This window comes from Burkholderia sp. SCN-KJ, assembly GCF_024656005.1.
Classification (GTDB): Bacteria; Pseudomonadota; Gammaproteobacteria; order Burkholderiales; family Burkholderiaceae; genus Burkholderia.
The window spans coordinates 1-54,565 of the sequence record NZ_JANKOG010000024.1 but is presented as its reverse complement, the minus strand read 5'-3'; the positions used below and the strand labels follow the sequence as shown (position 1 = coordinate 54,565).

Sequence of the window (54,565 nt, the reverse complement as noted above, 5' to 3'; positions counted from 1 at the left end):
CGGTCGGGCATGCGAAACAAAAAACGTGGCAGCCAAGCCTGGCAAGGGATTGCGCGGAGGCGTCCGGCGGGTCGTTGGCAAAAACCAACGGCGTTGCGCGGCGGCGGACCCGGCTGCGTATCCCGTCCGGTTGGCGCAGGTCAAAAAACGGGCAATCGACGATTCATTCGGCGAAATACCGATGAAAATCTTTGAAACCCTTGTCGTTATTGGGTTTGCGCTGCGCTATCATAGCAACGCCGTACCGCGGGGTGGCCTTCCGGCAAACCGGACGGCACGTCGCGCGGGCCAGGATTCGGCGCTGTGCCGTCGAAGTCTGACTCTCGACGGCACGGTTCGCGCACGTATAATCGGCGCGTTCGCGCTGTTCGTGTCAAACCTAACCTGAAAAAGGAACCTTAATGAACAAACAGGAACTGATCGACGCCGTCGCCGCCCAAACGGGCGCCAGCAAGGCTCAAACCGGCGAAACGCTGGACACGCTGCTCGAAGTCATCAAGAAGGCCGTGTCGAAGGGTGATGCGGTTCAGCTGATCGGCTTCGGCAGCTTCGGTTCGGGCAAGCGCGCAGCACGTACGGGCCGCAACCCGAAGACCGGCGAAACCATCAAGATCCCGGCAGCCAAGACGGTCAAGTTCACGGCTGGCAAGGCGTTCAAGGACGCCGTCAACAAGCGTTAATCCAGCGCCTGTTCCAGGAAAAAAACCCGCCGTACGGCGGGTTTTTTGTTGAGCGCGCGCGGCATTTTCGCCACAGTTCGCGTCACTCTTGCAAGATTTAACGGTTGCCTTTCGCAGGCCGTTTTTACCGCGTATTACGCGTGCACGATCTGCGTGTCGCCGGGATCGTCGTCGTCGTGCGCATCGACATCCCACACCGGGAACGGATCGTCGAACGCGCTCCATTGCGCCGCACCGAGCGCGAATTCCGCATCGGTGAGCAGGCATGCGTCGAGCTTCGCGCGCCATGCGTCGGCATCGAGCCCGATGCCGATCAGCACCAGTTCCTGACGACGATCGCCGACCGAGCGGTCGTCGAGGTCGCCCTGCCACTCCGTGCGAATTTCGGCGAGCAACTCGTCGTCGTCCGGCCATTCCGCGCGATCCTGCGCGGCCCACCAGAGGCCTGCAGGACCATGCCGGCATACGCCGCCCGCCTGCGACAGCGAGCCCGCGATGTCGTTGCGCGTCGCGAGCCAGAAGAAGCCCTTGCTGCGCAGCACGCCCGGCCACTCCTGATGCAGCAGCGCCCAGAGCCGTGCCGGATGAAACGGCCGGCGCGCGCGGTAAACAAAATTGCCGATGCCGAATTCGTCGGCTTCGCCATGCACGTGCGCATGATGCGGATCGTGGCACTCGGGATCGTCGCAATGCGTGTGATCGTGATCGAGCGACGCGAGCCAGCCCGGCGCGTTCGCGGCCTCGTCGAAATCGAAGCGGCCGGTGTTCAGCACTTCCTCGAGCGGCACGTTGCCGAACGTCGACACGACCTGGTGCGCGCGCGGGTTGAGCCGCGCGAGGATGTGCTGCAGGCGCGCGAGTTCTTCCGCGCCGACGAGGTCGGTCTTGTTGATCACGAGCACGTCGCAGAACTCGATCTGCTCGATCAGCAACTCGACGAGCGTGCGATCGTCTTCGTCCGATGCGGCGATGCCGCGCGTCGCGAGCGCGTCGTCGGAGCCGTAGTCGCGCAGGAAATTGTAGGCGTCGACCACGGTGACGAGCGTGTCGAGCCGCGCGACGTTCGACAGCGATGCGCCGTCGTCGTCGACGAACGTGAAGGTTTCGGCGATCGGCATCGGCTCCGCGATGCCGGTCGATTCGATCACGATCGCGTCGAAGCGGCCATCCGCCGCGAGATTGCGGATCTCGACGAGCAGGTCGTCGCGCAGCGTGCAGCAGATGCAGCCGTTCGACATCTCGACGAGGCGTTCCTCGACATGCGACAGCGCCTGCGCATCGCGTACGAGCGACGCGTCGATGTTGACCGCCGCGAGATCGTTGACGATCACGGCGACTTTCAGGCCCGCGCGGTTCGCGAGGATGTGATTGAGCAGCGTGGTCTTGCCGGCGCCGAGGAAACCGGACAGCACGGTGACGGGCAACGGCTGGTTCATTGCCGGATTCATAACGATTTGCACCAACGGAAAAGAGGGAAAAGCGGCCGCGGCGTCCTGACGGGGCACGATCGGCCCGGAGCCGGTCGCCCGGGCCGGTCGAAACCGCGGCGTGAGATCCGCATTGTGCATCAAACGCGCGCCGGCCGAGCGGCACGGCGTCGGCAAGCGCCGCGGCGCGGCGTCACTGCTCGGGCGGCATCAGCTTCCACTGCGTCAGGATCCCGGCGATCTGCCGCGCATACTTGTCGCGCAGCGACGGCGTTTCCGAATGATAGGCGCCGACGGCCTGCCATGTGTTGCCGTAGCGATTCATCTTCTGGCGCAGGTGCCACGCGGCGATGTAGACGTTCTTGCACGGCTGCATCAGCGTGTCGCGGCCGATGCCGTAGCGCGACAGCGTCGGCAGGTGGATCGAATTGATCTGCATCAGGCCGTAGTCGACCGAGCCGTTCGTATTCTTGTTCAGCGCGTCGGGCCGGTTGTGCGACTCCTGCCACGCGATCGCGCGCAAGATCAGCGGATTGACCTTCTGGTAGCGGGCGGCCTCGTCGAAACAATCCGCGCGTGCGCTTGCGCAGGCGAACCCCACGCCGGCGGCGATCAACGCGATCGAAGCGAACCGTCTGTTCATGGTGCGGAAAACGAAAGGAATGGCGCAAGGATCGGGAAAACCCGTGTCCGTTATTCGTGCGACTGGAAACGTGCCGCCCGTATCATACCGAGAGTCCGTCACGTGGCGACATGCGACCGCCGGCTGCCCGTTTATACCGCATTTTCGTGTCGATTCATCGCAAAAACGACGGCGATGGACGGCATGCCGGGGCGGCGCCGGAATCTTACATATTGCATACGGTGCGCCGGATACATGTCGTTTGTGAGACAGTCCTCGGCTCAATGTGATATTTCGGACATGAAAAGCTGCTAATGTCGCCTTTTTCGGACCTGGATCCCAGCACTACCGCCGGAAGCGGCCTGAGCCGGCATCGACCCATTCATCCATGACAAGAAATCGCTTCGTTATGCGGCGCATCGCCACGACCCTGATGGTCGCCGGCATCATCGTCTCGCAGGCCGCCTACGCTCAGGTCACGCTCAATTTCGTGAATGCGGACATCGACCAGGTCGCCAAGGCGATCGGTGCCGCAACCGGCAAGACCATCATCGTCGACCCCCGCGTGAAGGGGCAGCTCAATCTCGTGGCCGAACGGCCGGTGCCGGAAGACCAGGCGCTGAAGACGCTGCAGTCGGCGCTGCGCATGCAGGGCTTCGCGCTCGTGCAGGATCACGGGGTGCTGAAGGTCGTGCCGGAAGCCGACGCGAAGCTGCAGGGCGTGCCGACCTATGTCGGCAATGCGCCGCAGGCGCGCGGCGACCAGGTCATCACCCAGGTGTTCGAGCTGCGCAACGAATCGGCGAACAACCTGCTGCCGGTGCTGCGGCCGCTGATCTCGCCGAACAACACGGTCACCGCCTACCCGGCGAACAACACGATCGTCGTCACCGACTACGCGGACAACGTGCGCCGCATCGCGCAGATCATCTCGGGCGTCGACAGCGCCGCGGGCGCGCAGGTCCAGGTCGTGCCGCTGCGCAACGCGAACGCGATCGACCTCGCCGCGCAGCTGCAGAAGATGCTCGACCCGGGCGCGATCGGCAACAGCGACGCGACGCTGAAGGTGTCGGTCACGGCCGATCCGCGCACCAACTCGCTGATGCTGCGCGCGTCGAGCGCGTCGCGCCTCGCGGCCGCGAAGCGCATCGTGCAGCAGCTCGACGCGCCGAGCGCGGTGCCCGGCAACATGCACGTCGTGCCGCTGCGCAACGCCGACGCGGTAAAGCTCGCGAAGACGCTGCGCGGGATGCTCGGCAAGAGCAGCGGCGACAGCGGTTCGTCGGCGTCGTCCAACGACGCGAACAGCTTCAACCAGGGCGGCGGCTCGTCGCAGAGCGGCAACTTCTCGACCGGCACGTCGGGCACCCCGCCGCTGCCGTCGGGCGGCTTGGGCGGTTCGTCTTCTTCGTCGGCCTACGGCGGCAGCGGCTCGTCCGGCGGCGGCCTCGGTACGGGCGGCCTGCTCGGCGGCGACAAGGAAAAGGGCGACGACAACCAGCCGGGCGGGATGATCCAGGCCGACTCGGCGACCAACTCGCTGATCATCACCGCGTCCGACCCGGTCTACCGCAACCTGCGCTCGGTGATCGACCAGCTCGACGCACGGCGCGCGCAGGTCTATATCGAAGCGCTGATCGTCGAGCTGAACTCGACGACGCAGGGCAACCTCGGCATCCAGTGGCAGGTGGCGAGCGGCCAGTTTCTCGGCGGCACGAACCTGAACCCCGGGCTCGGCCTCGGCAACAGCATCGTCAACCTGACGGCCGGCGGTGTGGCCAATGCGGCCGGCGGGATCACCGGAGGCGGGCTGGCCTCCAACCTCGGGCAGTTGTCCCAGGGGCTCAACATCGGCTGGCTGCACAACATGTTCGGCGTGCAGGGGCTCGGCGCGCTGCTGCAGTACTTTGCAGGCGTGAGCGACGCGAACGTGCTGTCGACGCCGAACCTGATCACGCTCGACAACGAGGAAGCGAAGATCGTGGTCGGCCAGAACGTGCCGATCGCAACCGGCTCGTATTCGAACCTGACGAGCGGCACGACGAGCAACGCGTTCAATACCTACGACCGTCGCGACGTCGGCCTCACGCTGCACGTGAAGCCGCAGATCACCGACGGCGGGATCCTGAAGCTGCAGCTCTATACCGAGGATTCGGCGGTCGTCGCCGGCACGACCAGCGCGCAGACCGGCCCGACCTTCACGAAACGGTCGATCCAGTCGACGATCCTGGCCGACAACGGCGAGATCATCGTGCTCGGCGGCTTGATGCAGGACAACTACCAGGTATCGAACAGCAAGGTTCCGCTGCTCGGCGACATTCCGTGGATCGGCCAGCTGTTCCGCTCAGAATCGAAGGTGCGCGCGAAAACCAACCTGATGGTGTTCCTGCGCCCCGTGATCATTTCCGATCGCGGCACCGCGCAGGAAGTCACGGCCAACCGCTACGACTACATCCAGGGCGTGACGGGCGCGTACAAGTCGGACAACAACGTGATCCGCGACAAGGACGATCCGATCGTCCCGCCGATGCCGCTCGGCCCGAGCCAGGGCGGCACGCCGGCCGGGAACCTGTTCGATCTCGACAAGATGCGCCGTCAGCAGCTGCAACGCCAGGTGGCGCCGGTGCCGGCCCAGCCGCTGCCGGAGGCAACGCCCGCGCAGCCGCAAAGCGTGCCGCAGCCTGCCGTGCCGCAACAGCCGCTGACCGCCACGCCGGGAGCCTCGCAGTGAGCGACGTGCGCGCGTCCTCCTCTCACGACGGCACGCCCGGCGAACGGCAGCCGCCGTCGCCGCTCGCCGCGCGCCTGTTGCCGTACGGCTTCGCGAAGAGCGGCCAGGTGCTGATCGCGCACCAGCTCGACGACACGCTCGAGGTGTGGATCAGCGAACGCACGAACGATGCGGCGCTCGCCGAAATCGCGCGCAACTTCGGCTCGATCTCCGTGCATCGCGTGCCGGCCGACGAGCTCGCGCAGGCGATCAACCAGGCCTACGCGCGCCAGGACGGCAGCGCGGCGCAGATCGTCGGCGAGGTCGAAGGCGAAGTCGACCTGTCGCGGCTGATGCAGGACATCCCCGAAGTCGAGGATCTGCTCGAATCGGAAGACGATGCGCCGATCATCCGGATGATCAACGCGCTGCTCACGCAAGCGGCGCGCGAACAGGCATCGGACATTCACATCGAGCCGTTCGAGAATGCATCGGTCGTGCGCTTTCGCGTCGACGGCACGCTGCGCGACGTCGTGCGCCCGAAGAAGGCGCTGCACGGCGCGCTGATCTCGCGGATCAAGATCATGGCGCAGCTCGACATCGCCGAGAAACGCCTGCCGCAGGACGGCCGCATCACGCTGCGCGTCGGCGGCCGGCCGGTCGACGTGCGCGTGTCGACGCTGCCGACCGGGCACGGCGAGCGCGCGGTGCTGCGTCTGCTGGAAAAGGATGCGCAGCGCCTGAACCTCGAAGCGCTCGGGATGGGCCGCGACACGCTCGTCCAGTTCGACAAGCTGATCGGCCGCCCGCACGGCATCGTGCTGGTGACGGGCCCGACCGGTTCGGGCAAGACGACGACGCTGTATGCGTCGATGTCGCGGCTCGAAACGGCGACGACCAACATCATGACGGTCGAGGATCCGATCGAATACGACCTGTCCGGCATCGGCCAGACGCAGGTGAACGAGCGGATCGGGATGACCTTCGCCCGCGCGCTGCGTTCGATCCTGCGCCAGGACCCGGACGTGATCATGATCGGCGAAATCCGCGACCTCGAAACCGCGCAGATCGCGGTGCAGGCGTCGCTCACGGGCCACCTCGTGCTCGCGACGCTGCACACCAACGATGCGGCGTCCGCCGTCACGCGCCTGACCGACATGGGCGTCGAGCCGTACCTGCTCGCGTCGTCGCTGCTCGGCGTGCTCGCGCAGCGCCTGGTGCGGCAGCTGTGCCCGGTCTGCAAGGAAGAGCGGCAGGAGGAAGGCCGCACCGTGTGGCATCCGGTCGGCTGCGACAAGTGCGGGCATTCGGGCTACACGGGCCGGCGCGGCGTATACGAACTGCTGGTGGTCGACGATTCGATCCGCACGCTGATCCACCGCAACGCGGCCGATGCGGAGATTCTCGCCGCGGGCCGCGCGGAAGGGATGCGCACGCTGCGCGACGACGCCGAGCGCTGGCTCGCGGCCGGTGCGACGTCGCTCGAGGAAGTGCTGCGCGTGACGGGAGGCGCATAGCGCGATGTCGGCATTCCGTTTCGAAGCAATCGATGCGGCCGGGCGCGCGCAGAAGGGCGTGATCGATGCCGACAGCGCGCGCGCCGCGCGCGGCCAGCTGCGCACGCAGGGGCTCACGCCGCTGGTGGTCGAGCCGGCCGCCAGCGCGAGCCGCGGCGCGCGCTCGCAGCGCCTCGCGTTCGGCCGCAAGCTGTCGCAGCGCGAGCAGGCGATCCTCACGCGCCAGCTCGCGAGCCTGCTGATCGCGGGGCTGCCGCTCGACGAGGCGCTCGGCGTGCTCACCGAGCAGGCCGAGCGCGACTACATCCGCGAACTGATGGCCTCGATCCGCGCGGAAGTGCTCGGCGGCCACTCGCTCGCGAATGCGCTGGGCCAGCATCCGCGCGACTTCCCGGAAATCTATCGCGCGCTCGTCGCGGCGGGCGAGCACACCGGCAAGCTCGGCATCGTGCTGTCGCGCCTGGCCGACTACATCGAACAGAGCAACGCGCTGAAGCAGAAGATCCTGCTCGCGTTCACGTATCCGGGGATCGTCACGCTGATCGCGTTCGGCATCGTCACGTTCCTGCTGAGCTACGTCGTGCCGCAGGTCGTCAACGTGTTCGCGAGCACGAAGCAGCAGCTGCCGATCCTCACGGTCGTGATGATGGCGCTGTCGGATTTCGTGCGGCACTGGTGGTGGGCGATCCTGATCGCGGCCGCGCTCGTCGTGTGGGTCGTGAAGGCGACGCTGTCGCGCGACGGGCCCAGGCTCGCGTTCGACCGCTGGGTGCTGACCGCGCCGCTCGCGGGCAAGCTCGTGCGCGGCTACAACACGGTGCGCTTCGCGAGCACGCTCGGCATCCTGACGGCGGCTGGCGTGCCGATCCTGCGCGCGCTGCAGGCCGCCGGCGAGACACTGTCGAACCGCGCGATGCGCGCGAACATCGACGACGCGATCGTGCGCGTGCGCGAAGGCTCCGCGCTGTCGCGCGCGCTGAACAACGTGAAGACGTTTCCGCCGGTGCTCGTGCACCTGATCCGCTCCGGCGAGGCGACGGGTGACGTGACGACGATGCTGGATCGCGCGGCGGAAGGTGAAGCGCGCGAGCTCGAACGCCGCACGATGTTCCTGACGAGCCTGCTCGAGCCGCTCTTGATCCTGGCGATGGGCGGGATCGTGCTCGTGATCGTGCTGGCCGTGATGCTGCCGATCATCGAGCTGAACAACATGGTGCAGTGACGGCCTGACCGCCGGTCAGGCCGCCGCCGTTCAACGCATGTAGATCGCGGGCGACGGCGTGTTCGCGGGGAGCTGGACTTCGGCGCGCGCGCCGTTGCGGTCGACGATGATCGAGCGATTGCGCACTTCGGCGAGCTTCGCGCCGGGCGCGAGCTCCGCGCCGAGCGACACGGCGCGCGGCGGCTCGCCGCCGATGCCGACGATCGCGGCGCCGCCATGATCGAGCGCGAGAATGCCGAACAGGTGGATGTCCTGCACGGGATTCTTGTCGAGCTGTCCGCCGAAGAGCGCGGCGGCGTCCTCGGTGCGGATCGGCAACCGCGCGGCGGCGGCGGGCAGCGGCGCTTCGCGGGCCGACAGCGTGACGACCCAGTAGGTGGCCGTCGCGCACAAACCCGCGAAGAGGGCTAGGGAGAGGATCCGGATCGAGAGCGCGTTCATGCGCGCTATTGTACGGATGTATATGAAATTTGCGTTGGGTGAAAGCCCTCGGCAGCGCGCGCCTTACAATGCGTGCTCCGCGCCCGGGGGAAACGGAAGCTGGCCGTCAGGCAAACGTCCGGAATGCGCCGGGTGCGTCACTTAATCGACGACATTTTTTGGAAGAGGTAGTCAGTCATGCAAACGTGGATCACTCGCCGTAATGCGGCCGTGCGCCGTCAGCGCGGTTTCACGCTGATCGAGATCATGGTGGTGGTCGCGATCCTCGGGATCCTGGCGGCACTGATCGTGCCGAAGATCATGAGCCGTCCCGACGAGGCGCGCCGTATCGCCGCGAAGCAGGACATCGGCACGATCATGCAGGCGCTCAAGCTGTACCGGCTCGACAACGGCCGCTATCCGACCCAGGAACAGGGCCTGAACGCGCTGATCCAGAAGCCGACCACCGATCCGATCCCGAACAACTGGAAGGACGGCGGCTATCTCGAGCGCCTGCCGAACGATCCGTGGGGCAACGGGTACAAGTACCTGAACCCGGGCGTGCACGGCGAGATCGACGTGTTCAGCTACGGCGCCGACGGCAAGGAAGGCGGCGAGAGCAACGATTCCGACATCGGTTCGTGGCAGTAACCCTGCGCTGACCGTCCCGACGTTCTCCCGGTTCTTCACTCCATGCCTGCCCCTCGAACGCCCTTGCGCTCCGCTCGCGCTCGCCGCGATGCCCGCGACGGCCGCGTGCGGCGCGGCGCGGCCGTGACCGCGGCACGCGCACGCGCACGCGGCTTCACGCTGCTCGAGATGCTGGTCGTGCTCGTGATCGCGGGCCTGCTGGTGTCGCTCGCGTCGCTGTCGCTGACGCGCAATCCGCGCACCGACCTGCGCGAGGAAGCGCAGCGCATCGCCCTGCTGTTCGAGACGGCCGGCGACGAAGCGCAGGTACGCGCGCGCCCGATCGCGTGGCAGCCGACCGCGCACGGTTTCCGCTTCGACGTGAGCTCGCCCGACGGCTGGCACACGCTGCGCGACGACGTGCTGCGCCCGCGCGACTGGGACGGCGGCGTCACGAGCGCCGATATCGACTATCCCGGGGCCGACACGCGCGCGAGCCGCGTCGTGTTCGGCACGGAAAGCATCGACACGCCGGTGCGCGTGACGCTGCATTCGGCGGTCGGCAGCGCGACGATCGTCGGCACCGGCAACGGCCGCTACGAGGTGCAATGACGATGCGTCGTCGCCTGCCCTTTCCGGCCGCTTCCCGCCCCCCAAGGGGACTCCCTTCGGGGCACCCCAGGCGTGCTTCCTCCGGAGACCGGCCTGCGGCCGGCCTCGTCGGGGCGCGCGGCTTCACGATGATCGAGGTGCTGGTCGCGCTCGCGATCATCGCGGTCGCGCTCGCCGCGTCGATCCGCGCGGTCGGCACGATGGCGACCAATGCATCCGATCTCCACCGCCGGCTGCTCGCCGGCTGGAGTGCCGACAACGCGCTCGCGCAACTGCGCCTCACGCATGCGTGGCCGGAGGTCGGCGAACAGAGCTTCGACTGTTCGCAGGGCAACCTGCAGCTGGTCTGCACGCAGCGCGTGAGCACGACGCCGAACCCGGTGTTCCGGCGCGTGCAGATGTCGGTGAGCATGCCGGGGCGCGCCGGCGTGCTCGCGCAAATGGTGACGGTGGTCGCGAATGAAACCAGCCGTCCGCTCTGACGCGCCGATGCCGCGCCGGCCGCTGCGCGCCGCCGGCTCGCGCCGCGTGCGAGGCTTCACGCTGATCGAACTGATGATCGCGATCGCGATCCTCGCGGTGGTCGCGATCCTGTCGTGGCGTGGGCTCGACCAGATCATGCGCGGTCGCGACAAGGTCGCGTCCGCGATGGAAGACGAGCGCGTGTTCGCGCAGATGTTCGACCAGATGCGCATCGACGCGCGGCTCGCCGCGACCGACGACGAAGCCGGCCAGCCGGCGATCGGCGTCGCCGGCAACACGCTGCAGATCGTCCGCGAGCTCGACGTGCCGGGCGCCGCGCCGCGGCTGCAGGTGGTCCGCTACCGGATCGCCGGCGGGCGCGTCGTGCGCTATGCATCGCCGCCGCTCGACGACGCGAACCGCCTGCGCGACGTGCTGAAGGACAGCAGCGTCGACGGCTGGAGCTGGGTCGCGTTGATGGGCGGCGTCGGTGCGATCGACGCGAAGCTGTACGTGCCGCGCGTCGGCTGGACCACCAACCTGCAGACGGCCAACGACGCGCTCGCGCAGAACAACGATGCGCTGAAGGTGCCGCAGATCGGCAACGCGCCGCCGGCGCGGGCGGTCACGGGGCTGCAGGTCAGCATCGGCGCGACGTCGCTGCGCGTGCCCGTCACGCGCATCTTCCTCGTCGGGGAATGACGATGCGTGCGCGCCCTCACCGTACCCGGTTCGCCGCGCGTGGCGCCGCACGCGGCCGCCGCGAGCGCGGCGCGGCGATCATCACCGCGCTGCTCGTCGTCGCGCTGTCGGCGATCCTCGTGTCGGGGATGCTGTGGCGCCAGCAGGTGCAGATTCGCCGCATCGAGAACCAGCGCGTGATCGCGCAGGCGCAATGGGTCGCGCGCGGCGCGCTCGACTGGACGCGCATGATCCTGCGCTCCGAGGGCGACACGGCGCCCGGCATCACCTATCTCGGCGGGATCTGGGCCGTGCCGATCGCGAAGACCAAGCTGTCGGATTTCCTCGGCCGGATCGGCGCGCCGAACGACAACGGCGGCGAAGATACCTACATCTCCGGATCGATCGAGGATGCGCAGGCCAAGTACAACCTGCGCAACCTCGTGTCGTCGCCGGCGCCCGGCGTGCTGCAGCTCAACGCGATGCAGCTCAAGGCGTTCCAGCGGCTGTTGACGACCCTCGGCTACGACGGCGCGCTCGCGAAGCGGATCGCGCTGCAGATGCGCGCGGGCCTGATGCACTCGGCGACGCGTTTCCAGACGCCGGCGCTGCCCGGCGCCGGTACGGCCGCGACCGCGCCGGTACCCGGCGGCGACATGACCGGCAACGTCACCGACGAGCCGGGGATGTCCGACAGCGACCGCGGGCCCGCGCCGCTCGTGATGACCGGCGTCGACAGCCTGCTCGACGTCGACGGCGTCACGCCCGAAATGGTCGCGCGGCTGCGCCCGTTCGTCACCGTGCTGCCGACCACGACGCCGGTGAACATGAACACCGCGCCGGCCGAGGTGATCGCGGCGCTGATGCCGGGGATGAGCGTGTCGTCCGCGCAGGCGCTCGTATCGCGGCGCGAGACCGTGTTTTTCCGCAACGTCGGCGACGTGCAGCTCGCGCTGCGCGGTGCCGGCGCGCCGAACGTGACGATCGACTCGAGCCTCGTCGACGTCAATTCGAGTTACTTCATCGTGCATGGCCGCATTCAGCACGATCGCGCGGAGGTCGATCGCACCTCGCTCGTGTATCGTGATCCGACCACGCACTCGACGCGGGTCGTGCGCATCCGCGACCAGCTATAACGACGCCATCCGGGAGAGGAGCTCTTGAGCACGCTGATTGTTTCTTTGCCGCCGCGCGAGCCGGCCGTGCCGTTGCAGGAATGGCAGTGGCCCGAGCTGCCGTTCACGCTCGTGGACAAGGCCGGCCAGGTGCAGCGCGCGGGCCGCGCCGCGCTCGCGCTGCTGCCGCGCGCGAACGCGACGGTGCTGATCGTCGCCGCGCGCGACGTGCTGCTGCTGGCCGCGACCGTGCCGCCGCTCAAGGGGCCGAAGCTGCGCCAGGCGCTGCCGAACATCGTCGAGGATCAGCTGATCCAGGATCCGCTCGGCTGCCATATCGCGCTCGATCCGGTCGCGCTGCCCGACGGCCGCCGCGTGCTGGCCGTCGTCGACCGCGCGTGGTTCCGCGCGATCTGCGACGCGTTCACCGCGGCCGGCCACCGGCACCTGAGCGCGGTGCCCGCGACGCGCTGCCTGCCCGCACCGCCCGCGCCGGCGGCGGAAGCTGCACCGGATGCGCATGCCGACGGTGAGGCCGCGCAAGCCGACGCGATCACGGATGCGGTCGAGCCGCCCGCGCGCCCGACCGCGGTGGCCGCGGTGCTCGGCCTCACGACGGCGGTCGAGCCGGTGCTCGTGGAAGCCGGCGCGCAACCGGCCGCGGCCGGTGCGCCGCGTCTCGAATTCGCGGTCGCGCGCGGCGCGCTCGGCGAAGGGTTCGCGGCGCCCGCGTCGCGCGCGGGCGGCACGCTCGCCGCGCTTGCGGGCGGTGGCGACGTCGAACTGTACGAACTCGGCGAACCGGGCGCGGAGCCGCGCCTCGCGTCGGTCGGTCGCGCCGACGGCCCGCTGCTGCCGGGCGCGCAGCCGCTGCCGTTCGACGCGTTCGCGCGGCGTGCGCTGACCGAGCGCTTCGATCTGTGCCAGTTCGAGTTCGAATCGCAGCCGTGGCGCTTCGACCGCGCGACGCTGAAGCGCCTGCGCGTGCCGATCGCACTCGCCGCGGCCACGCTCGGCGTCGCGGTGATCGGGATGAACCTGCACTGGTGGAAGCTGTCGCGCGAGCGCGACGCGCTGTCCGCGCAGATCACCGAGACGCTGCTGTCTGCCTTCCCGAAGACGACGACGGTGCTCGATCCGCCCGCGCAGATGCAGCGTCAGCTCGACCAGCTGCGCCTCGCGGCGGGCGAGCTGTCGCCGAACGATTTCCTCGCGCTGTCGAGCGGGCTGTCGCGTTCGATGGGCGCGCTGCCGCTGAACGGTATCGCGTCGCTCGATTATCACGACCGGCGGCTCGACGTCGGCTTCAAGCCGGAGGTCAAGGTCGACCCCGATTTCCCGCAGCGTCTCGCGCGCAACGGGCTGACCGGCGAAGTCGACAGCAGCACTGGCAAATGGACGATCCGGAGCCGCTCATGAAGACGGAACAACTGACCCAGACGCTGGCCCAGTTCTGGGGCGAGCGCACGCCGCGCGAGCGGACGCTGCTCGGCTGGGGCGGCGCCGTGCTGGCCGTCGCGATCGCGTATTCGGTGCTGTGGTCGCCCGCGGAGGAAGGCCGCGCGCGGATCCGGCGCGAGCTGCCGACGATGCGCCAGGAACTCGCGCAGATGACCGCGCAGGCCAACGAGGCGAAGTCGTTGACGGCCGCCGCGCAAGGCGTCGCGCCGACCGGTCTTGCGCTGAAGGACGCGCTCACCGCGTCGCTGTCCGATCACGGGCTGCAGGGCGCGCAGGTGCAGGTCGTCGGCAACGGCGTGCAGATCCAGATGAAGAACGCCTCGTTTCCGGCGTGGACGCAGTGGCTCGACGACGCGCGCCGGCAGTTCAAGGTGCAGGTCGGCGAAGCGCACGTGACCGGACTGAAGGAAGACGGCCAGGTCGACCTGACGGCCGTGATGCAACCCTCGACACAGAAATGACGCAGTGGATGAAACCAGCGACGGTCGGCCGATGAGGCCGGGGATCCGGCGGCTCGTCGCCGCATTGCCGTGGGTGGCGGCAGGCGGGTTCGCGACGGCGCTGACGCTCGTCGCGCTCGCGCCGGCCGCGTGGATCGCGCCGCAGTTCGCGCGCGCGAGCGGCGGCCACGTGAACCTCGTCGATCCGGACGGATCGCTGTGGCACGGCTCGGGCACGCTGATGCTCGCACCGGGCGCGGACCAGAGCGCGGCAACGCTGCTGCCGGGGCGGGTCGAATGGACCACGGGCTTCTGGCCGCTCCTGACCGGGCGCGTGCGGATGCGCATGCGGCAGACCGAGGCGATGCCCGACGCCGTCACGCTCGACGCGACGTGGCGCGGCGCCGTGCTGTCGGCGGGCACGATGGCCGTGCCCGCGTCGCTGCTTGCCGGGCTCGGCACGCCGTTCAACACGCTCGACCTGCAGGGCGACGTGCGGCTCGGCTGGACCGACTGGCGGATGATCGGCAACAGCGCGTTCGGCCAGCTGACGGTGACGATCGATTCGATGAGTTCGCGCGTGTCGCGCGTGAAGCCGCTCGGGTCGTATCGCGCAGTGCTGCAGGCGAAGGGCACGGGCGCCGATCTCGACCTGTCGACGACGCAGGGCCCGCTGTTCCTCGACGGGCACGGCAGCTTCGGCCCCGGCCAGGGTTCGTTTCGCGGCACCGCGCATGCGGCGCCCGAGCAGCAGGCGAACCTCGCGGGGCTGCTGAACCTGCTCGGCCATCCGATCGGCAACAACGAAGTGTCGCTGATCTTCGGCGACGCGACGCGCTGACGCGCGCCACACTCTCCTTTCCGTCTTACTTCTGCGCGAGCGGCACGGCGGCCGACGGTGCGGTCGCGGCCGGCGCCGCCGCACCGGATGCCGGCGCCGGTGCCGCCATGTCACCCGTTTCGCGCGCGATGTCCGACGCATCCCAGCCGCCGCCGAGCGCCTTCACGAGCCCGACCGACGATACCATCCGCTGGCCGGCGATCGTCGCGAGCTTCTGCTGCGCGGTGAACGCGGTGGTCTGCGCGGTCAGCACGTTCAGGTAGGCGACCGTGCCGGCCTTGTACTGGTTCGTGACGATCGCGAGCGCGTGCTGCGCGCTGTCGACGGCCTGCCGCTGCACGTCGACTTCCTGCGCGAGGATGCGCTGTGACGCGAGGTTGTCCTCGACGTCCTGGAACGCGGTGAGCACCGCGAGGCGGTACGCGGCGACGTCCTGGTCGTAGGTCGCGCGCGCGGCATCCGTTTGCGCGGCGCGCAGGCCGGCGTCGAACAGCGTCGCCGCGAGCTGCGGGCCAACCGTCCAGAACCGCGCGGGCAGCGTGAACAGTTGCGACCACACCGAGCTCTGGAAGCCGCCGGTGGCCGACAGGGTGAGCGTCGGGAAGAACGCGGCGATCGCGACGCCGATCTGCTCGTTCGCGGCCGCCGCGCGGCGCTCGGCCGCTGCGATGTCGGGCCGGCGCTCGAGCAGCGCGGACGGCACGTCGACCGGCGTGATCGGCGGCTCCGCCGCGAGCGGGTTCGGCGCCAGCGAGAACGTCGATGCCGGTTCGCCGATCAGTGTCGCGATCGCATGCTCGTACTGCGCGCGCGCGACGCCGTTGTCGATCGATGCGGCCTGCGCGCTCTGCAGCTGCGTCTGCGCCTGGATCACGTCCGCGCGCGCGGCGACGCCCTGCGCGTACTGGTTCTGCGTGAGCTTCAGCGATTCGCCGTACGACTTCACGGTGTCGTCGAGCAGCTTCTGCAGCGCATCGGCGGTGCGCAGCTGGAAGTAGGTCTGCGCGAGCAGCGCCTGCTGCGACAGCCGCGCGTTCGCGAGATCGGCCGCGGCGGCCGCTTCGCCGGCGCGCTGCGCGCTGACGGTGCGGCTCACCTTGCCCCACAGGTCGGGTTCCCAGCTCGCATCGAGGCCGACGCTGTAGCTGTTGCTGATCGACGAGCTGCTGCCGAAGCTCGACGTGCTCGACGAAGACGACGTGCGCCCCGTCCGGGAGCGCGAGCCCGACGCGGTCAGCCCGACGGTCGGGAAGTACGCGGCACGCGCTTCGGCGACGAGCGCGCGGGCCTGCCGGTACGCGGCGGCCGATTGCGCGATGGTCTGGTTCGATGCGTTGAGCTTGCCGACCAGCGTGTCGAGCTGCGGGTCGTTGTAGACGCTCCACCACGGACCGCGGTCGGCGCGGTCGGCCGGCTGCGCGACCTTCCACCCGGCCGGCGCTTCCTTGAAGGCGGCGGGGATCGACGTGTCGGGCCGGTGATAGTCGGGCCCGACGGCGCAGCCGGCGAGCAGTACGGCCGTCGCGACGGCGACGGCGGCGCTCAGCGGGCGAATGGCGCGCGGGAGGGGAGCGTACGGCATGGTGGTTTTCCTGTCGGGATGCTGCGGCCGGCGAGCGGCGTCGCGCGATGCGGTCGTCGTGCCGCTGGCGGACAAATGGTAACTGACGGCGGGAAAGCCGCGCAGCCCTAAGGGTACGGTGCGCGGCGGCACGAATGTGTTACCGGCGCGGCCGGCCGGTTTACCGGTCATTACGGATCGCTTGCGCTCGAGGCAGGCGACGAATGCGGCGCAGTCGACGCCGGGCCGCGGGGTGCGGCCGGCATTCGGCCGGCATTCGGCCGGCATTCGGTCGGGATGACGGGAGCCGGCGGTGTCAGTGACAGCGCGCGGGCACCGGGACGGGATCGGCGGCGGACCGCCATGTCGACGGCTCCGTGGCCGCCGGCCGGCTCGTGCGGCGGGCGGCGCCCTTCGCGCTGCGCTGCCGGCGATGATCGAACCAGGCAAACCCGAGCGCCGCGAGCGACCCGCCCGGCACCACCAGCATCGTCACGTACAGCGCGATCTTCCAGCCGCGGTGCGGCCCGGAGAACACATGATGAGCGGTATCGGTCAGGTTGCGGCGCAGCGCGCCGGCGGCATTTTTCAGGAACAGCATTGCGAACATCCTCGGGGTGCCCGGCAGCGCGGGCTGAGCGGTCAGAACATCGTCTCCGGCAGTGCAGCATGCACGTCGTAACTGGTTGCCTGAAATAATATTGACTAAGCAATCATTTTTCAAGATACTGGGCGCGTTTTGACCTGAAACGCACTGTTGCTGCGCGCGCAATTCGCATGAACGGCGGCCTTTACGATCCCGACACCATCGCACTGGAAACGAGCCTCGGTTATTACCTGACCAAGGCCCGGCAGGCGCTCGTCGAGCGAATGGACCGCGCACTCGAGCCGTACGACCTCACCGCGCAGCAGATCGGCGTGATCCTGCTGCTGTCGCGCGGTTATGCGCGCACGCCGTTCGAGCTGTCGCGCAAGATGTCGTACGACAGCGGTTCGATGACCCGGATGCTCGACCGCCTCGAGCGCAAGGGCCTGATCGCGCGCTCGCGCAGCGAACAGGACCGCCGCGTGATCGAGCTGACGCTGACCGAGCGCGGCGCCGACGCGGCCCGCGCGCTGCCGTCGCTGATCGCGACCGCGTTGAACGCGCAGCTCGCCGGTTTCTCGGCCGAAGAACTCGCGCTGCTCACCGGCCTGCTGCAGCGGTTCATCGCCAACGGGCCCGGCGATGCCGGCTGCCCGAAGCCCGACGAACCGGATTGCTGAGCGCGGGAGGCACGATGTCTAGGTTAAGCATTCGCTTATTTCTCTGTCTGGGCAGAAGATGACGAGGCATGTGCTCCATCTCTCCCCTCACCCGTTCCACCCGTCCGGGCCGCGCGATAGGCTGCGCCCGTGTGTTGTGCCGGCGCGCTGCGCGTGCCGCGTCTAGGAGATTCCGATGTCCGCCACCACGGCATCCGCCGCGCCACCTGCCGCCCAACCCGCGCCGCTCACCGGCGGCGCGCTCGCGCTCCTCACCGTCGGGCTCGCGCTCGGCACCTTCATGGAAGTGCTCGACACGTCGATCGCGAACGTCGCGGTGCCGACCATCTCGGGCAGCCTCGGCGTCGCGACGAGCGAAGGCACGTGGGTGATCTCGTCGTATTCGGTCGCGTCCGCGATCGCGGTGCCGCTGACCGGCTGGCTCGCACGGCGGGTCGGCGAGGTGCGCCTGTTCACGCTGTCGGTGCTCGCGTTCACGATCGCGTCGGCGCTGTGCGGCCTCGCGGAGAACTTCGAGACGCTGATCGCGTTCCGGCTGCTGCAGGGCCTCGTGTCCGGGCCGATGGTGCCGCTGTCGCAGACGATCCTGATGCGCAGCTATCCGCCCGCGAAGCGCGGGCTCGCGCTCGGGCTATGGGCAATGACGGTGATCGTCGCGCCGATCTTCGGCCCGTTGCTGGGCGGCTGGATCAGCGACAACTACACATGGCCGTGGATCTTCTACATCAACCTGCCGATCGGCATCTTCTCCGCGGCCTGCGCATACTTCCTGTTGCGCGGCCGCGAGACGAAGACGACGAAGCAGCGGATCGACGCGATCGGCCTCGCGCTGCTCGTGATCGGCGTGTCGTGCCTGCAGATGATGCTGGACCTCGGCAAGGACCGCGACTGGTTCAACTCGAGCTTCATCGTCGCGCTCGCGCTGATCGCGGTCGTGTCGATCGCGTTCATGCTCGTGTGGGAGGCGACCGAGAAGGAGCCGGTGGTCGACCTGTCGCTGTTCAAGGACCGCAACTTCGCGCTCGGCGCGCTGATCATCTCGTTCGGCTTCATGGCGTTCTTCGGCTCGGTCGTGATCTTCCCGCTGTGGCTGCAGACGGTGATGGGCTACACGGCTGGCAAGGCCGGCCTCGCGACCGCGCCGGTCGGGCTGCTCGCGCTGGTGCTGTCGCCGCTGATCGGGCGCAACATGCACCGGCTCGACCTGCGGATGGTCGCGAGCTTCGCGTTCATCGTGTTCGCGGGTGTATCGGTCTGGAATTCGACGTTTACGCTCGACGTGCCGTTCAATCACGTGATCCTGCCGCGGCTCGTGCAGGGGATCGGCGTCGCCTGCTTCTTCGTGCCGATGACGACGATCACGCTGTCGAGCATCTCCGACGAGCGGCTCGCGAGCGCGTCCGGGCTGTCGAACTTCCTGCGCACGCTGTCGGGCGCGATCGGCACCGCGGCCAGCTCGACGTTCTGGGAGAACGATGCGATCTATCACCACGCGCGGCTGTCGGAATCGGTGAGCATCTACGCGCAGAGCACGACCGACTACCAGGGCGCGCTCGCGCAGCTCGGGATCGTCGGGCAGACGGCCAACGCGCAGCTCAACCAGCTCGTCACGCAGCAGGGCTTCATGATGGCGACCAACGACTTCTTCCATCTGTCGGCGGGCGTGTTCATCGCGCTCGCGGCGCTCGTGTGGATCACGAAGCCGAGGAAAGGCGCGGGGCCGGCGATGGGGCATTGAACGCGGAGGCTGGACCGTTTTCGCTGCACCTTGTCCGTCTTGCAAGCCCCTTCCATTCGGACTAAGCTAAGTAAATTACTGAACTTAGTTCACATGGGATGAGGTAATGCAGACCTACAACATGCATGACGCGAAGACGAATCTATCGCGTTTGATTGACGAAGCCGTCCACGCGGGCGAACCGTTCGTGATCGCGAAAGCCGGCAAGCCGCTCGTCAAGGTGGTGCCGATCAATGCGCCTGAAGCCGTTCCCCCGGCTCGGATCGGCTTCATGAAGGGACAGATTCGGGTTCCCGACGATTTCGACACGATGGGTGACGAGGCCATTCGGAGGCTGTTCGAGGGCGACGCGTGAAAGTCCTGCTCGACACCCATCTGCTCCTTTGGGCGGCGGCCGACGCTGCGGAACTACCGAGCAGCGCCCGGTCGATCATTCAGGATCCGGCTTATACCCTGCTTTTCAGTGTCGTGAGTCTCTGGGAAATCGTGATCAAGCGCGGACTGGATCGGGACGATTTCCAGGTCGATCCCCATCTGCTCCGTCGTAACCTGCTCGATGTCGGCTACGTGGAATTGCCGATCACGAGCGCGCACGTTCTCTGCGTCGAGCAGTTGCCGGCGGTCCATCGCGATCCGTTCGATCGGCTGTTGATCGCGCAGGCAATTTCGGAAGGTGTATCGCTGCTCACGCACGACCACACCGTTGCGCGGTACGCGGGCCCGATTCAGCACGTCTGAACTCTGTCAGCGCCGCGCGCCTCACTCCCGCGCCCGCAACCCGCCGAAGGCCAGATCGTCGCCCGACGCGATCGGCAGTGTCGCCCGCGCGACGTCGAGCCACGCCCGCGCCGCGTGCGACAGGTAACCCTTCTTCAGCCAGCCGAGCGCGATCGCCCAGGTGATCTCCGGCTCGACGATCGGCCGGCACGTGAACTGCCGCGCATCGAGCCGCCGGCAGTACGGCTCCGGCAACAGCGCGATGCCGACCCCCGCGTGCACCAGCGCGGCCATGAAATCCCAATGACCGCTGCGGCTCACGATCGACGGCGTGAAGCCGGCCTGCCGGCACGCGTCGAGCACCGCGTCGTGCAGCGCGAGGCTTTCCGCGTAGAACACGAACGACTCGCGCGCCAGATCGGCGAGCGGCACGGCCGCGTGATCCTCCCAGCGCGACTCGCGCGGCGCGACCAGCCACAGCGGTGCGCGCACCATCGGCAGTCGTTCGAACGTGGCCGGATCGACCGGCTCCAGCAGGCCGCCGAGCTCGAGCTCGCCCGACATCAGCGCGGCCTCGATCATTCGCGCGCCCTGCTCGAACAGCTTCAGCTCGATGTTTGGATAACGCTGCTTGTACGCGGCGATGATCGGCGTGAACAGCGACCCGCCGAGCGGCGGAATGCCGATCGTCAGCTCGCCGCGCCCGAGCGTGCCCAGATCCTTCAGCTCCGACTGCAGCTGCGCCTGCGCGGCGAGCACGTCCTGGCCGCGCTGGAACACGATCCGCCCCGCGTCGGTCAGCACCATCTGCCGGCCGTCGCGCAGCAACAGCGGCGAGCCGATCTCGTCCTCGAGCGCCTTCACCATCTTGCTGATGGTCGGCTGCGTGACGAACAACCGGTCGGCGGCCGCCGTGAAGCTCTGCTGACGGACCACCTCGACGAAGTACCGCAGCGCGCGCAATTCCATCGATGACTCCCCAAGTTGGTGCAATGAACCAAGCTGAATTCCGAATTGGAATGACAAGGATAGAGACAAGTCATTTTATTTATGGTTAGGGGAAACCCTATACTCACACCATCAACGCAATATCTGTATGGAGCCCGCCATGACCAAGCCGACCGCCACTGCCGCCGCCCGCCCCGCCGCCGCCGCGGGCAACGTTGCGCGTACGGGCCGGATCGTGCTGCAGGCCGCCGCGCTCGGCGTGCTGTGGATGGCGGTCGACTGGGCCGTGCGCGCGGTCGGGCTGCCGGTGCCGTCCGGCGTCGTCGGCCTCGCGGTGCTGCTCGCGCTGCTGTTCTCGGGCCGCGTCGCGCCCGCGTGGGTGAAGGACGGCGCGAACTGGCTGCTGTCCGACATGCTGCTGTTCTTCGTGCCGGCCGCCGTCGCGGCCGTCCAATACGGCGGGCTGTTCCGCGAGGACGGCTGGCGCATCGCGCTGGTCATGCTCGCCGGCACCGCGTTCGTGATGGTCGCGGTGGCGGTGGCGGTCGACCTCGCCGCGAAGCTCGAGCGCCGGCTCGCCGCGCAGCGCGTGTTCGCCGAGCGCCGCCGCGCGCGCCTCGCGACCGCGTCGGCCCACTGAGCCGGAGCCTGCGATGCTTGCGCTGCTGTCGAACCTGTCCGCCGACCGCGTGAATACCGCGATCTCCGTCGGCTGCTTCGTGCTGACGGTCGTCCTGTATTTCGTGTCGAAGCGGCTCTACGCATACAGGAAGACGCTGCTGTTCTCGCCGCTCGTGTTCGTGCCGGGCGTGCTGGCGCTGCTCGTCGTGCTGACCGGCATCCCGTATTCGGTCTACTTCCGCGACACGCGCTGGCTGATGTGGCTGCTCGGCCCGGCGACGATCGCGTTCGCGGTGCCGATCTACGAGTATCGCGACCTGATCCGCCGCCACTGGCTATCGCTGTCGGTCGGCGTCGCGGTCGGGATCGGTGCCGGCGTGTGCGGATCGCTGCTGCTCGCGAAGCTGCTGCACCTGTCGCCCGAGCTGCAGCGCTCGCTGATGACACGCTCGGTGTCGACCCCGTTCGCGCTCGCCGTGTCCGACAAGATCCATGCGCCGAAGGACCTCACCGCGCTGTTCGTGATCGCGACCGGCATCTGCGGGATGCTGCTCGGCGAGATCGTGCTCGCGCTGGTGCCGATGCGCACGCGGCTCGCGCGCGGCGCGCTGTTCGGCGCGGCCGCCCACGGCGTGGGCACGGCGAAGGCACGCGAGATCGGCAGCGAGGAAGGCGTCGTGTCGAGCCTCACGATGATGATCGCGGGCGTGGCGATGGTGCTGATCGCGCCGCTGCTGTCGCTGCTGCCGATCTGACGATGCGCGGGCGGGCGCCGGTGCCTGCCCTTCCCGCCTGACGGCCCGGATGCCCGCTGGTCGCCTGCCTCCCCCCTCGCAGACGCTGTTTTCCCGCCGCTCGTACCCTGCATCGAGCCGACACCCGGCCGACAATCGGCTGAGATAGCCGCAATTCCCCCCTCTTTTCCGCCCATCGGGCTCGGCGCGGATGCCGAACAATGCATGCTACGAGACATCACGCACGCATTCACATGGCCTCCACGACCGCAAACCCGACTGCCGACAAGCCGGCCTCGTCCGGCAAGTTCAAGCGCATCGCGCTCATCGCCGTCATCGCGCTGGGCGCAGCGGCCGCCGCCGCGGGCGGCATGTACGTGTTCCTGAGCAAGGCCGGCGTCGGCCATGCGAGCGCGCCCGCCGAACCGGCGCCGCTGGCCGCCCCGGTGTTCTTCCCGCTCGACCCGCTGACCGTCAACCTGCAGTCGGACGACGGCGTGCAGCACTACCTGCGCGTCGGCCTGTCGCTGAAGCTCACCGACCCGAAGGCGCAGGAGCAGCTGACCGCGCGCATGCCGGAGATCCGCAGCCGGATCCTGCTCGCGCTGTCGAACAAGCATCCCGAGGATCTCGCGACGCCGGACGGCAAGCGTTCGGTCGCGAAGGAGCTGCAGGAGCTGATCGAACAGCCGACGCAGCCGGGCAACCAGCGCGCGAAGGTCGACGACGTGCTGTTCACCGAATTCGTCGTCCAGTAACGCGGCCGGAAAAGGAGCGCGCATGGGCCACCAGGAGTTCATGTCCCAGGAGGAGGTCGATGCCCTCCTCAAGGGCGTCACGGGCGAAACCGACGCAATCGACGAGCAGCGCGATACGTCGGGCGTCCGCCCCTACAACATCGCGACGCAGGAGCGGATCGTCCGCGGCCGGATGCCCGGCCTCGAGATCATCAACGACCGCTTCGCGCGCCTCTTGCGGATCGGCATCTTCAACTTCATGCGGCGCACGGCGGAAATCTCCGTGAGCCAGGTGAAGGTGCTGAAGTACAGCGAGTTCACCCGCAACCTGCCGATCCCGACGAACCTGAACCTGGTGCACGTGAAGCCGCTGCGCGGCACGTCGCTGTTCGTGTTCGACCCGAACCTCGTGTTCTTCGTCGTCGACAACCTGTTCGGCGGCGACGGGCGTTTCCACACGCGCGTCGAAGGCCGCGACTTCACGGCCACCGAGCAGCGGATCATCGGCAAGCTGCTGAACCTCGTGTTCGAGCACTACACGACCGCGTGGAAGAGCGTGCGGCCGCTGCAGTTCGAATTCGTGCGCTCGGAGATGCACACGCAGTTCGCGAACGTCGCGACGCCGAACGAGATCGTGATCGTCACGCAGTTCTCGATCGAGTTCGGGCCGACCGGCGGCACGCTGCACATCTGCATGCCGTATTCGATGGTCGAGCCGATCCGCGACGTGCTCGCGTCGCCGATCCAGGGCGAGGCGCTCGAAGTCGACCGCCGCTGGGTGCGCGTGCTGTCGCAGCAGGTGCAGTCGGCCGAGGTCGAGCTGACCGCGGATCTCGCCGAGATCCCGTCGACGTTCGAGAAGATCCTGAACCTGCGCACGGGCGACGTGCTGCCGCTGGAGATCGCGGACACGATCACCGCGAAGGTCGACGGCGTGCCGGTGATGGAGTGCGGCTACGGCATTTTCAATGGTCAATATGCGTTGCGCGTACAGAAGATGATCAGCGCGGGCGACACGATGAAGGAAGGTGGATATGAGTGAGCTGAACCCGACGACCGAACTCGACCCGCAGGCACTCGCCGACGCGGCCCTCGCGGAATCGGCCGCGGCCGTGCAGGCGGCACCCGCCGCCGCGGAAGAGGATTCGGGCATGGACGACTGGGCCGCCGCGCTCGCCGAGCAGAACCAGCAGCCGGTGCAGGCGGGCGCGACCGGCGCCGGCGTGTTCCAGCCGCTGTCGAAGGCCGCGGCCAGCTCGACGCACAACGACATCGAGATGATTCTCGACATCCCGGTCAAGATGACCGTGGAGCTCGGCCGCACCAAGATCGCGATCCGCAACCTGCTGCAGCTTGCGCAGGGGTCCGTCGTCGAGCTCGACGGCCTCGCCGGCGAGCCGATGGACGTGCTCGTGAACGGCTGCCTGATCGCGCAGGGCGAGGTTGTGGTGGTCAACGACAAGTTCGGCATCCGGCTGACCGACATCATCACGCCGGCCGAACGGATCCGGAAGCTGAATCGATGAAAGTCGTGACGTCCGGCCGCCGCGCGCGCCTGTTCGCGATCGCGGCGGCGGCTGCCGTTGCCGCGTCGCTTGCGTGCGCGCCGGCCGGTGCCGCCGACATGAACGCGGTGAACAACGCCGGCGCCATCGCATCGAGCGTGACGGTCGGCTCGGCCGTGCCGTCGCTCGGCGTCGGCGCGGTGCTGCAGACGCTCGTCGGGCTCGCGGTCGTGATCGGCCTCGTATTCGGCTGCGCGTGGCTCGCGCGCCGCTTCGGGTTCCAGCCCGCGCGGCGCGGCGGCCCGCTGAAGGTCGTGTCGAGCGTCGCGCTCGGCGCGAAGGAAAGCGCGACGATCGTCGAGATCGGCGACACCTGGCTCGTGCTCGGCGTCGCGCCAGGCAACGTGCGGCTGCTGCATACGCTGCCGGCCGGCTCGGCGGCGGCCACCGCGACGGTCGAGGCACCCGCCGGCGGCACCGCATCCGGCGGCGGCCAGCCCGGCACGTTCGGCGCGCGGTTTCGCGACGCGCTCGCGGGCGAAGCCGCGAAGCGCTTCGGACGCGGCAAGGACCGCTGACATGGCGTCGCGCCCTCTTTCCGTACTCGCATTCCGATGAAACACGAATTCCTGCGTCGCGCGGCGCGCTTCGCGCCCGTGCTGATCCTCTGCGTCGCCCCGGCGCTCGCGTGCGCGCAGGCGGCCGGCCTGCCCGCGTTCAACACGAGCCCGGGCCCGAACGGCGGCACCACCTATTCGCTGAGCGTGCAGACGATGCTGCTGCTCACGATGCTGTCGTTCCTGCCGGCGATGCTGCTGATGATGACGAGCTTCACGCGCATCATCATCGTGCTGTCGCTGCTGCGCCAGGCGCTCGGCACCGCGACGACGCCGCCGAACCAGGTGCTGGTCGGCCTCGCGATGTTCCTCACCTTCTTCGTGATGTCGCCGGTGCTCGACCGCGCGTACGCCGACGGCTACAAGCCGTTTTCCGACGGCTCGATGCCGATGGAGCAGGCCGTGCAGCGCGGCGTCGCGCCGTTCAAGACCTTCATGCTGAAGCAGACCCGCGAGACCGATCTCGCGCTGTTCGCCAAGATCTCGAAGGCCGCGCCGATGCAGGGCCCGGAAGACGTGCCGCTGTCGCTGCTGGTGCCCGCGTTCGTCACGAGCGAGCTGAAGACCGGCTTCCAGATCGGCTTCACGATCTTCATCCCGTTCCTGATCATCGACATGGTCGTCGCGAGCGTGCTGATGTCGATGGGGATGATGATGGTGTCGCCGTCCACCGTGTCGCTGCCGTTCAAGCTGATGCTGTTCGTGCTGGTCGACGGCTGGCAGCTGCTGATCGGCTCGCTCGCGCAGAGCTTCACGTAAGCGGAGGAAGCGCACGATGACACCCGAACAGGTGATGACGCTGGCGCACCAGGCGATGATGGTCGGCCTGCTGCTGGCCGCCCCGCTGCTGCTGGTCGCGCTCGCGGTCGGCCTGGTCGTGAGCCTGTTCCAGGCCGCGACGCAGATCAACGAATCGACGCTGTCGTTCATCCCGAAGCTGCTCGCGGTGGCCGCGACGCTCGTGATCGCCGGCCCGTGGATGCTGACGACGATGCTCGACTACCTGCGGCAGACGCTGCTGCACGTCGCGACGCTCGGCGCCGGCTGAGCGGCGCGTCCGGCTCCGTTCCGCCACGATGTTCTCGGTTACCTACGCGCAGCTCAACGGCTGGCTGACGGCCTTCCTGTGGCCGTTCGTGCGGATGCTCGCGCTCGTCGCGACAGCGCCCGTGGTCGGCCATGCGGCCGTGCCGGTGCGCGTGAAGATCGGCATCGCCGCGTTCCTGGCGCTGGTCGTCGCGCCGACGCTCGGCGCGATGCCGGGCGTCACCGTGTTCTCCGCGCAGGGCATCTGGATCGTCGTCACGCAGTTCCTGATCGGTGCCGCGATGGGCTTCACGATGCAGATCGTGTTCGCGGCCGTCGAGGCGGCCGGCGACTTCATCGGCCTGTCGATGGGGCTCGGTTTCGCGACCTTCTTCGACCCGCATTCGAATGGCGCGACGCCGGCGATGGGCCGCTTCCTGAACGCGATCGCGATGCTCGCGTTTCTCGCGGTGGACGGCCACCTGCAGGTGTTCGCGGCGCTGGCCGCGTCGTTCCAGACGCTGCCGGTGTCGGCCGACCTGCTGCACGCGCCCGGCTGGCGCACGCTCGCCGCGTTCGGTGCGACCGTGTTCGAGATGGGGCTGCTGCTCGCGCTGCCGGTGGTCGCGGCGCTGCTGATCGCGAACCTCGCGCTCGGGATTTTGAACCGCGCGGCACCGCAGATCGGCATCTTCCAGATCGGCTTTCCGGTCACGATGCTGGTCGGGCTGTTGCTCGTGCAACTGATGATCCCGAACCTCGTGCCGTTCGTGTCGCATCTGTTCGACATGGGGCTGGATGCGATGGGGCGGGTGTTGATCGGGTGGCGCCAGGCCGCATGAGCCGCCGATTGCTGGAAAACCCCTAAAAGAACCGCCACCCCGCGAAAGGTTGCAGAAGGTTTCGCCTTCCTATACTCGTCAGGACGATGCACCAAGCATCGCGCCATACGAATACAACGAAGGAGACGACCCCGATGCGACCCATCCTGCGCACCCTCGCCGTGGCAGCCAGCCTGAGCTGCGCGCTCGCCGCTCACCCCGCTTTCGCCGACGACGGCGGCAAGATCACGATCATGGTCGGCGGGATCGCGAAGCTGATCTACCTGCCCGCGCGGCTCACGCAGGAGCTCGGCAACTTCAAGGCCGAAGGGCTCGACGTCGAGCTGCTGTCGCAGCCGGCCGGCGTCGACGCCGAGAACGAGCTGCTGGCGGGCGCCGTGCAGGGCGTCGTCGGCTTCTACGACCATACGATCGACCTGCAGAGCAAGGGCAAGGACGTGAAGGCGATCGCCGTGTTCGGCCAGGTGCCGGGCGAGGTCGAGATGGTGTCGACCAAGGCGGCACCCACCTTCAAGTCGATGGCCGACGCGAAGGGCAAGACGCTCGGCGTGACGGGCCTCGGCTCGTCGACGAGCTTCCTCACGCAATATCTCGCGCTGCAGCACGGCGTGCCGTCGACGCAGTACACGATGCTGCCGGTCGGCGCCGACGCGAGCTTCATCGCCGCGATCAAGCAGGGCCGCATCGACGCCGGGATGACGACCGAGCCGACGGTGTCCGCGCTCGAGAAGATGGGCGACGCGAAGGTGCTGGTCGACCTGCGCACGCTGGAAGGCACGCGCGCCGCGCTCGGCGGCACCTATCCGGCCGCGAGCCTGTACGTGCAGTCGGCGTGGGCCGATTCGCACAAGGCCGAAGCCACCAAGCTCGCGCACGCGTTCGCGAAGACGATGCAGTTCATCCACACGCACAGCGCCGAGGAAATCGCCGCGAAGATGCCGGCCGACTACCAGAAGGACAAGGCGCTGTACGTGTCCGCGCTGAAGGCATCGCTGCCGATGTACACCGCCGACGCGAAGATGCCGGCCGACGGCCCGGCGACCGTGCTGAAGGTGCTGTCGGCGTTCAACCCGTCGGTGAAGGGCAAGCACATCGACCTGGCGCGCACCTACACCAACGATTTCGTGAACGCGAAGTAATCGATCTCGGCGCCGGCGGCGGCGATCCCGCCGCCGCGCGTTCCCCGTTCCGGCCCGGCTGACCGGCCCGGCGCCGCCACGATGCGGCGCCCTCCTCACCCGCAGGACGAATGCGATGACCCAGGCAGTTTCTCCGAGCACACCGGCGATCGAGTTTCGCAATGTGTCGTGCCGCTTCATTTCGCCGGAAGGCAAGGCCACCGTCGCGCTGCGCGACTTCAGCATGAGCGTCGCGCGCGGCGAGTTCATCGCGATCGTCGGGCCGACGGGCTGCGGCAAGTCGACCACGCTGAACCTGATCACCGGGCTGTTGAAGCCGGCTTCCGGCGAGGTGCGCGTGATGGGCCGCCCGGTCGACGGGATCGATCCGCGCATCGGCTTCGTGTTCCAGGCCGACGCGGTGTTCCCGTGGCGCAACGTGATCGACAACGTCGCGGCGGGCCCGCTGTTTCGCGGCCGCTCGAAGGACGTCGCCTACGCGCAGGCCGAGGAATGGATCCGCAAGGTCGGCCTCGACAAGTTCACGAAACACTACCCGCACCAGCTCTCCGGCGGGATGAGAAAGCGCGTCGCGCTCGCGCAGACCTTCATCAACCAGCCGGAAATCCTGCTGATGGACGAGCCGTTCTCCGCGCTCGACATGCAGACGCGCACGCTGATGCAGGACGAGCTGCTGCAGCTGTGGTCCGCGAACAAGGGCTCGGTCGTGTTCGTCACGCACGATCTCGAGGAGGCGATCGCGCTCGCCGACCGCGTGTTCGTGCTGACCGCGCGCCCCGCGACGCTCAAGCGCGTGTACGAGATCGACCTGCCGCGCCCGCGCGTCACGTCGGAGATTCGCTACGACACGCGCTTCATCGAAATTTCCAAGGACATCTGGCACGACCTGCGCGAAGAAGTGCAGATCGGCTGACAGCAGCAAGGACAGGACAGGAGCATGACCGACATGACGCTTCCCCCCACCGCCATTCCGGCAACGTCGCTCGAGGACGAGTCGCGTGCCGCTCAAACCCGGCTGCGCCGCCGCCGGCAACTGATCATCGGCCTGCGGATCGCCGTGCTCGTCGTCGTGCTGGGCGGCTGGGAACTCGCCGCACGCCTGAAGTGGATCGATCCGTTCTTCTTCTCTCAGCCGACGCTGATCTTCGCGCAGCTCCAGGACTGGTTCGCGAACGGCACGTCGCAAGGGCCGCTGCTTACGCAGGTCTGGGTGACGCTCGAGGAAACCACGATCGGCTTCCTGATCGGCTCGGTCGCCGGCGTGCTCTGCGGGATCGTGCTCGGCCGCAACAAGCTGATGTCCGACGTGTTCGGCCTCTATATCCAGATCGCGAACTCGATCCCGCGCGTCGTGCTCGGCTCGATTTTCGTGATCGCGCTCGGCCTCGGCATGGCGTCGAAGATCGCGCTGGCCGTCGTGATGGTGTTCTTCGTGGTATTCGGCAACGCGTTCCAGGGCGTGCGCGAAGCCGACCGCTACCTGATCGCGAATGCGCAGATCCTCGGCGCGTCGCGCCGGCAGATCACCACATCTGTCGTGATTCCATCCGCGCTGTCGTGGATTCTCGCGAGCCTGCACGTGAGCTTCGGCTTCGCGCTGGTCGGCGCGGTCGTCGGCGAATTCCTGGGTTCCAAGCAGGGCATCGGCCTGCTAATCTCCACCGCCCAGGGCGCGTTCAACGCGAGCGGCGTGTTCGCGGCGATGATCGTGCTGGCCGTGGTCGCGCTGGCCGCCGACTATCTGCTGACCTGGCTCGAGAAGCGCTTGCTCAAGTGGCGCCCCGCCGCGTTCTGAGCAACGCACGCATCATCGAATGACACGCCCGAACCGCGCCGGTTACCCCGGCGCGGTTCGGCATTGAGGAGACGGAATGGCGCACAGCCTGCGCGGGCGGCTCTTGTGGTGGCTGCTGCTGCCGCTCGCGGCTTTCGTGCTGATCGCGGGCGCGATGTCGTACGACACCGCGCGGCGCACGGCCGGGCTCGTGCAGGACAGCGCGCTCGTCGCGTCCGCGCGCACGATCGGCGAGGACGTCGAATGGCGCAACGGGCGGCCGGCGGCCGACGTGCCGCCGGCCGCGCTGGAGATCTTCGAATCGCCGTCGGGCGATTCGGTGTTCTACAAGGTGATCGACGGTCACGACCGGCTGCTCGCGGGCAACCCGGCGCTCGCGGTGCCCGGGCGGCACGGGGTCGAGCCGACGCTGTACGACACGTCGCTCGACGGCGTGCGGCTGCGCGCGGCCGCCTATGATCGCCAGCTGTACGACGAGGGGCAGATCGAGACGGTCACGGTGATCGTCGCGAAGACGACGCGCTCGTACGACGCGATGGTCGCGACGATCTGGCGGCCGCAGCTCGTGCGCCTGTCGCTGATGCTGGTGCTCGCGATCGTGCTCGTCTATCTCGGCCTCACGCTCGAGTTGCGCCCGCTGATGAAGCTGAAGGACGACGTCGCCGACCGCGGGCCGATGGAACTGGAGCCGATCCGCCCGGAGCGGCTGCAGCACGAGCTGCGGCCGATCGTCGACGCGATCAACCAGTGCATCGCGCGGCTCAATACGCACACGGCCACGCAGCGTCGCTTCATCGCCGACGCCGCGCACCAGCTGCGCACGCCGATCGCGGTGCTCGACACGCAGATCCAGTACGCGCAGCAGCGCGACCATGACGATCGAGAGCTGGCGTCGGTGCTCGACAGCATGCAGCGTAGCAGCCGCAGGATGGCCGACGTGACCGACAAGCTGCTGCTGCTCGCGCACGCGGAAGCGACGCCGTCGACGCTGCTCACGCATCGCGTCGATCTTGCGGCCGTGGTATCGAGCGTGCTCGAGGAAACGATCGTGCTCGCGCAGCAGCGCGACATCGACCTCGGCGCCGATCTCGGCGAACGGCTCGACGTCGCAGGCAGCGACAGCCTGCTGACCGCGCTGGTGATGAACCTCGTCGACAACGCGGTGCGCTATACGCAGCCGGGCGGCTGCGTGACGGTCGCGGCACGGCGCGACGGCGCCGCGGTCGTGCTGGAGGTGGTCGACAACGGCCCCGGCATTCCGGCCGAAGCGCGGCCGCACGTGTTCAAGCGGTTCTACCGCGTGTCGGCCGACACCGAAGGCTCGGGCCTGGGTCTCGCGATCGTCCGCGAGATCGCGCAGGCGCACGGCGGCAGCGCGTCGCTCGCGCCGGGCCTCGGCAATCGCGGTATCGTCGTGACTGTGCGGCTGCCCGCGTACGATTGAAGAGTGCGCCCAAACCTGTCGCTGCGCGCCAGGCCCGCCAAGGGGACTTCCTGCCGGGCGGGAAACTTGGGGCGGCCCCGCGTTTCCTTGAAGAGATGAAGTCGTCATGAAACTCCTGCTGGTCGAAGACAACGCCGAACTCGCGCACTGGATCGTGAACCTGCTGCGCGGCGAGGATTTCGCGGTCGACTGCGTCGGTGACGGCGAGCGCGCGGATACGGTGCTGAAAACGGAGCGCTACGACGCGGTGCTGCTCGACATGCGGCTGCCTGGCATCAGCGGCAAGGAAGTGCTTGCGCGATTGCGGCGCCGCAACGACAACGTGCCGGTGCTGATGCTGACCGCGCACGGCTCGGTCGACGACAAGGTCGACTGCTTCGGCGCGGGCGCCGACGACTACGTGGTCAAGCCGTTCGAATCGCGCGAGCTGGTCGCGCGGATCCGCGCGCTGATCCGCCGGCAGGCCGGCGTGGGCACGACGCAGCTCGTGTGCGGCGATCTCGTCTATGCGTTCGGCACGCGTGAATTCCGCTGCGGCGACACGGTGCTCGCGCTGCGCCGCCGCGAGCATGCGATTCTCGAAACGCTGATGCTGCAGCAGAACAAGACGGTATCGAAGGCGCGGCTGATGGACAGCGTGTTCGCGCTCGACGACGAGCCGAGCGCGGATGCGATCGACATCTACATCCACCGGCTGCGCAAGCATCTCGCGCTCAGCACGGCCGAGATCATCACGCTGCGCGGGCTCGGCTATATCCTGCGCGCGAAGACCTCTCAGGACTGACGGCGCGGCCCGCGGCATCGATTCGCAGCACGTAATGTTGTTTTGACAGCCCGCGGGCTGTCGGCTTGCCCGAATCCCGATTATTGCGATTTCGGTGTTTTCACCGATCCGATTCTTTCCTCCGGGAAAGCGGCGTGAAGGATTGCCCCCTCTACGATGCCATGCGTCGGCCCTCTCGCTGTGGTCGGCAACATCCGGCATACATTACGTACTGCCAACAAACAGATTTCAATGCGGCAGCTCGGAGGAGACGATCTTGAAACGAAAAACCCTTGCCCTTTCCATCGCGGCGGCAGGCCTGTGCGCCGGCACCCAGGCGCAGGCGCAGTCGAGCGTGCAGCTTTACGGCCTGATGGACCTGAGCTTTCCGACCTACCGGACCCACGCCGACGCCAACGGCAACCATGTGATCGGCATGGGCAACGAGGGCGAGCCGTGGTTCAGCGGCAGCCGCTGGGGCTTGCGGGGCGCGGAGGACATCGGCGGCGGCACGAAGATCATCTTCCGCCTCGAAAGCGAATTCGTGGTCGCGAACGGCCAGATGGAAGACGAGGGCCAGATCTTCGACCGTGACGCATGGGTCGGCGTCGAGGACGAGCGCTTCGGCAAGCTGACGGCCGGCTTCCAGAACACGATCGCGCGCGACGCGTCGGCGATCTACGGCGACGCGTACGGCTCCGCGAAGCTGACGACCGAGGAAGGCGGCTGGACCAACTCGAACAACTTCAAGCAGATGATCTTCTACGCGGCCGGCCCGACCGGCACGCGCTACAACAACGGCGTCGCGTGGAAGAAGCTGTTCAGCAACGGCATCTTCGCGAGCGCCGGCTACCAGTTCAGCAACTCGACCTCGTTCGCGACCGGCTCCGCATACCAGGTCGCGCTCGGCTACAACGGCGGGCCGTTCGCCGTGTCGGGCTTCTACAACCACGTGAACCACAACGGCTTCAGGAACCAGACGTTCTCGGTCGGCGGCGACTACTCGTTCAGCATCGTGCGCCTGAATGCCGGCTACTTCCGCTACAACGGCGACCAGGGCTCGCTCGGCCAGCGCCACGACGATTCGTGGACCGTGTCGATGAAGATCGCGCCGAAGGGCGCGCTCGACTACGAGCTCGGTTATCAGCAGATGCGCATCAAGAACGCCGCGTACAACGCCGACGGCTTCACGCCGAACGCGAACCTCGGCTCGTTCAGCCTGACCAACGGCGTCGGCAACGGCTTCAAGGAGACGATCTACGGGTCGGTGTTCTACCATCTGAGCAAGCGCACCGAGCTGTACCTCGCCGGCGACTACATGAAGCTGCATGGCGGCTACAAGGTGTCGTCGACGTTTGGCGCGAAGAACCAGCTCGAACTGACGTCGGGCATCCGCACACGCTTCTGACCGGAGGGCCGGCCATCGGGGCGGGGCCCGCCGGGCTCCGCCACCCTCTCCGTCCGGGATTCTCCATGCTGGCACGGCGGCGCATCGCGCTGACCGTGCCCTTTTTTTCGTCGTCTTTTCGTCGTTTCCGGCGTGCGCAGAGCCCTCGAGGAGCGCCCGTCGGCCGCCGCCGCGACCACCAACCCGAAGCCGCTTGCGGCCCGTCCGGCGGGCGATCGCGGCCGATGCGCGCACGATCGCCTCACATCGGTGCTTGACCTGCGCCGACCGACTCGCTAGCGTTTCGGGTTTGCCCGGGTGGCCATTGCCGCCGGAGCCGTGAGTGCGCCCGACGTCCTGGCGCACGCGGCCGGGCTCCGATGGAAAAAACGATGCAGAAACTCGATGCGGCGAGCCCGCAGGCGATGTCGACGGATTTCACCGCCGACAACGTCGCGCGCCTGAAGGCGCTGTTCCCCGAACTCGTGACCGAAGGCCCGGACGGCGCGTCGGTCAACGTCGACGTGCTCAAGGCGCTGGTCGGCGAGCGCACCGTCGGCGACGCCGACGAGCGCTACGGCTTCCACTGGCACGGCAAGCGCAGCGCGCGCCAGGCCGCGCTCACGCCGTCGACGGGCACGCTGCGTCCGTGCCCTGCCGACAGCGTCGCATGGGACGACACGCGCCACCTCGTGATCGAGGGCGACAACCTCGACGTGATGAAGCTGCTGCACAAGAGCTACGCGGGCAAGGTGAAGCTCGTCTACATCGACCCGCCGTACAACACCGGCAGCGATTTCGTCTATCCGGACGACTTCAGCGACAGCATCCGCCACTACCTGGCGATGACGGGCCAGACCGACGGTGGCGTGAAGCGCAGCACCAACACCGAGGCGAACGGCCGGTTCCACACCGACTGGCTGAACATGATGTATCCGCGCCTGAAACTCGCGCACGCGCTGCTGTCCGACGAAGGGCTGATCGCCGTGCACATCGACGAGCACGAGGTGCATGCGCTCGTGCTGATGCTGCGCGAGATCTTCGGCGAGGAGAACGAGCTCGGCGTCGCCGTGTGGGACAAGCGCAACCCGAAGGGCGACGCGCGCGGCGTCGCGTACCAGCACGAATCGCTGGTGCTGTTCGCGCGCAACGCCGAGACGCTGCTCGAGCAGGCGCCGCTGAAGCGCCCGAAGCGCAACGCGCAGCGCATGCTGGATGCCGCGCACGACGCGGTGTACCGCAGCGGCAACGCGAAGGACGCGCAGAAGGCCTACCGCGCGTGGATGAAGGCGCAGACCAACCTGTCCGGCGGCGAGGTGATGTACGACCGGCTGTCGGCCGACGGGCGCGTGTACCGCCTCGTGTCGATGGCGTGGCCGAACAAGAAGAAGGCGCCGGACGAGTATTTCACGCCGCTGATCCACCCGGTCACCGGCAAGCCGTGCGCGATGCCGGCGCGCGGCTGGCGCAACCCGCCCGCGACGATGCAGGCGCTGATCGAGCGCGGCCAGATCGAATTCGGTCCGGATGAAACCACGCAGCCGCAGCGGATCTACTACCTCGACGAGAACATGTACGAGAACGTGCCGTCGGTGCTGCCGTTCGCCGGCTCCGACGACGCGCTGCTGAAGACGCTCGGCATCCCGTTCGACCAGCCGAAGCCGGTGGATTTCGCGGCGGCGGTGATCGGCTGGTGCACGCGCGGCGACGACATCGTGCTCGACTGCTTCGCGGGTTCCGGCTCGACCGGCCACGCGGTGATGCAGGTGAACGCGACCGACGGCGGCGCGCGGCGCTACATCCTCGTGCAGTTGCCCGAGGCGCTCGACCGCCGCGACAAGACGCAGCTCGCGGCCGCCGATTTCTGCGCGAAGCTGAAGAAGCCGCTGACCCTCGCGGAAATCACCAAGGAACGCCTGCGCCGCACCGCGCAGCAGGTCGCGCGCGACTACCCGGAAAGCTATGGCGACCTCGGTTTCCGCGTCTATCGGCTCGATACGACCAACGTGATCGAATGGGATCCGCGCCGCGACGACTTCGACCACGCGCTGTTCGCGTCCGTCGAGCACGTGAAGACCGGCCGCAGCGAGGACGACCTGCTCGCCGAACTCACGTTGAAGCTCGGCCTCGATCTGTGCACGCCGGTCGAACATCACCCGGTCGCGGGCAAGACCGTGCACCTGATCGGCCGCTCGATCGTCGCGTGCTTCGACGCGCGCATCGCGCGCGACGACGCGGGCCCGCTCGCCGACGGCATCGTCGAGCTGCTCGACGCGACGGGTGCCACGCGCGACGTCACGTGCCTGTTCCGCGACAGCGGCTTCGTCGACGACGTCGCGAAGCTCAATCTCGCCGCGCTGCTCGAACAGCACGGCGTGAAGCGCGTGCGGAGCCTGTGATGCGGCTGCATTTCGAAGCGGATCTCGACTACCAGCGCGAGGCGATCGACGCCGTCTGCGACCTGTTTCGCGGCCAGGAATCGTATCGCGGCGACTTCAGCGTGCTCGCGAACGCCGCGCCCGGCACGACGGCCGCGGCGCAAGGCTCGCTCGGCTTCGCGGTGTCGGAGCAAGGCGTCGGCAACCGGCTGTCGCTGACCGACGACGCGCTCGCGCGCAACCTCGCCGACGTGCAGCTGCGCGGCGGGCTGCCGCCGTCCGGCCTGCCCGGCTCGCGCGACTTCACCGTCGAGATGGAGACCGGCACCGGCAAGACCTACGTGTACCTGCGCACGATCTTCGAGCTGAACCGCCGCTACGGCTTCACGAAGTTCGTGATCGTCGTGCCGTCGATCGCGATCAAGGAAGGCGTGCACAAGACGCTGTCCATCACCGAGGATCACTTCCGCGCGCTGTACGCGGGCGTGCCGTACGACTACTTCCTGTACGACTCCGCGAAGCTCGGCCAGGTGCGCCACTTCGCGGCGAGCGCGGCGATCCAGATCATGGTGATGACGGTCGCCGCGATCAACAAGAAAGAGATCAACAACCTCTATAAAGACAGCGAGAAGACCGGCGGCGAGAAGCCGATCGACCTGATCCGCGCGACGCGGCCGATCGTGATCGTCGACGAGCCGCAGAGCGTCGACGGCGGGCTCGAGGGGCGCGGCCGCGAAGCGCTCGCCGCGATGGCGCCGCTCTGCACGCTGCGCTATTCGGCCACGCACGTCGACCGTCACCACATGGTGTACCGGCTCGATGCGGTCGACGCGTACGAACGCAAGCTCGTCAAGCAGATCGAGATCGCGTCGGCGATTGTCGAGGACGCGCACAACAAGCCTTACGTGCGGCTCGTCGGCGTGTCGAACCGGCGCGGCGCGATCAGCGCGCGCGTCGAGCTCGACGTCGCGACGGCGGCCGGCGTGAAGCGCCAGATCGTGACGGCGACCGACGGCGACGACCTCGAACGCCTGACCAAGCGCGCGCTGTATGCAGGGCTGCGGGTCGGCGAAGTGCATGCGGTGAAGGGCGCCGAGTACGTCGAGCTGCGCCATCCGGAAGGCGAGGCGTTCCTGTCGCTCGGCGAGGCGTTCGGCGACATCGACACGCTCGCCGTGCAGCGCGAGATGATCCGCCGCACGATCCGCGAGCATCTCGACAAGGAATTGCGCCTCGCCGAGCGCGGCGTGAAGGTGCTGTCGCTGTTCTTCGTCGATTCGGTCGAACGCTATCGCCGCTACGACGAGAACGGGATGCCGGTGAAGGGCGACTACGCGCTGATCTTCGAAGAAGAATATGCGCGCGCGGCGCGCGTGCCGGCCTACCGTGCGCTGTTCGACGGCGTCGATGTCGCGCTCGAAGTCGAGCGCGCACACAACGGCTACTTCTCGATCGACCGCAAGGGCGGTTGGACCGACACGAGCGAGAGCAGCGCCGCGGCGCGCGAGAACGCGGAGCGCGCGTACGGCCTCATCATGCGCGAGAAGGAAGCGCTGCTGTCGTTTGACACGCCGCTGAAGTTCATCTTCTCGCACTCGGCGCTGAAGGAAGGCTGGGACAACCCGAACGTGTTCCAGATCTGCACGCTGCGCGACATCCAGACCGAACGCGAGCGTCGCCAGACGCTCGGCCGCGGGCTGCGCCTCGCCGTCGACCAGGACGGTGAACGCGTGCGCGATCCGGGCGTAAACACGCTTACCGTGATCGCGACCGAGCGCTACGAGTCGTTCGCGGAGAACCTGCAGAAGGAAATCGAGGCCGATACGGGCATCCGTTTCGGGATCGTCGAGGAACACCAGTTCGCGGCGCTGCCGGTGCAGGAAGGCGACGGGCCCGCGCACGCGCTCGGCATCGAGCTGTCGCGCGTGCTGTGGACGCATCTGCACGAGCAGGGCTACGTCGACGCGCAAGGCAAGGTGCTCGACCGGCTGAAGGATGCGCTGCGCCAGAGCGCGCTCGTGCTGCCTGCGGCGTTCGAGACGCTGCGCGCGCCGATCGTCGCGACGCTGCGCAAGCTGTCGGGCCGCTTCGCGGTGCGCAACGCGGACGAGCGGCGCGCGATCGCATTGCGACGCGACGCGTCGGGCAAGGCCGTCGTGTTCGGCGACGACTTCCGCGCGTTGTGGGACCGCATCCGCCATCGCACCGTGTACAGCGTCGAGTTCGACAACGCGAAGCTCGTGCGCGACTGCACGGCCGCGCTGCGCGACGCGCCGGACATCGCGCGCGCGCGGCTGCAGTGGCGCAAGGCCGAGATCGACATCGGCAAGGCCGGCATCGAGGCGATCGAGGTGGCCGGCGCCGGCACGGTGCTGATCGACGAAGGCGAGCTGCCGCTGCCCGACCTGCTCACCGAACTGCAGGACCGCACGCAGCTCACGCGCCGCTCGCTCGCGACGATCCTGGCCGACAGCGGCCGGCTCGATGATTTCCGCGTGAATCCGCAGCAGTTCATCGCGCTGGCCGCCGATGCGATCAACCGCTGCAAGCGGCTCGCGCTGGTTGCCGGCATCGCGTACCGGAAGCTCGGCGAGCGCCACGTGCATGCGCTCGAGTCGTTCGAAAGCGAGGCGCTGACCGGTTATCTGCGCAACCTGCGGCCGGATGCGCGGAAGTCGATCCACGAGGCCGTCGTGTGCGAGACCGACGCCGAGCGCGCGTTCGCCGATGCGCTGGAAGCGCACGACGGCGTGAAGCTGTACGCGAAGCTGCCCGCATGGTTCCGCGTGCCGACGCCGCTCGGCAGCTATCACCCCGACTGGGCGGTGCTCGCGGAGCAGGATGGCGGCGAGCGGCTGTACTTCGTCGTCGATACGCCGAATGCAGACGGCAACGTGACGAGCGAGCACGAGCGCGCGAAGCTCGCGTGCGGCGAAGCGCATTTCCGGGCGCTGGTGGACGGCGGAGCGGCCGCGCGGTTCGTGCGCGTCAGGCAGGCCGACGCGTTGTTCGAGCCTGTCGCAGCCGTCGCGCCGCTGGCGGGCGCGGGGCGCTGAAACGAAGGGCGGCGACGAGCCGCCCTTTTTTCATGGCGCGGGCCGCGATGCTGCTGCGATGGTGGGCGCCGCGGGGACGAATTCGCCTGTCATTTCCATGAAAGCGATTCGTATTCCCGCGCGCTCGCGGGCGTGGTTACGGCTGGTTGCAAATCGGGGTCGACGCGATGCCGGCGCGCGACACGTCCATTGCGCCGCCGCCATGAAAAAAGGACGCCGAAGCGCCCTTCTTTCCGCGTGCGTACGCCTCGGTTACAGCGTGCGGCCGAACGCGTTGCGATGTGCGTGATGCGTCGACGTCGATGCATGCGCGGTATGACCGTGCGTACGGCCATGACCATGGCCCGGCTGCGTACCCGCGCGATCGGCGATCGTGTCGGAGCGGTCGGCCGCGCGCGCGAGGCCCTTGTCGCGGTCGCCCGCGTGCATGCCGTTCGAGTTGCTCAGCGCTTCACCGCTCATGTGGCCGGCGGACATGCCGCCCGCATTACCACCCATCCCGCCCATCCCGCCGGCACCATGGCCGCCGCCGTTGCCACCACCACCACCGCCATTGCCGCCGCCCGCCGCCTGCGCGGAAACAGCGCCGAGTGCGAGCAGCGCGGCTGCCAATACGGACAGATATCGTTGCGTTTTCATTGTTTGCTCCCTGGAGCGTGTTCGAATGACTGCATTCTAGGAACGCGCGCGATTCGTGCGGCGCGGCGTTGTAAATGATCGTAACCGCGCGCGCGGCGCGCTTTTGTCAGATCAATTCGCCGGCGTTCGGCACACTTGATGAACCGTCCATCCGGCCGCCACCCAACAAGGGAAATGAAAGGCGGAGACGGCGCGATCGCGCCGTTCCGCCGGTGGCTACGCTTACTGCGCCGGCTGCACGCCCTGCGCGGCGGCCTTGCGCTGCGCGGCCAGTTCCTGCTCGTGTTTCTTCGCCATGTGGTGGCCCACGATACAGCCGCCGACCGCGCCGACCACGGCGTGATGTCCCGCGTAGTGGCCGGCGACGCCGCCCACCACCGCGCCCTTCATGCAGCCCGCCGCGTGCGCGCTGCCGATCGTTGCGAGCGCGACGACGGCGGCCGCCGCGCTATACCTGATGTGTCGAATGGGCATCATGCGATCACGCTCCTCTCGTCGTCGTGCTCGGTGTCCTCGTGAACCGGTTGCCCGGTTCAGTTCCAGCGGCCGCGCCAGCCGTCGCCGTCACGCCAGCCGCGCTCACGCCACTCGTGCTCGCGCCATTCACGACGGCGCCATTCGTGTTCGCGCCATTGACGCGCACGCCAGTCGTCATCGCGATAGTAGCCCACCGGCGCGTACATCACTGGCGGCGGCGGCGCGACGTAGACCGGCGCCGGCGCCGCATAGACGCCCGGCACACCGATGCCGACCGACAGGTCGACGTGGGCCGATGCGACGCCCGAAGCTGCCAGCGCCGCTACGCCGAGAACTGCACCGAGAATAAGTTTCTTGCTCATTTCGCGACTCCCTGCACGTGTCGTGCGTCATGTGACTACGGTTCGGAGTCTAGGCACCACGGGCGGACACAGGTGAAACCGGTATGCGAGACCGGTAACGGACGTTTACGGATGGGCGCGGAGCCTTGCGGGACAAGGGGGACGAGCGATTCGACACGCCGTTGCAACGACGCATCGAATCGGAAGAGTCGGGAAATCTTGCCGGCGCGCGGGCCCGCGACGCAGACCGCACGCGTCCGCGCACACGCCGCGCACGCCGTGCGAGCGGATCGCGACGACGTTACGCGCGGATATCGTCGACGCTGCGCAGCCAGTGCACGCTGAACAGCTGGTCCGAGTCGGTCCACACGGTGTCGGGCTCGAAGCCCGCACGCCGCGCGATCGCCTGGAAGCCGTCTATCGTGAACTTGTGCGAGTTCTCCGTGTGGATGCGTTCGCCGGCCTCGAAGCGGAACGCGTGGCCGCGCACGTGCACCGTCTGCGCGATATCGCTGACGAGATGCATCTCGATGCGCTGCCGCTCGCGATCGTAGAACGCGCAATGCGAGAACGCGTCGAGATCGAAATCCGCGCCGAGCTCCGCGTTCGCGCGGGCGAGCAGGTTCAGGTTGAACTGGGCGGTCACGCCCTGCGCGTCGTTGTACGCGTGATGCAGCGTGCGTTCGTCCTTCACGAGATCCGCACCGACCAGCAGGCCGCCGCCGCGCAACAACCGCGCGGCGTCGCGCAGGAACGTATCGGCTTCCTCCGGCGAGAAGTTGCCGATCGTCGAGCCGGGAAAGAAGCCGATGCGCCTGCGTGGCGTGCCGGTCAGCTCGGCCAGCTGCTCGGCCTTCGTGTAGTCGGCCGCGAGCGGCGCGACGTCGAGCCATGGATACGCGGCACGCAGCCGCGCGGCCGCGCCGTGCAGGTAGTCGGCCGAGATGTCGATCGGCACGTAGCGCGCCGGCGCGTTCGCGTAGTTGTCTGCGCACGCGTCGAGCAGCACGCGAATCTTCTCGAGCGAGCCCGCGCCGAATTCGACGATGTCCGCATGCGGGCCGACGCGCCGCACGATTTCGGCCGCGCGATCGCGCAGGATCCCGAGTTCGGTCCGCGTCGGGTAATACTCCGGCAATTCGCAGATGCGATCGAACAGCGCGGAGCCGGCCGCATCGTAGAAGTATTTCGGCGGAATGCTGCGCGGCGTGCGCGACAGCCCGTCGATCAGGTCGCGCTCGAACGCGCTGGGCCGCGCATCGCGGGCGGGTTGCAGGCCACCGCTCGTGGCCGTCAGATCAGACGTCTCGCGCAAGTCGCACTCCCGTGAATTGCCAGCGCGCGGCCGGCGGAAAGAAATTGCGGTACGTCGGCCGTTCGTGCCCCGGCGGGGTCGCGATGCTGCTGCCGCGCAGGACTTGCTGGCCGACCATGAACTTGCCGTTGTATTCCGCGGCGACGCCTGCGAGCGGCCGAAAGCCCGGATACGGCTCGTAGGACGAACGCGTCCACTGCCATACGTGCCCGAGCATCTGCGCGATGCCATCCGCGCCGAACGCGGCCTCCCATTCGAATTCGGTCGGCAGGCGTGCGCCGGCCCATTCCGCATACGCCGCCGCCTCGTAGAAGCTCACGTGACACACGGGCGCATCGGGCGCGAGCGGCTCCACGCCGTGCAGGCCGAACGCACGCCAGGCGTGTGCGGCTGCCGGATCACCGTCGTCGCCGGGAATCCAGTACGCGGGCCCTTGCCACCCTTCCCGCTGCACCGTCGCCCAGCCGTCCGACAGCCAGTATTCGGGGCGTGCATAGCCACCGTCCGCGATGAAGGCCGCGAATTCGGCGTTCGTCACGAGACGGTTCGCGATCTCGCACGGACGCACGAGCGCCGTATGGCGCGGCCGTTCGTTGTCGAACGAGAACGCGGCGCCATCGTGGCCGATCTCGACGAGCCCGCCCGGCTGATGCAGCCAGCGCAGCGGGCCGGCATCGCCCGCGGCCAGAGCGGCGTGCCCGGCGTGAGCATCGGCGCCGCTGCGCGGCCGGAACGCGGGCTTGAGCGGGTTGCACGAGAACGCATGCAGCATGTCCGTGACGATCAGTTCCTGATGCTGCTGTTCGTGATGCAGGCCGAGCTCGATCTCGGGCGCGATCGTGGCGAGCAACGCCGGGTCGGCGCCATCGAGCGCGCGCAGCATCGCGTCGTCGACGTATTGCCGATATGCGTGCACCTCATCGAGCGACGGACGCGTGAGCAACCCGCGCTGCGGCCGCGGATGGCGCGGGCCGAGCGCTTCGTAATAGGAATTGAAGAGGAACTGGAACGCGTCGTCGAACGGCGCGTAGCCGCGCACGCGACGCATCAGTACGACGGTTTCGAAGAACCAGGTCGTATGCGCGAGATGCCATTTCACGGGACTCGCGTCGGGCATCGACTGCACGGCCTGGTCTTCGGCGGACAGCGTCGCGGTCAACGCGATGCTATGGGCGCGCACGTCCTGGTAACGGCGCTGAAGCTGGGATGCAAGGAGGCTCATCGGTTTACCGTTCACGTCGCGATTCGCTGCGTTGCGTTGCCGGAAAAAGGAAAGCCTTGCGCTCGGATGCGCGCGGCTGACGTGCGACCTTCATTGCTGCGTCGTCGGGCAGCCGGCGCGCGCGCCGGGCCGCTGGTGCGGCGTGACTTCATCTGCCCGTGCAGAACAGTATGGGCCAGAAATGTGAACGTCGCGAATCGGATTTCAGGTGAAACGAGCGAGAAAGAAAAATGAAAGCATCGATCATGCGCGGGGCGGCGGCGTGACGAACCGTCGATGCCCGTCATGACGCGTGCTCGGAGGGTGAACGCAATGTGCATGCCCGCGGGTTCGCCATGCCGACGCCTCATGACATGCACACCGGCGTCATGAAAGATCGGATGACACGGGTTCGCCACGGGAGCGGCGCCATGGAATCGAAATGGGCATGGGTCCGCGCGTCGGTGTCGCGGACCTCGACATCGCCGTTCAACCGCTCTGCCCTCCGCGCGCTTCCCCGCATTTGAAAATTTTTTTGCGTCGATGTCACAGGCGCGGAGGGCTCGCTCGTCATATCGCCGGAACCCACACGAAAGGAGAAGGAACCATGACTGCGAAACTCAATCCGTTTGCCGCCGCGCCCGCATTGATGAAGAACTGGATGGCCGTCTCGGTCGCCGCTGCCGGGAGCCTCGAGCCGACGCTGATCGAGCTGGTCAAGATCCGCGCGTCGCAAATCAACGCGTGCGCGAACTGCCTTAACATGCACACCGTCGAGGCGCGCGAGCAAGGCGAGACCGAGCAGCGCATCAACCTGCTGGCCGCATGGCGTGAAGCACCCTGCTACACCGACCGCGAACGCGCAGCGCTCGGCTGGACCGATGCACTCACGCGGCTTTCAGAAGGCCATGGCGCGCACGAGGCCGCGTATGCGGCGCTGAACGACCACTTCAGCGAGGAGGAACAGGTGAAACTCACCGTGATGATCAACGTGATCAACGGCTGGAACCGGCTGGCCGTCGGCTTCGGGCTGTGGATCGATCCGGCCGAGGCGAAGGCCGCTGCCGCGAAGATGGTGGCGTGATGACCCACCTCGATCCGGCCGCCGGCAGCGCCGCAGACCGGGCCGACGCCGCGGCGAGCTTCGACCCGCTGCGTCGCACGCTGATGCGCGTCGCGTACCGGATGCTCGGTTCCGTCGCGGACGCCGAGGACATGGTGCAGGAGGCGTTCATCCGCTGGATGGGCGTCGATCGCACCGAGGTGCGCGTGCCCGAGGCGTTCCTGCGCCGCATGGTGATGCGCATGTGCCTCGACCAGCTGAAGTCCGCGCGGCACCGGCGCGAGACCTACATCGGCCCGTGGCTGCCCGAGCCGGTCGTCGAGGAAGATGAACAGGAGGACGTCACGCTGCCGCTGATGCTCGCGCTCGAACGGTTGTCGCCGCTCGAACGTGCGGCGTTCCTGCTGCACGACGTGTTCGGCCTCGGGTTCGACGAGATCGCGACGACGATCCAGCGTGACCCGGCCGCCTGCCGACAGCTCGCCGCGCGGGCGCGCACGCATGTGCGCGAGGCGCGGCCGCGGTTTCATGTCGAGAAGCAGCGCGGGATCGAGCTGGCCGAGGCGTTTTTCGCGGCGTCACGCAGCGGCGACATGCGCGCGCTCGGCGCGATGCTCGCCGAGGACGTGAGCCTGCATTCGGACGGCGGCGGCAAGCGCTCGGCTGCGGGCAAGCCGGTGTTCGGCTTCGAGCGAGTGATGAAGGTGCACGCGTACCTCGCCGAGCTGTTCGCCACGCATGCGTCGAAGCTCGTGCGCGCGGGGTTCATCAACGGGCTGCCGGGGTTCGTCACACTGGAAGCGGATGGCGAGCTGCAGACGACGGCTCTCGAGATCGAGGGCGAGAAGGTCGTCGCGATCTATGTCGTGCGGAATCCTGACAAGTTGAGGCATCTGCATTGATGCTCGGCGGGTGGGCGCTTTGCGCCCGCTTTCCCTGCTCTGCGACCTGACTTGTCGAATGCGGGCTGATTGTTGCGCATGGATCGCATGCAACGCATCGGCACATGCCTGCGCAGTTTCGGCCGCAAAAAGAAAAACGCCACGCGATGTTGCCGCGTGGCGTTTGTATGTTGGCGAGTCGGATTGCCTGTAGGCAATGCGAGCTGCCAGACCCCTTCATTTTGTTCGTTGGTAGGCTCGATTGGATTCGAACCAACGACCCCCACCATGTCAAGGTGGTGCTCTAACCAACTGAGCTACGAGCCTAAGAAGCCGCGAATTATAGAGAGGGTTTTGGAGGTGCGCAAGTCCCTTCGTGAAAATTTTTTGAATCGGGGAGGATGCATTGGGGGATCGTCCGGCGCTCGAGCACTGACCACAATCGCATCCGGGTTCATCCTCACTGCAACGTCTCACCGGGCCCGCGTACGTTCCGTCATAATGGATTCGTCGCGAATCCGGGGCCGGGGGTTGCGAACGACAATCAAGAGCAGGAACCGGCCCGATCCGGTCATGGGGAACAGGCGCGCGCGATGCACGATCCGCCCGCCACCTTGCACGAACCAGTAGCGCCTCGTGACGACGGCACACCGCAACGCACGCGTAACGATATCGGGGTGGGTATGGTCGCGCTCAATCTGGTAATTCCCTGCTTCAACGAAGAAGCCGTGTTGCCGGAAACCGTACGCCGGCTCACGATCCTGCTTGACCAGCTTACCCGCGACGGCATCATCGACGGCGCGAGCGGCGTGACCTTCGTCGACGACGGTTCGCACGACCGGACCTGGTCGCTCATCGAAGGCTTCCATGCCGCCGATCCACGTATCCACGGCCTCAAGCTGTCGCGCAACCACGGGCACCAGAACGCATTGCTTGCCGGGCTCATGAGAGTCAACGGCGACGTGCTGATCAGTCTCGACGCCGATCTCCAGGACGACCTCGACGCGATTCCGCGCATGCTGCGCGAATACCAGTCCGGCGCCGAGATCGTATTCGGCGTGCGGCAGCGTCGTGACAGCGACGGCTTCTTCAAGCGCGTCAGCGCGCGCGGCTATTACCGGCTGCTGCGCCGCTTCGGCGTCGACATCTTGCCGGATCACGCGGACTTCCGCCTGATGAGCCGCCGGGCGATTGAAGAATTGCGCGGCTTCCGCGAGGTCAACCTGTTCCTGCGCGGCATCGTGCCGCTGCTGGGCTTCCGTACCGCGATCGTCCGGTACGACCGGCAGCCGCGCTTCGCCGGCGAAAGCAAGTACCCGTTGGCGAGGATGATCCTGCTCGCATCGGACGGCGTCGCGTCGTTTTCGACGAAGCCGCTGCAATGGAGCGCGTACGTTGGCGCCCTGCTTGCGCTGGCCTCGACCGTGTTCGGCATCTGGGCGCTGTCGATCCGGCTGTTCACCGACCGTTCGGTGCCCGGTTGGGCGTCCACCGTGATCCCGATGTACTTTCTCGGCGGCCTGCAGTTGCTGTTCCTCGGTGTGATCGGCGGCTATGTCGCAAAGATCTATTCGGAGACGAAGCAGCGCCCGCGCTTCATCGTCGAGAAGACGCTATGACGGGCCATCGGTCCTGCCACGCAACGACCCGGTACCAGGCCGGCCGCGGTATCTCACGGGGGGCTTCGTACAATGGATGACAGCACGGTAAGCGGCAGCCTGCCGCGTGCGTGGCCATATCGCACAGCCGATCGCGCGTTGCGCGCGTTGTTCGTCGCGACGGTCGCCGCGGCCGGCCTGCTGTTCTGGCTCGCGCCACACCCGCCGATGGTCGATCTTCCGCAGCATGCGGCGCAGGTCGCCACGCTGCGCGACATGCTGCGCGGCCAGTCGCCATGGGCGCCATTGCTGCGGATCAACCTGTTTACGCCCTACCTGCTCGGCTATGGCGCGGCGGCGCTGCTTTCGTTCGTGATGCCGGTCGCGGCTGCGTTCAAGGTCATGCTGACCCTGTCGTTCTATGGTTTCGTCGCCGCGTACCTCGCGCTGCGCCGGCGTCTCGGTTCGGACCCGCGCCTCGACTGGCTGTGCGTACCCGGGTTCTTCGGCTTCGCGTACGAGTTCGGCCTTTATTCGTACCTGGTCGCCGCGCCGGTCGCGATGATCTTCCTCGCGCTCGCGCTCGACTATGCCGAGCAGCCGACCTTTCGCCGCGGCGCCGTGCTGGCGCTCGTGAATCTTGCGCTGTTTTTCTCGCATGGGCTGATCTTCGTGTTCGCGAACGCGATCGGCGGATTGTTCCTGCTCGTGCGCCGGCCCCGCACGTTTTCGCGCGCATTGCTCGCCGCGTGGCCGTATGCGGTGCTCGCGTTCGTCACCGTGCTGTACGCGCTGTTGCATCGTGACGTCGATCTGGCGCCGATGTATCCGTTCACCGTGATCTGGACCATCAATCCACTGGTCCGAATGTTTGCGGCCATGATCTATCCATGGGGTATCACCGCTGCCGACAGTTCAGTGCTGGTGTTCCTGCTGATCGTCGCGGCACCGCTCCTGTTGGCATCGAAGGCCAACCGGAACATCACCGCATATGTACCGGCGATCGTTGTGACCATCGTCTGGTTCGGCGTGCCGCGGTTTGCGATCAATACGTTCTTCCTGTTTCCGCGCTTCGCGCTGTTCCTGCTTCCGTTCTATGCATTGATGTTCCGCGAGCCCGTGCCGGGGGAACCCGGTCGAGTCGGAACGCCATGGCTCTCACGCGCGACGCAGTTGATCCTTGCCGCGATCTGCATCGGCTTCATTGCGCAGCAAAGCATGCGGGTACTGCGCTTTGCCGACGAGAGCGCCGATTTCGACACGGTCGCCAACGCGATCGAACCGGCGCAGCGCGGCCTCGCGATCATCATCGACCGGGCGAGCGCGGCCGCGGACAATCCGTATGTCTACGAGAACTTTGCGCTTTGGTACCAGGCCGAGCATCGCGGGTTCGTCGATTTCAATGCTGCGCGGTTCCCGCCGCAGATCGTCCGCTTTCGGCTCGACCGGCTGCCCGGCGTGGGGCCGTCCGACGTCGCGCCGTTGCCGCTGTACCAGCACTTCAACTGGCAGCGACACCAGGGGCGCCTGTACAGGTATTTCATCGTCCGCGCCGAGACGCCGCTGCCGGACGCGTTTTTCGCCAATCCGGACTGTCGCGTCGTGCGCGTGAAGACGGCGGGCGAATGGTCGGTGTACGAGAAGCAGGCTTGTCGGGGCGATTGATTGCACTGCGTCGCATGCGGTGCGATGCGTCGCGCCACGTCGTGCACCGATCGCGCCATCGGGAGATTGCGATGTCACCTGGATTCATCGCGGACGATACGCCGCGCTCGTATGACGAGATCTTCTACCGGTACCAGCGCGAAGGATCGGCGCGGTCGGCGCATGGCGTGCTGCCCGGCGTCAATGCGCTGCTGAAGCCTGCGAGTATCCTCGACGTCGGTTGCGGTGCCGGAGCGTGGCTCAGCGTGCATCGCCAACTCGGCGTGCAGGACATCACCGGCATCGACGGCGACTATGTCGATCGTTCGGTGCTGATGATCGACCCCGCCCATTTCGTACCGGCCGATATTTCGAAGCGCTTCGATCTCGGGCGATCGTTCGATCTCGTCCAGTGCCTCGAAGTCGGCGAGCACGTGCCAAAGGCATCCAGCGAGGCACTCGTCGACAATCTCGTCCGGCACGGCAAGCGCGTGCTGTTTTCCGCCGCCGTGCCTGGCCAGGGCGGCGAGAACCACATCAACGAACAGCGTTACGAATTCTGGCGCGACCTGTTCGCGCGCCACGGCTACCAGCTGTTCGATTTCGTCCGGCCGATGATCGCCGCAGACATGCGCATCGAGCCGTGGTACCGCTACAACCTGCTCTTTTTCGTTGCCGCCGACGAAGCGGAATGGCTGCCGGACGCGATCGGACAACACCGCATCGACAGCCGTTCGGGCATACCGGACGTGTCGCCACCCGGCTACAAGGCGCGCAAGTTGCTGCTGCGCTGGTTGCCGGTGCGCGTGAAAACCGGCATCGCCATGCTGAAGAGCCGGATGGTCGCCAACCGATTGAAGCGCCACGAGGAACACCGGTGAAACTGTCCGTCTACGTGCTCATTCTGGCCGGCGTGTTCCTCGCGGCAACCGGCCAGGTCGCGTTCAAGATCGGTGCCGACGGCCGCCATGCATTGACTGAATTCATCAATGCGTGGGTCGCGCTCGGGTTGCTCTGCTACGGCGCAGGCACGGTGCTCTGGATCTTCGCTTTGAGCAAGACCGGGCTCACTGTCGTGTATCCGTTTACCGCGCTCACGTTCGTGCTCGTCTTTCTGGCCGGAATCGTGTTCTTCGGCGAGCGTGTGTCGTATGCGCAATGGGGAGGCGTCGCGATGATCCTCGGCGGGCTGTATCTGATTGCCATGGTTCGATAGCGGGCGGACTGGCGCTGCAACTTATCCACAGCGCGCTATGGATAACCGTCCGGCAAGCCTATGGATTCACAGTGGAACGATTGAGGATATGTCGACGCGACTGTGAATCGGCGGAAAGTTGTTCTGTGATGCACAGCGATTTTCCTGTGCATCGCCTGTGGTTATGCATTCCACTTCATGCTGAAAATTCAGGGCGTTACGGAAGTTATCCACTGTGAGGCTGCGGGCTTGTTAACTATCACTACGTATATATACGAACTCTGTTAACACCTTTGGATAAGCACAGTCCGCCGACTGTGATCCGGGCGGGATATGCACTGCGTGCGGTGGATGGATCAAGCGAAGCCGAAGCCGGTGACCGCTCGAACGCTCGTATCGGTAGAATCGCCAGGGTTCGGGATCGTTGTCGGTTCAAGGGCGAGCGATTCAACGTGAAGTTCGATCCCGACGATCGATGAAGGCTCCCGTCAATGAGATGCTGGTGATGGATATTGCTGGCTGCGTCGTGGGTGCTCATGACCGATGCGGCTGCACAAGGATCCGTTATGACAACCACGCCACCGTCGTACGACATGACGCTGGATCTTCTGACTGCTTCCTGGGTGGCAAGTACGAAAGAGGCGGCTTCTACTCTTTGACGACGATGCGTCGATGGAAGCAATCATCGGATTGCTGACGGCAACGTGTGCAGACTGCCTGAGTGAATTAGTGGCCGTGCAGAGAGCAGGGCAAGATGAAAAGAATGTCTCAGGAGGACGGATGGCCAAGCTGAATTTCGGGACCATCGGCCGGTGTTCCGTCGATCTCGATACCGCGGCGCTGCTCGGTCTGAGGGCTGCCTATGAGGAGTTTGCAAAGACCGGGCAGGATCTGAAAAACTTCAGGATCTGCATCACGGACGAAAGTGCGGCCAGAATGGATCCTGGGCCTGAGGACCACGTAATCAGCATGACCATCGTGGCGAAGATGCCTCCCGGCATGCGTGGGCTCGGCAATGCAAGCCCGCTCGGGACGTCGATCAAGTACGTGATCTCCCCGGAAACCGGCGAGATTCTCGGGGCTTACTCGACCAAGTGATGTCCGTGCGACCGTAGCGCCCGACTGTCGCGTGTGGACAACCGGCACGCAAAACAATCAGGAACGCTGTGCAGCTCCCCGGGGACACATTGATTCGAAGCGCTCACGCGCATGCGAACAACCCGTGAGCGGCCGAAACGAAATCCTGTGTACCAGCTCGGCGAGGACGATGTGGATATCGCGACCCAAAGACACTCGAAATGCTGTGCGGGCCGAAGGTGAGTGATTCAACCAGAAACGGCATGCCGAGCCGCTGCGGCCGATGTGGATATCCTGCGTCCAGAAGACGCCAAACCCTGTGACGTCGGAACCGAAGAGGGTCTACCCATCCGGGAACGCACCGCGACGAGGTTCGCGGTGTGGACAACCACCACAAAAGCGAATTTGAACGCTGTGGCCCCGAACGGTGAACGTGAGCGCTTTCAGGCTTGTCGAACCGCATCGGCCGGACCGCAGTCAGCGCACAACGGCCACCAACTGACAGCATATCGTCCAGCTCAAATCTGCTGATCGAGCGCCCTCACGACCGCGTGCTCACCAAGACTATCCACAGGCCCGACCACCGCGAAGTTGAGCCCATTCACCGACCCATACCGCGCCAGCAACGACCCATCCACGCGTTGCCCGGCCGGCAGCAGCCGATGTTTCGATTCCGCGGGCCGGAGATAGAAGCTCAGCATCCGCCCGGCGTCGTCCTCATAGAGCACCATCGCGGCCGTGGCCCCACTGTCCGTCGTAAACAACCGTCCGCCGACCGGCCTGAACCCCGCCGCACTCAAATCCGGCAGCCTCGCCGATGCCCCGACGCGGCGGGTGAGCCACCCCTGCAAATCGCCCGCACCGTTCGGCCGGAAATCCACCTTCGCGGCCTGATCGACCACCATCATCCGGTAAGCCTCGACCGCATCGCTCATCGGCGCAATCGGCGGCGCCGCGTTCCACCCACGCGCCTGCCACCCGCCAAACGTCCCGAGCCCGATACAGAACACGAACGAAGCCGCCATCGCGAACCGCATCCGCGAGCGCTCCGCACGCTTCGCACGAATCACCGCCGGATCCAGCGCAGGATTCTCGCCGGGCATCCGCACGCCTTCGAGCGCGGCCCGCAACCGCTGCGCATCCTGCTGCCATTGCTTCACCTGTTCCGCACTCTCCGGATGCAGCGCGAGATATCGCTCGACCGCGGCGCGCGCATCGTCGTCGAGCTGGCCGTCGACATAGGCCTGGAGATCATGTTCGTCGGGACGGAGCGTATTCATTTCATCAAACGGAGAGAAGGAGCGGGAAGCTCGCCGTCGCTGAGCTGGCGCAGCGCCTGGCGGGCGCGGGAGAGTCGCGACATCACGGTGCCGATCGGCACGTCGAGCAGGTCGGCGACTTCCCGGTACGTGAAGCCCTCGACCGCGACGAGCAGCAGCAGGCTGCGCTGCTCGTCGGACAAACGGCCGAACGCTTCGAGCGTCGCGCGCGCGGCCACCTCGCGTTCGGCGGACGGCCAGTGCGCTTCGTCGTCGTCGCGAATGCGGCCGAGCAGCCACGCATAGCGCTTCGCGCTGCGTTTGCCGTCGAGAAACTGCCGGTAAAGAATCGTGAAGAGCCAACTGCGCAGCGACGCGTCGTCGCGGCGGCTCGCCCAGCGCGACAGCGCACGCTCGAGCGTCGACTGGACGAGATCGTCGGCCGCGTGGACATCACGTGCCAGCCAGAGCGCGAAGTGTCGCAGCCTGGGGATGAGTTCGCGCAATGCGTCGTCGTCGGGGGCGTTTGAGGGCATGGCCGGGGGCGCGAGCCGATAAGCGTGGAGATGCCGCGTAGGACGCCGGTCGGCGCCGCTTATTCCGTCAGCATACGAAAAATTTCTTCATGGAATAAAGCGGCGCGGGTGGCGTCCTACACGCGTTCGACAATGATCTGACAATCGGGAGTGCATCCATGAAGCAATCATCCTCTTCTTCACCGCCGCGCGAGCCTGGGCGCGGATGGTGGCGCTGGGCCGTGATCGGCGGCGCGGTGGCCGGCGTGGCCGTGGCGTTCGGGTATGTAGGCGGCTGGCTCGCGCCGGCGCGTCTGACCCCGCACCGGCTCGTCGACGCGCTGCAGACGGCTGGCGGCGAGCATCCGGGCTTCCGGCGCAATCACGCGAAGGGCGTGTGCGTGACCGGCTATTTCGAAGGCAACGGCGCCGCGAGCGCGTATTCGGTCGCGCCGTTCTTCAAGGCGGTGCGCACGCCGGTGGTCGGCCGCTTCGCGCTGCCGGGCGGGAATCCGTATGCGCCTGACAGCAGCGTGCCGATCCGCAGCCTCGCGCTGAAGCTCACCGCACCGGACGGCCAGCAATGGCGGACCGGGATGAACGCGATGCCGGTGTTTCCGGTGGCGACGCCGAAGGCGTTCTACGCGCAGCTGCTGGCGACCCGGCCGGATCCGGCGACGGGCAAGCCCGATCCGGCGAAGGTGAAGGCGTTTTTCGGCGCACATCCGGAGACGGCCGCGTTCCGCGCCTGGGTGAAGGGTGCGAAGCCGAGCGCGAGCTACGTCACCGAAAGCTATTACGGGCTGAACGCGTTCTACTTCGTCGATGCGGCCGGCAAGCGCCAGGCGGTGCGGTGGCGCGTCGTGCCGGAGCAGACGGCGGGCGCCGGGGACGTCGCGACGGCCGCGGATCCGAACGTTTTGCAGCAGGACCTGACGCGGCGCATCGCGGACGGCGCGCAGAAGTGGAAGCTGCTGGTCACGCTGGCGGAACCCGGCGACCCGGTGGACGACGCGACGAAGACCTGGCCCGCGCAGCGGATGACGATCGACGCGGGCACGCTCGTGCTCGATCGCGTGGAGCCGCAGGACAGCGGGCCGTGCCGGGACGTGAATTACGACCCGACGGTGCTGCCGCAGGGGATTCAGGTGTCGGGGGATCCGTTGCTGGCGGCGCGGTCGGCGGCTTATGCGGATTCGTATCTGCGCAGGACGAGTGAAGAGGCCGGCGTGGCCGGCGCGGCGCGATTGAGTGCGGAGGGACGATGATGAAGGCTGCTACGACGTTTGGCTTGCCGGCGAGGCTGCTGCATTGGGTGATGGCCGCGATGATCCTCGCGATGCTGTTCATCGGGGTAGGAATGGTGGCGTCGGTTTCCGGGCGGCACGATTTCCTGGTGGCGTTGCACAAGCCGCTGGGGATTGCCGTGCTGGTGCTGGTGTGTGTGCGGATAGTGGTGCGGCTGTCGTCGAAGCCGCCGGCGCTGCCTGAGGATTTGCCTTGGTGGCAGAAGGTTGCCGCGCATGGGTCGCATCTGGTGCTGTATGCGCTGATGCTGGCGATGCCGCTGATCGGGTGGGCGATGCTGTCGGCTGGCGGGTATCCGGTGACCTTGGGCGGCGGCGTGCAGTTGCCGGCGATCGTTGCGGCTGATCCGGTTGCGTTCGCCTGGCTCCGGGTCGCGCATCGCGTGCTGGCCTATCTGTTCTTCTTGACGTTCCTCGCGCACTTCGCGGCGGCGCTGTATCACGGACTGATTCGACGGGACGGCGTGGTGAGGGCGATGGTTGGGCGGTAATCGACGAAAGGTTGAGTTCGCGACGGCGGGGCTGTTCACGGGCGACCGAGGCTGCTCTTGCCGTGCCGCTTATATATGACCACTAGGGTGGCTCAGCGGCTCCCGGCCTAGCACGTCAAAAATATTTCACAAAAGGGGTTGCGGAGACCGGGGCAGGTGCTTAGAATCACGCCTCTTTCGCGCTAACGGAAACGCAGCGCGGGGGAAAGAAGGGAAGCGGTGCTGTTGAAGTCGGTTTTATCGACTCCAGTGCATACGAAATTAAACCGCAGTCGTCGCAACGAAGTAGTTAAAAAAGTTGTTGACGAGTTTTAAAAAACGGTTGATAATCTCGCTTCTCTGCTGCTGAAAACGCAGCGCTGCTGAGAAACACGAAGTTTCTCGAAGAAATGCTCTTTAAAAATTAACAGCCGATAAGTGTGGGCGCTTGATGGTCGCGAGCTGATCT

58 protein-coding genes and 1 tRNA gene (1 of these 59 cut by a window edge) are annotated in these 54,565 nt (G+C 67.2%); 43 read left to right on the top strand and 16 right to left on the bottom strand.

The window, feature by feature from the left end; translation table 11 throughout:
• A protein-coding gene (gene mnmC / locus NQV17_RS30340; protein WP_257775106.1) for a bifunctional tRNA (5-methylaminomethyl-2-thiouridine)(34)-methyltransferase MnmD/FAD-dependent 5-carboxymethylaminomethyl-2-thiouridine(34) oxidoreductase MnmC crosses the window boundary here: on the bottom strand, window positions 1–11 show its 5' portion. It extends 1,951 nt beyond the left edge of the window; only the first 11 of its 1,962 coding nucleotides appear in the window; the start codon lies at window positions 9–11; the stop codon falls past the left edge of the window.
• Window positions 12–25: 14 nt separating this feature from the next.
• Here mnmC and NQV17_RS30335 point away from each other — a divergent pair, with 14 nt between their 5' ends.
• Both NQV17_RS30335 and NQV17_RS30330 read left to right on the top strand, forming a co-directional pair.
• Window positions 26–388: a hypothetical protein gene (locus NQV17_RS30335; protein ID WP_124486807.1), complete on the top strand. Its 363-nt coding sequence runs from the start codon at window positions 26–28 to the stop codon at window positions 386–388.
• Window positions 389–401: 13 nt separating this feature from the next.
• Complete coding sequence (locus NQV17_RS30330; RefSeq protein WP_006401505.1) at window positions 402–680, top strand: HU family DNA-binding protein; 279 nt, start codon at window positions 402–404, stop codon at window positions 678–680.
• A 134-nt stretch (window positions 681–814) separates the two neighbouring features.
• On the opposite strand, the gene NQV17_RS30325 is transcribed toward NQV17_RS30330, so the two are convergent.
• Both NQV17_RS30325 and NQV17_RS30320 read right to left on the bottom strand, forming a co-directional pair.
• Window positions 815–2,128, bottom strand: a complete 1,314-nt coding sequence (locus NQV17_RS30325) for a GTP-binding protein (protein WP_124571500.1) — start codon at window positions 2,126–2,128, stop codon at window positions 815–817.
• Window positions 2,129–2,300: 172 nt separating this feature from the next.
• Window positions 2,301–2,750 carry a lytic transglycosylase domain-containing protein gene (locus NQV17_RS30320; RefSeq protein ID WP_257775105.1) on the bottom strand — a complete coding sequence of 150 codons (450 nt, stop codon included), beginning with the start codon at window positions 2,748–2,750 and terminating at the stop codon, window positions 2,301–2,303.
• A 367-nt stretch (window positions 2,751–3,117) separates the two neighbouring features.
• Here NQV17_RS30320 and gspD point away from each other — a divergent pair, with 367 nt between their 5' ends.
• From gspD to gspF, 3 genes are read left to right on the top strand one after another with little or no spacing between them, the layout of a single operon-like run.
• Window positions 3,118–5,460, top strand: a complete 2,343-nt coding sequence (gspD, locus tag NQV17_RS30315; RefSeq protein WP_257775104.1) for a type II secretion system secretin GspD — start codon at window positions 3,118–3,120, stop codon at window positions 5,458–5,460.
• A gap of 5 nt (window positions 5,461–5,465) precedes the next feature.
• On the top strand, window positions 5,466–6,956 hold the full coding sequence (gspE, locus tag NQV17_RS30310) for a type II secretion system ATPase GspE (protein ID WP_374692777.1): 1,491 nt from the start codon (window positions 5,466–5,468) through the stop codon (window positions 6,954–6,956).
• A 4-nt stretch (window positions 6,957–6,960) separates the two neighbouring features.
• A complete protein-coding gene (gene gspF, locus NQV17_RS30305) occupies window positions 6,961–8,178 on the top strand; it encodes a type II secretion system inner membrane protein GspF (protein WP_257775102.1) in 1,218 nt (405 codons plus the stop codon).
• Window positions 8,179–8,208: 30 nt separating this feature from the next.
• Here the strand turns inward: gspF and NQV17_RS30300 are convergent, their stop codons facing one another.
• Complete coding sequence (locus NQV17_RS30300; RefSeq protein WP_044845208.1) at window positions 8,209–8,619, bottom strand: hypothetical protein; 411 nt, start codon at window positions 8,617–8,619, stop codon at window positions 8,209–8,211.
• A gap of 177 nt (window positions 8,620–8,796) precedes the next feature.
• Here NQV17_RS30300 and gspG point away from each other — a divergent pair, with 177 nt between their 5' ends.
• From gspG to NQV17_RS30260, 8 genes are read left to right on the top strand one after another with little or no spacing between them, the layout of a single operon-like run.
• Window positions 8,797–9,249, top strand: a complete 453-nt coding sequence (gene gspG / locus NQV17_RS30295; protein ID WP_027783126.1) for a type II secretion system major pseudopilin GspG — start codon at window positions 8,797–8,799, stop codon at window positions 9,247–9,249.
• Window positions 9,250–9,291: 42 nt separating this feature from the next.
• Window positions 9,292–9,840, top strand: a complete 549-nt coding sequence (locus tag NQV17_RS30290) for a GspH/FimT family pseudopilin (RefSeq protein WP_257775101.1) — start codon at window positions 9,292–9,294, stop codon at window positions 9,838–9,840.
• A gap of 2 nt (window positions 9,841–9,842) precedes the next feature.
• Window positions 9,843–10,322: a type II secretion system minor pseudopilin GspI gene (gspI, locus tag NQV17_RS30285; protein WP_374692776.1), complete on the top strand. Its 480-nt coding sequence runs from the start codon at window positions 9,843–9,845 to the stop codon at window positions 10,320–10,322.
• Window positions 10,300–11,004: a type II secretion system protein J gene (locus NQV17_RS30280; RefSeq protein WP_257775100.1), complete on the top strand. Its 705-nt coding sequence runs from the start codon at window positions 10,300–10,302 to the stop codon at window positions 11,002–11,004. The genes gspI and NQV17_RS30280 overlap by 23 nt, the downstream gene beginning before the upstream one ends.
• 2 nt (window positions 11,005–11,006) lie before the next feature.
• Window positions 11,007–12,119: a type II secretion system minor pseudopilin GspK gene (gene gspK / locus NQV17_RS30275; RefSeq protein WP_257775099.1), complete on the top strand. Its 1,113-nt coding sequence runs from the start codon at window positions 11,007–11,009 to the stop codon at window positions 12,117–12,119.
• A 24-nt stretch (window positions 12,120–12,143) separates the two neighbouring features.
• Window positions 12,144–13,517, top strand: a complete 1,374-nt coding sequence (gene gspL / locus NQV17_RS30270) for a type II secretion system protein GspL (RefSeq protein ID WP_257775098.1) — start codon at window positions 12,144–12,146, stop codon at window positions 13,515–13,517.
• A complete protein-coding gene (locus NQV17_RS30265) occupies window positions 13,514–14,020 on the top strand; it encodes a type II secretion system protein M (RefSeq protein WP_257775097.1) in 507 nt (168 codons plus the stop codon). The genes gspL and NQV17_RS30265 overlap by 4 nt, the downstream gene beginning before the upstream one ends.
• A 31-nt stretch (window positions 14,021–14,051) precedes the next feature.
• Complete coding sequence (locus NQV17_RS30260) at window positions 14,052–14,840, top strand: type II secretion system protein N (protein WP_257775129.1); 789 nt, start codon at window positions 14,052–14,054, stop codon at window positions 14,838–14,840.
• A gap of 25 nt (window positions 14,841–14,865) precedes the next feature.
• Here NQV17_RS30260 and NQV17_RS30255 read toward each other — a convergent pair whose 3' ends face one another.
• Window positions 14,866–16,422, bottom strand: coding sequence for an efflux transporter outer membrane subunit (locus tag NQV17_RS30255; RefSeq protein WP_257775096.1), 1,557 nt, complete (start codon window positions 16,420–16,422; stop codon window positions 14,866–14,868).
• A 295-nt stretch (window positions 16,423–16,717) separates the two neighbouring features.
• Complete coding sequence (locus NQV17_RS30250) at window positions 16,718–17,002, bottom strand: multidrug ABC transporter ATPase (protein WP_257775095.1); 285 nt, start codon at window positions 17,000–17,002, stop codon at window positions 16,718–16,720.
• 176 nt (window positions 17,003–17,178) lie between these two features.
• On the opposite strand from NQV17_RS30250, the gene NQV17_RS30245 reads away from it, so the two are divergent.
• The 4 genes from NQV17_RS30245 (at window position 17,179) to NQV17_RS30230 (ending at window position 20,143) form a co-directional block, all read left to right on the top strand.
• Window positions 17,179–17,667: a MarR family winged helix-turn-helix transcriptional regulator gene (locus NQV17_RS30245; RefSeq protein ID WP_257775094.1), complete on the top strand. Its 489-nt coding sequence runs from the start codon at window positions 17,179–17,181 to the stop codon at window positions 17,665–17,667.
• Between the two features lie 175 nt (window positions 17,668–17,842).
• A complete protein-coding gene (locus NQV17_RS30240; protein ID WP_257775093.1) occupies window positions 17,843–19,405 on the top strand; it encodes a DHA2 family efflux MFS transporter permease subunit in 1,563 nt (520 codons plus the stop codon).
• Between the two features lie 106 nt (window positions 19,406–19,511).
• Window positions 19,512–19,760 (top strand): type II toxin-antitoxin system Phd/YefM family antitoxin, encoded by a 249-nt coding sequence (locus NQV17_RS30235; protein ID WP_257775092.1) that lies wholly within the window; start codon window positions 19,512–19,514, stop codon window positions 19,758–19,760.
• Window positions 19,757–20,143, top strand: a complete 387-nt coding sequence (locus tag NQV17_RS30230) for a type II toxin-antitoxin system VapC family toxin (protein ID WP_257775091.1) — start codon at window positions 19,757–19,759, stop codon at window positions 20,141–20,143. The genes NQV17_RS30235 and NQV17_RS30230 overlap by 4 nt, the downstream gene beginning before the upstream one ends.
• A 21-nt stretch (window positions 20,144–20,164) precedes the next feature.
• On the opposite strand, the gene NQV17_RS30225 is transcribed toward NQV17_RS30230, so the two are convergent.
• Entirely contained in the window at window positions 20,165–21,091 is a 927-nt protein-coding gene (locus NQV17_RS30225; protein WP_257775090.1) for a LysR family transcriptional regulator, read from the bottom strand.
• Window positions 21,092–21,230: 139 nt separating this feature from the next.
• Between NQV17_RS30225 and NQV17_RS30220 the strand changes: the two genes are divergently transcribed.
• From NQV17_RS30220 to NQV17_RS30140, 17 genes are all read left to right on the top strand, one after another.
• Window positions 21,231–21,710 carry a CidA/LrgA family protein gene (locus NQV17_RS30220; RefSeq protein ID WP_257775089.1) on the top strand — a complete coding sequence of 160 codons (480 nt, stop codon included), beginning with the start codon at window positions 21,231–21,233 and terminating at the stop codon, window positions 21,708–21,710.
• Between the two features lie 13 nt (window positions 21,711–21,723).
• The gene (locus NQV17_RS30215) at window positions 21,724–22,446 is read left to right on the top strand and encodes an LrgB family protein (RefSeq protein ID WP_044845194.1); all 723 of its coding nucleotides are present in this window, start codon (window positions 21,724–21,726) and stop codon (window positions 22,444–22,446) included.
• A 200-nt stretch (window positions 22,447–22,646) separates the two neighbouring features.
• Window positions 22,647–23,183, top strand: a complete 537-nt coding sequence (gene fliL, locus NQV17_RS30210) for a flagellar basal body-associated protein FliL (RefSeq protein ID WP_257775088.1) — start codon at window positions 22,647–22,649, stop codon at window positions 23,181–23,183.
• Between the two features lie 22 nt (window positions 23,184–23,205).
• On the top strand, window positions 23,206–24,204 hold the full coding sequence (fliM, locus tag NQV17_RS30205) for a flagellar motor switch protein FliM (RefSeq protein ID WP_257775087.1): 999 nt from the start codon (window positions 23,206–23,208) through the stop codon (window positions 24,202–24,204).
• Window positions 24,197–24,688 (top strand): flagellar motor switch protein FliN, encoded by a 492-nt coding sequence (gene fliN, locus NQV17_RS30200; RefSeq protein WP_044845191.1) that lies wholly within the window; start codon window positions 24,197–24,199, stop codon window positions 24,686–24,688. The genes fliM and fliN overlap by 8 nt, the downstream gene beginning before the upstream one ends.
• The gene (fliO, locus tag NQV17_RS30195) at window positions 24,685–25,245 is read left to right on the top strand and encodes a flagellar biosynthetic protein FliO (protein ID WP_124486790.1); all 561 of its coding nucleotides are present in this window, start codon (window positions 24,685–24,687) and stop codon (window positions 25,243–25,245) included. Before fliN ends, fliO begins: the two co-directional genes overlap by 4 nt.
• A 36-nt stretch (window positions 25,246–25,281) precedes the next feature.
• Entirely contained in the window at window positions 25,282–26,043 is a 762-nt protein-coding gene (gene fliP / locus NQV17_RS30190; RefSeq protein ID WP_044845189.1) for a flagellar type III secretion system pore protein FliP, read from the top strand.
• Window positions 26,044–26,059: 16 nt separating this feature from the next.
• On the top strand, window positions 26,060–26,332 hold the full coding sequence (gene fliQ / locus NQV17_RS30185) for a flagellar biosynthesis protein FliQ (protein ID WP_006750427.1): 273 nt from the start codon (window positions 26,060–26,062) through the stop codon (window positions 26,330–26,332).
• Between the two features lie 28 nt (window positions 26,333–26,360).
• A complete protein-coding gene (fliR, locus tag NQV17_RS30180; protein WP_257775086.1) occupies window positions 26,361–27,152 on the top strand; it encodes a flagellar biosynthetic protein FliR in 792 nt (263 codons plus the stop codon).
• A 134-nt stretch (window positions 27,153–27,286) separates the two neighbouring features.
• Complete coding sequence (locus NQV17_RS30175) at window positions 27,287–28,291, top strand: ABC transporter substrate-binding protein (protein WP_044845245.1); 1,005 nt, start codon at window positions 27,287–27,289, stop codon at window positions 28,289–28,291.
• Window positions 28,292–28,406: 115 nt separating this feature from the next.
• Window positions 28,407–29,204, top strand: coding sequence for an ABC transporter ATP-binding protein (locus NQV17_RS30170; protein ID WP_044845187.1), 798 nt, complete (start codon window positions 28,407–28,409; stop codon window positions 29,202–29,204).
• A gap of 24 nt (window positions 29,205–29,228) precedes the next feature.
• Window positions 29,229–30,086: an ABC transporter permease gene (locus tag NQV17_RS30165; RefSeq protein WP_124520428.1), complete on the top strand. Its 858-nt coding sequence runs from the start codon at window positions 29,229–29,231 to the stop codon at window positions 30,084–30,086.
• A 76-nt stretch (window positions 30,087–30,162) separates the two neighbouring features.
• Window positions 30,163–31,530: a sensor histidine kinase gene (locus NQV17_RS30160; RefSeq protein WP_257775085.1), complete on the top strand. Its 1,368-nt coding sequence runs from the start codon at window positions 30,163–30,165 to the stop codon at window positions 31,528–31,530.
• Window positions 31,531–31,636: 106 nt separating this feature from the next.
• Window positions 31,637–32,314, top strand: coding sequence for a response regulator (locus NQV17_RS30155; protein ID WP_257775084.1), 678 nt, complete (start codon window positions 31,637–31,639; stop codon window positions 32,312–32,314).
• Between the two features lie 256 nt (window positions 32,315–32,570).
• Window positions 32,571–33,701 carry a porin gene (locus NQV17_RS30150; RefSeq protein ID WP_257775083.1) on the top strand — a complete coding sequence of 377 codons (1,131 nt, stop codon included), beginning with the start codon at window positions 32,571–32,573 and terminating at the stop codon, window positions 33,699–33,701.
• Between the two features lie 371 nt (window positions 33,702–34,072).
• A complete protein-coding gene (locus NQV17_RS30145) occupies window positions 34,073–36,079 on the top strand; it encodes a site-specific DNA-methyltransferase (protein WP_257775082.1) in 2,007 nt (668 codons plus the stop codon).
• A complete protein-coding gene (locus tag NQV17_RS30140; protein WP_257775081.1) occupies window positions 36,079–39,114 on the top strand; it encodes a type III restriction-modification system endonuclease in 3,036 nt (1,011 codons plus the stop codon). Before NQV17_RS30145 ends, NQV17_RS30140 begins: the two co-directional genes overlap by 1 nt.
• Before the next feature lie 252 nt (window positions 39,115–39,366).
• Here the strand turns inward: NQV17_RS30140 and NQV17_RS30135 are convergent, their stop codons facing one another.
• The 6 genes from NQV17_RS30135 to NQV17_RS30110 form a co-directional block, all read right to left on the bottom strand.
• Complete coding sequence (locus NQV17_RS30135; protein ID WP_257775080.1) at window positions 39,367–39,753, bottom strand: hypothetical protein; 387 nt, start codon at window positions 39,751–39,753, stop codon at window positions 39,367–39,369.
• Between the two features lie 222 nt (window positions 39,754–39,975).
• Complete coding sequence (locus tag NQV17_RS30130) at window positions 39,976–40,230, bottom strand: hypothetical protein (RefSeq protein ID WP_257775079.1); 255 nt, start codon at window positions 40,228–40,230, stop codon at window positions 39,976–39,978.
• A 56-nt stretch (window positions 40,231–40,286) separates the two neighbouring features.
• Window positions 40,287–40,592: a hypothetical protein gene (locus tag NQV17_RS30125; RefSeq protein WP_257775078.1), complete on the bottom strand. Its 306-nt coding sequence runs from the start codon at window positions 40,590–40,592 to the stop codon at window positions 40,287–40,289.
• Window positions 40,593–40,872: 280 nt separating this feature from the next.
• Entirely contained in the window at window positions 40,873–41,886 is a 1,014-nt protein-coding gene (gene egtD / locus NQV17_RS30120; protein ID WP_257775077.1) for an L-histidine N(alpha)-methyltransferase, read from the bottom strand.
• Window positions 41,870–43,108 carry an ergothioneine biosynthesis protein EgtB gene (gene egtB / locus NQV17_RS30115; RefSeq protein WP_257775076.1) on the bottom strand — a complete coding sequence of 413 codons (1,239 nt, stop codon included), beginning with the start codon at window positions 43,106–43,108 and terminating at the stop codon, window positions 41,870–41,872. The genes egtD and egtB overlap by 17 nt, the downstream gene beginning before the upstream one ends.
• Window positions 43,109–43,119: 11 nt before the next feature.
• On the bottom strand, window positions 43,120–43,395 hold the full coding sequence (locus NQV17_RS30110; protein ID WP_257775075.1) for a hypothetical protein: 276 nt from the start codon (window positions 43,393–43,395) through the stop codon (window positions 43,120–43,122).
• A gap of 299 nt (window positions 43,396–43,694) precedes the next feature.
• Between NQV17_RS30110 and NQV17_RS30105 the strand changes: the two genes are divergently transcribed.
• Window positions 43,695–44,171, top strand: a complete 477-nt coding sequence (locus tag NQV17_RS30105; RefSeq protein ID WP_257775074.1) for a carboxymuconolactone decarboxylase family protein — start codon at window positions 43,695–43,697, stop codon at window positions 44,169–44,171.
• A complete protein-coding gene (locus tag NQV17_RS30100) occupies window positions 44,171–45,052 on the top strand; it encodes a sigma-70 family RNA polymerase sigma factor (RefSeq protein ID WP_257775128.1) in 882 nt (293 codons plus the stop codon). Before NQV17_RS30105 ends, NQV17_RS30100 begins: the two co-directional genes overlap by 1 nt.
• Before the next feature lie 229 nt (window positions 45,053–45,281).
• Here the strand turns inward: NQV17_RS30100 and NQV17_RS30095 are convergent.
• Window positions 45,282–45,358 (bottom strand) — tRNA-Val (locus NQV17_RS30095).
• A gap of 74 nt (window positions 45,359–45,432) precedes the next feature.
• Between NQV17_RS30095 and NQV17_RS30090 the strand changes: the two genes are divergently transcribed.
• The 5 genes from NQV17_RS30090 (at window position 45,433) to NQV17_RS30070 (ending at window position 50,566) form a co-directional block, all read left to right on the top strand.
• A complete protein-coding gene (locus tag NQV17_RS30090) occupies window positions 45,433–46,650 on the top strand; it encodes a glycosyltransferase family 2 protein (protein WP_257775073.1) in 1,218 nt (405 codons plus the stop codon).
• Between the two features lie 72 nt (window positions 46,651–46,722).
• Window positions 46,723–48,294: a hypothetical protein gene (locus NQV17_RS30085; protein WP_257775072.1), complete on the top strand. Its 1,572-nt coding sequence runs from the start codon at window positions 46,723–46,725 to the stop codon at window positions 48,292–48,294.
• Between the two features lie 71 nt (window positions 48,295–48,365).
• Window positions 48,366–49,154, top strand: coding sequence for a bifunctional 2-polyprenyl-6-hydroxyphenol methylase/3-demethylubiquinol 3-O-methyltransferase UbiG (locus tag NQV17_RS30080; protein ID WP_257775071.1), 789 nt, complete (start codon window positions 48,366–48,368; stop codon window positions 49,152–49,154).
• Window positions 49,151–49,489, top strand: a complete 339-nt coding sequence (locus tag NQV17_RS30075) for an EamA family transporter (RefSeq protein WP_124486771.1) — start codon at window positions 49,151–49,153, stop codon at window positions 49,487–49,489. The genes NQV17_RS30080 and NQV17_RS30075 overlap by 4 nt, the downstream gene beginning before the upstream one ends.
• Before the next feature lie 651 nt (window positions 49,490–50,140).
• Window positions 50,141–50,566 (top strand): hypothetical protein, encoded by a 426-nt coding sequence (locus NQV17_RS30070; RefSeq protein WP_257775070.1) that lies wholly within the window; start codon window positions 50,141–50,143, stop codon window positions 50,564–50,566.
• A gap of 497 nt (window positions 50,567–51,063) precedes the next feature.
• Here the strand turns inward: NQV17_RS30070 and NQV17_RS30065 are convergent, their stop codons facing one another.
• Together NQV17_RS30065 and NQV17_RS30060 are read right to left on the bottom strand one after the other, a co-directional pair.
• Window positions 51,064–51,825 carry an anti-sigma factor gene (locus NQV17_RS30065; protein ID WP_257775069.1) on the bottom strand — a complete coding sequence of 254 codons (762 nt, stop codon included), beginning with the start codon at window positions 51,823–51,825 and terminating at the stop codon, window positions 51,064–51,066.
• Window positions 51,822–52,340, bottom strand: a complete 519-nt coding sequence (locus NQV17_RS30060) for a sigma-70 family RNA polymerase sigma factor (RefSeq protein WP_257775068.1) — start codon at window positions 52,338–52,340, stop codon at window positions 51,822–51,824. The genes NQV17_RS30065 and NQV17_RS30060 overlap by 4 nt, the downstream gene beginning before the upstream one ends.
• A 158-nt stretch (window positions 52,341–52,498) precedes the next feature.
• Between NQV17_RS30060 and NQV17_RS30055 the strand changes: the two genes are divergently transcribed.
• Together NQV17_RS30055 and NQV17_RS30050 are read left to right on the top strand one after the other, a co-directional pair.
• The gene (locus NQV17_RS30055) at window positions 52,499–53,587 is read left to right on the top strand and encodes a catalase family peroxidase (protein WP_124486768.1); all 1,089 of its coding nucleotides are present in this window, start codon (window positions 52,499–52,501) and stop codon (window positions 53,585–53,587) included.
• Window positions 53,584–54,117 carry a cytochrome b gene (locus tag NQV17_RS30050; RefSeq protein WP_124486767.1) on the top strand — a complete coding sequence of 178 codons (534 nt, stop codon included), beginning with the start codon at window positions 53,584–53,586 and terminating at the stop codon, window positions 54,115–54,117. The genes NQV17_RS30055 and NQV17_RS30050 overlap by 4 nt, the downstream gene beginning before the upstream one ends.
• The last annotated feature ends 448 nt before the right edge of the window (window positions 54,118–54,565 follow it).

What these genes read in the sequence shown, in the direction of transcription:
- NQV17_RS30330 (WP_006401505.1), top strand. Translation starts at nt 402, where the DNA reads ATGAACAAACAGGAACTGATCGACGCCGTCGCCGCCCAAACGGGCGCC.
- NQV17_RS30325 (WP_124571500.1), bottom strand. Translation starts at nt 2,128, where the DNA reads ATGAATCCGGCAATGAACCAGCCGTTGCCCGTCACCGTGCTGTCCGGT.
- NQV17_RS30320 (WP_257775105.1), bottom strand. Translation starts at nt 2,750, where the DNA reads ATGAACAGACGGTTCGCTTCGATCGCGTTGATCGCCGCCGGCGTGGGG.
- gspD (WP_257775104.1), top strand. Translation starts at nt 3,118, where the DNA reads ATGACAAGAAATCGCTTCGTTATGCGGCGCATCGCCACGACCCTGATG.
- gspF (WP_257775102.1), top strand. Translation starts at nt 6,961, where the DNA reads ATGTCGGCATTCCGTTTCGAAGCAATCGATGCGGCCGGGCGCGCGCAG.
- NQV17_RS30300 (WP_044845208.1), bottom strand. Translation starts at nt 8,619, where the DNA reads ATGAACGCGCTCTCGATCCGGATCCTCTCCCTAGCCCTCTTCGCGGGT.
- gspG (WP_027783126.1), top strand. Translation starts at nt 8,797, where the DNA reads ATGCAAACGTGGATCACTCGCCGTAATGCGGCCGTGCGCCGTCAGCGC.
- NQV17_RS30290 (WP_257775101.1), top strand. Translation starts at nt 9,292, where the DNA reads ATGCCTGCCCCTCGAACGCCCTTGCGCTCCGCTCGCGCTCGCCGCGAT.
- gspI (WP_374692776.1), top strand. Translation starts at nt 9,843, where the DNA reads ATGCGTCGTCGCCTGCCCTTTCCGGCCGCTTCCCGCCCCCCAAGGGGA.
- NQV17_RS30280 (WP_257775100.1), top strand. Translation starts at nt 10,300, where the DNA reads ATGAAACCAGCCGTCCGCTCTGACGCGCCGATGCCGCGCCGGCCGCTG.
- gspK (WP_257775099.1), top strand. Translation starts at nt 11,007, where the DNA reads ATGCGTGCGCGCCCTCACCGTACCCGGTTCGCCGCGCGTGGCGCCGCA.
- NQV17_RS30265 (WP_257775097.1), top strand. Translation starts at nt 13,514, where the DNA reads ATGAAGACGGAACAACTGACCCAGACGCTGGCCCAGTTCTGGGGCGAG.
- NQV17_RS30260 (WP_257775129.1), top strand. Translation starts at nt 14,052, where the DNA reads ATGAGGCCGGGGATCCGGCGGCTCGTCGCCGCATTGCCGTGGGTGGCG.
- NQV17_RS30255 (WP_257775096.1), bottom strand. Translation starts at nt 16,422, where the DNA reads ATGCCGTACGCTCCCCTCCCGCGCGCCATTCGCCCGCTGAGCGCCGCC.
- NQV17_RS30250 (WP_257775095.1), bottom strand. Translation starts at nt 17,002, where the DNA reads ATGCTGTTCCTGAAAAATGCCGCCGGCGCGCTGCGCCGCAACCTGACC.
- NQV17_RS30245 (WP_257775094.1), top strand. Translation starts at nt 17,179, where the DNA reads ATGAACGGCGGCCTTTACGATCCCGACACCATCGCACTGGAAACGAGC.
- NQV17_RS30240 (WP_257775093.1), top strand. Translation starts at nt 17,843, where the DNA reads ATGTCCGCCACCACGGCATCCGCCGCGCCACCTGCCGCCCAACCCGCG.
- NQV17_RS30235 (WP_257775092.1), top strand. Translation starts at nt 19,512, where the DNA reads ATGCAGACCTACAACATGCATGACGCGAAGACGAATCTATCGCGTTTG.
- NQV17_RS30225 (WP_257775090.1), bottom strand. Translation starts at nt 21,091, where the DNA reads ATGGAATTGCGCGCGCTGCGGTACTTCGTCGAGGTGGTCCGTCAGCAG.
- NQV17_RS30220 (WP_257775089.1), top strand. Translation starts at nt 21,231, where the DNA reads ATGACCAAGCCGACCGCCACTGCCGCCGCCCGCCCCGCCGCCGCCGCG.
- NQV17_RS30215 (WP_044845194.1), top strand. Translation starts at nt 21,724, where the DNA reads ATGCTTGCGCTGCTGTCGAACCTGTCCGCCGACCGCGTGAATACCGCG.
- fliL (WP_257775088.1), top strand. Translation starts at nt 22,647, where the DNA reads ATGCATGCTACGAGACATCACGCACGCATTCACATGGCCTCCACGACC.
- fliM (WP_257775087.1), top strand. Translation starts at nt 23,206, where the DNA reads ATGGGCCACCAGGAGTTCATGTCCCAGGAGGAGGTCGATGCCCTCCTC.
- fliN (WP_044845191.1), top strand. Translation starts at nt 24,197, where the DNA reads ATGAGTGAGCTGAACCCGACGACCGAACTCGACCCGCAGGCACTCGCC.
- fliO (WP_124486790.1), top strand. Translation starts at nt 24,685, where the DNA reads ATGAAAGTCGTGACGTCCGGCCGCCGCGCGCGCCTGTTCGCGATCGCG.
- fliP (WP_044845189.1), top strand. Translation starts at nt 25,282, where the DNA reads ATGAAACACGAATTCCTGCGTCGCGCGGCGCGCTTCGCGCCCGTGCTG.
- fliQ (WP_006750427.1), top strand. Translation starts at nt 26,060, where the DNA reads ATGACACCCGAACAGGTGATGACGCTGGCGCACCAGGCGATGATGGTC.
- fliR (WP_257775086.1), top strand. Translation starts at nt 26,361, where the DNA reads ATGTTCTCGGTTACCTACGCGCAGCTCAACGGCTGGCTGACGGCCTTC.
- NQV17_RS30175 (WP_044845245.1), top strand. Translation starts at nt 27,287, where the DNA reads ATGCGACCCATCCTGCGCACCCTCGCCGTGGCAGCCAGCCTGAGCTGC.
- NQV17_RS30170 (WP_044845187.1), top strand. Translation starts at nt 28,407, where the DNA reads ATGACCCAGGCAGTTTCTCCGAGCACACCGGCGATCGAGTTTCGCAAT.
- NQV17_RS30165 (WP_124520428.1), top strand. Translation starts at nt 29,229, where the DNA reads ATGACCGACATGACGCTTCCCCCCACCGCCATTCCGGCAACGTCGCTC.
- NQV17_RS30160 (WP_257775085.1), top strand. Translation starts at nt 30,163, where the DNA reads ATGGCGCACAGCCTGCGCGGGCGGCTCTTGTGGTGGCTGCTGCTGCCG.
- NQV17_RS30155 (WP_257775084.1), top strand. Translation starts at nt 31,637, where the DNA reads ATGAAACTCCTGCTGGTCGAAGACAACGCCGAACTCGCGCACTGGATC.
- NQV17_RS30145 (WP_257775082.1), top strand. Translation starts at nt 34,073, where the DNA reads ATGCAGAAACTCGATGCGGCGAGCCCGCAGGCGATGTCGACGGATTTC.
- NQV17_RS30140 (WP_257775081.1), top strand. Translation starts at nt 36,079, where the DNA reads ATGCGGCTGCATTTCGAAGCGGATCTCGACTACCAGCGCGAGGCGATC.
- NQV17_RS30135 (WP_257775080.1), bottom strand. Translation starts at nt 39,753, where the DNA reads ATGAAAACGCAACGATATCTGTCCGTATTGGCAGCCGCGCTGCTCGCA.
- NQV17_RS30130 (WP_257775079.1), bottom strand. Translation starts at nt 40,230, where the DNA reads ATGATGCCCATTCGACACATCAGGTATAGCGCGGCGGCCGCCGTCGTC.
- NQV17_RS30125 (WP_257775078.1), bottom strand. Translation starts at nt 40,592, where the DNA reads ATGAGCAAGAAACTTATTCTCGGTGCAGTTCTCGGCGTAGCGGCGCTG.
- egtB (WP_257775076.1), bottom strand. Translation starts at nt 43,108, where the DNA reads ATGAGCCTCCTTGCATCCCAGCTTCAGCGCCGTTACCAGGACGTGCGC.
- NQV17_RS30110 (WP_257775075.1), bottom strand. Translation starts at nt 43,395, where the DNA reads ATGACGGGCATCGACGGTTCGTCACGCCGCCGCCCCGCGCATGATCGA.
- NQV17_RS30105 (WP_257775074.1), top strand. Translation starts at nt 43,695, where the DNA reads ATGACTGCGAAACTCAATCCGTTTGCCGCCGCGCCCGCATTGATGAAG.
- NQV17_RS30100 (WP_257775128.1), top strand. Translation starts at nt 44,171, where the DNA reads ATGACCCACCTCGATCCGGCCGCCGGCAGCGCCGCAGACCGGGCCGAC.
- NQV17_RS30090 (WP_257775073.1), top strand. Translation starts at nt 45,433, where the DNA reads ATGCATTGGGGGATCGTCCGGCGCTCGAGCACTGACCACAATCGCATC.
- NQV17_RS30085 (WP_257775072.1), top strand. Translation starts at nt 46,723, where the DNA reads ATGGATGACAGCACGGTAAGCGGCAGCCTGCCGCGTGCGTGGCCATAT.
- NQV17_RS30080 (WP_257775071.1), top strand. Translation starts at nt 48,366, where the DNA reads ATGTCACCTGGATTCATCGCGGACGATACGCCGCGCTCGTATGACGAG.
- NQV17_RS30070 (WP_257775070.1), top strand. Translation starts at nt 50,141, where the DNA reads ATGGAAGCAATCATCGGATTGCTGACGGCAACGTGTGCAGACTGCCTG.
- NQV17_RS30065 (WP_257775069.1), bottom strand. Translation starts at nt 51,825, where the DNA reads ATGAATACGCTCCGTCCCGACGAACATGATCTCCAGGCCTATGTCGAC.
- NQV17_RS30060 (WP_257775068.1), bottom strand. Translation starts at nt 52,340, where the DNA reads ATGCCCTCAAACGCCCCCGACGACGACGCATTGCGCGAACTCATCCCC.
- NQV17_RS30055 (WP_124486768.1), top strand. Translation starts at nt 52,499, where the DNA reads ATGAAGCAATCATCCTCTTCTTCACCGCCGCGCGAGCCTGGGCGCGGA.
- NQV17_RS30050 (WP_124486767.1), top strand. Translation starts at nt 53,584, where the DNA reads ATGATGAAGGCTGCTACGACGTTTGGCTTGCCGGCGAGGCTGCTGCAT.